At 39.8% G+C, this 50,229-nt stretch carries 47 protein-coding genes, 4 tRNA genes, 2 pseudogenes and 1 riboswitch (1 of these 54 only partly in view); of the genes and pseudogenes, 28 read left to right on the top strand and 25 right to left on the bottom strand.

From position 1 onward, the window contains the following. Both J576_RS19515 and J576_RS04075 read left to right on the top strand, forming a co-directional pair. Positions 1–442 (top strand): annotated as a pseudogene (locus J576_RS19515) (IS5-like element ISAba27 family transposase); the annotation flags it as partial. An 82-nt stretch (positions 443–524) separates the two neighbouring features. After that, positions 525–869, top strand: a complete 345-nt coding sequence (locus J576_RS04075; protein WP_033855512.1) for a hypothetical protein — start codon at positions 525–527, stop codon at positions 867–869. Positions 870–932: 63 nt separating this feature from the next. Here J576_RS04075 and J576_RS04070 read toward each other — a convergent pair whose 3' ends face one another. Beyond that, positions 933–1,193, bottom strand: coding sequence for a DUF2798 domain-containing protein (locus J576_RS04070; RefSeq protein WP_002156931.1), 261 nt, complete (start codon positions 1,191–1,193; stop codon positions 933–935). A gap of 240 nt (positions 1,194–1,433) precedes the next feature. On the opposite strand from J576_RS04070, the gene J576_RS04065 reads away from it, so the two are divergent. Then, positions 1,434–1,772 (top strand): tRNA-binding protein, encoded by a 339-nt coding sequence (locus J576_RS04065; protein WP_002156976.1) that lies wholly within the window; start codon positions 1,434–1,436, stop codon positions 1,770–1,772. A gap of 1 nt (position 1,773) precedes the next feature. Here the strand turns inward: J576_RS04065 and lnt are convergent, their stop codons facing one another. Beyond that, positions 1,774–3,333, bottom strand: a complete 1,560-nt coding sequence (lnt, locus tag J576_RS04060; RefSeq protein ID WP_002156963.1) for an apolipoprotein N-acyltransferase — start codon at positions 3,331–3,333, stop codon at positions 1,774–1,776. Further along, entirely contained in the window at positions 3,330–4,169 is an 840-nt protein-coding gene (locus tag J576_RS04055) for a CorC family transporter (RefSeq protein WP_002156911.1), read from the bottom strand. Before J576_RS04055 ends, lnt begins: the two co-directional genes overlap by 4 nt. 184 nt (positions 4,170–4,353) lie before the next feature. On the opposite strand from J576_RS04055, the gene tusA reads away from it, so the two are divergent. Both tusA and J576_RS20395 read left to right on the top strand, forming a co-directional pair. Further along, on the top strand, positions 4,354–4,611 hold the full coding sequence (gene tusA / locus J576_RS04050; protein WP_002053527.1) for a sulfurtransferase TusA: 258 nt from the start codon (positions 4,354–4,356) through the stop codon (positions 4,609–4,611). A gap of 132 nt (positions 4,612–4,743) precedes the next feature. After that, positions 4,744–5,123 (top strand): annotated as a pseudogene (locus tag J576_RS20395) (hypothetical protein). Positions 5,124–5,166: 43 nt separating this feature from the next. Here the strand turns inward: J576_RS20395 and J576_RS04045 are convergent. Continuing rightward, entirely contained in the window at positions 5,167–6,879 is a 1,713-nt protein-coding gene (locus J576_RS04045) for an electron transfer flavoprotein-ubiquinone oxidoreductase (protein WP_002053275.1), read from the bottom strand. A 184-nt stretch (positions 6,880–7,063) separates the two neighbouring features. Between J576_RS04045 and J576_RS04040 the strand changes: the two genes are divergently transcribed. From J576_RS04040 to J576_RS04020, 5 genes are all read left to right on the top strand, one after another. Further along, positions 7,064–7,675 (top strand): DUF1285 domain-containing protein, encoded by a 612-nt coding sequence (locus J576_RS04040; protein ID WP_033855511.1) that lies wholly within the window; start codon positions 7,064–7,066, stop codon positions 7,673–7,675. Between the two features lie 48 nt (positions 7,676–7,723). After that, positions 7,724–8,590: a glutamate racemase gene (gene murI / locus J576_RS04035; RefSeq protein WP_031959255.1), complete on the top strand. Its 867-nt coding sequence runs from the start codon at positions 7,724–7,726 to the stop codon at positions 8,588–8,590. Positions 8,591–8,710: 120 nt separating this feature from the next. Next, positions 8,711–9,715 (top strand): DUF4062 domain-containing protein, encoded by a 1,005-nt coding sequence (locus J576_RS04030; protein WP_002053430.1) that lies wholly within the window; start codon positions 8,711–8,713, stop codon positions 9,713–9,715. A 73-nt stretch (positions 9,716–9,788) separates the two neighbouring features. Further along, positions 9,789–10,805, top strand: a complete 1,017-nt coding sequence (gene hemH / locus J576_RS04025; protein WP_002053301.1) for a ferrochelatase — start codon at positions 9,789–9,791, stop codon at positions 10,803–10,805. Positions 10,806–10,828: 23 nt separating this feature from the next. Further along, positions 10,829–11,473, top strand: a complete 645-nt coding sequence (locus J576_RS04020) for an MBL fold metallo-hydrolase (RefSeq protein WP_002053459.1) — start codon at positions 10,829–10,831, stop codon at positions 11,471–11,473. Here J576_RS04020 and J576_RS04015 read toward each other — a convergent pair. Continuing rightward, the gene (locus J576_RS04015; protein ID WP_001138289.1) at positions 11,470–11,664 is read right to left on the bottom strand and encodes a DNA gyrase inhibitor YacG; all 195 of its coding nucleotides are present in this window, start codon (positions 11,662–11,664) and stop codon (positions 11,470–11,472) included. The two genes, J576_RS04020 and J576_RS04015, sit on opposite strands and share 4 nt — an antisense overlap. A gap of 87 nt (positions 11,665–11,751) precedes the next feature. Here J576_RS04015 and J576_RS04010 point away from each other — a divergent pair, with 87 nt between their 5' ends. From J576_RS04010 to J576_RS19510, 5 genes are all read left to right on the top strand, one after another. Beyond that, positions 11,752–12,390: a class I SAM-dependent methyltransferase gene (locus J576_RS04010; RefSeq protein WP_081401013.1), complete on the top strand. Its 639-nt coding sequence runs from the start codon at positions 11,752–11,754 to the stop codon at positions 12,388–12,390. Further along, entirely contained in the window at positions 12,380–13,585 is a 1,206-nt protein-coding gene (locus J576_RS04005) for a TIGR03862 family flavoprotein (RefSeq protein ID WP_002053484.1), read from the top strand. The genes J576_RS04010 and J576_RS04005 overlap by 11 nt, the downstream gene beginning before the upstream one ends. 77 nt (positions 13,586–13,662) lie before the next feature. Continuing rightward, a complete protein-coding gene (locus J576_RS04000; RefSeq protein WP_002053388.1) occupies positions 13,663–14,073 on the top strand; it encodes a GFA family protein in 411 nt (136 codons plus the stop codon). A gap of 44 nt (positions 14,074–14,117) precedes the next feature. Further along, positions 14,118–14,184, top strand: a riboswitch (Fluoride riboswitch). Between the two features lie 124 nt (positions 14,185–14,308). Further along, complete coding sequence (gene crcB / locus J576_RS03995; RefSeq protein WP_002053480.1) at positions 14,309–14,689, top strand: fluoride efflux transporter CrcB; 381 nt, start codon at positions 14,309–14,311, stop codon at positions 14,687–14,689. A 164-nt stretch (positions 14,690–14,853) separates the two neighbouring features. Next, the gene (locus J576_RS19510) at positions 14,854–14,982 is read left to right on the top strand and encodes a hypothetical protein (protein ID WP_002053279.1); all 129 of its coding nucleotides are present in this window, start codon (positions 14,854–14,856) and stop codon (positions 14,980–14,982) included. Between the two features lie 132 nt (positions 14,983–15,114). Here the strand turns inward: J576_RS19510 and J576_RS03990 are convergent, their stop codons facing one another. The 3 genes from J576_RS03990 to J576_RS03980 all read right to left on the bottom strand — a co-directional run bounded on the left by J576_RS03990 (position 15,115) and on the right by J576_RS03980 (position 17,355). Then, complete coding sequence (locus tag J576_RS03990) at positions 15,115–15,447, bottom strand: HopJ type III effector protein (RefSeq protein WP_000046495.1); 333 nt, start codon at positions 15,445–15,447, stop codon at positions 15,115–15,117. Positions 15,448–15,701: 254 nt separating this feature from the next. Further along, positions 15,702–15,956, bottom strand: coding sequence for a type B 50S ribosomal protein L31 (locus J576_RS03985; RefSeq protein ID WP_001224256.1), 255 nt, complete (start codon positions 15,954–15,956; stop codon positions 15,702–15,704). A 100-nt stretch (positions 15,957–16,056) separates the two neighbouring features. Continuing rightward, positions 16,057–17,355, bottom strand: coding sequence for an ABC1 kinase family protein (locus tag J576_RS03980; RefSeq protein ID WP_002053487.1), 1,299 nt, complete (start codon positions 17,353–17,355; stop codon positions 16,057–16,059). A 257-nt stretch (positions 17,356–17,612) separates the two neighbouring features. Here J576_RS03980 and J576_RS03975 point away from each other — a divergent pair, with 257 nt between their 5' ends. Both J576_RS03975 and J576_RS03970 read left to right on the top strand, forming a co-directional pair. Next, entirely contained in the window at positions 17,613–18,860 is a 1,248-nt protein-coding gene (locus J576_RS03975; RefSeq protein ID WP_002053477.1) for an SfnB family sulfur acquisition oxidoreductase, read from the top strand. Positions 18,861–18,892: 32 nt separating this feature from the next. Further along, on the top strand, positions 18,893–20,143 hold the full coding sequence (locus J576_RS03970) for an acyl-CoA dehydrogenase family protein (RefSeq protein WP_002053386.1): 1,251 nt from the start codon (positions 18,893–18,895) through the stop codon (positions 20,141–20,143). 33 nt (positions 20,144–20,176) lie between these two features. Here J576_RS03970 and abeM read toward each other — a convergent pair whose 3' ends face one another. Both abeM and J576_RS03960 read right to left on the bottom strand, forming a co-directional pair. Continuing rightward, on the bottom strand, positions 20,177–21,523 hold the full coding sequence (gene abeM / locus J576_RS03965) for a multidrug efflux MATE transporter AbeM (protein WP_004710751.1): 1,347 nt from the start codon (positions 21,521–21,523) through the stop codon (positions 20,177–20,179). Between the two features lie 32 nt (positions 21,524–21,555). Further along, positions 21,556–22,017, bottom strand: coding sequence for a DMT family transporter (locus J576_RS03960; protein WP_001984522.1), 462 nt, complete (start codon positions 22,015–22,017; stop codon positions 21,556–21,558). A 117-nt stretch (positions 22,018–22,134) separates the two neighbouring features. Here J576_RS03960 and hemW point away from each other — a divergent pair, with 117 nt between their 5' ends. Then, complete coding sequence (gene hemW, locus J576_RS03955) at positions 22,135–23,289, top strand: radical SAM family heme chaperone HemW (protein ID WP_002053280.1); 1,155 nt, start codon at positions 22,135–22,137, stop codon at positions 23,287–23,289. A 51-nt stretch (positions 23,290–23,340) separates the two neighbouring features. On the opposite strand, the gene J576_RS03950 is transcribed toward hemW, so the two are convergent. Beyond that, entirely contained in the window at positions 23,341–24,096 is a 756-nt protein-coding gene (locus tag J576_RS03950) for an SDR family oxidoreductase (RefSeq protein ID WP_002053353.1), read from the bottom strand. A gap of 112 nt (positions 24,097–24,208) precedes the next feature. Here J576_RS03950 and J576_RS03945 point away from each other — a divergent pair, with 112 nt between their 5' ends. Beyond that, on the top strand, positions 24,209–25,105 hold the full coding sequence (locus J576_RS03945) for a LysR family transcriptional regulator (RefSeq protein WP_002053490.1): 897 nt from the start codon (positions 24,209–24,211) through the stop codon (positions 25,103–25,105). A gap of 65 nt (positions 25,106–25,170) precedes the next feature. Here J576_RS03945 and J576_RS03940 read toward each other — a convergent pair. The 6 genes from J576_RS03940 to J576_RS03915 form a co-directional block, all read right to left on the bottom strand. Further along, positions 25,171–25,246, bottom strand: a tRNA-Lys gene (locus J576_RS03940). Positions 25,247–25,268: 22 nt separating this feature from the next. Then, a tRNA-Lys gene (locus tag J576_RS03935) sits at positions 25,269–25,344 on the bottom strand. Between the two features lie 22 nt (positions 25,345–25,366). Continuing rightward, positions 25,367–25,442: transfer RNA gene (locus J576_RS03930), tRNA-Lys, on the bottom strand. A 22-nt stretch (positions 25,443–25,464) separates the two neighbouring features. Next, positions 25,465–25,540: transfer RNA gene (locus J576_RS03925), tRNA-Lys, on the bottom strand. 120 nt (positions 25,541–25,660) lie between these two features. Next, the gene (locus J576_RS03920) at positions 25,661–27,502 is read right to left on the bottom strand and encodes a long-chain-acyl-CoA synthetase (protein WP_022575822.1); all 1,842 of its coding nucleotides are present in this window, start codon (positions 27,500–27,502) and stop codon (positions 25,661–25,663) included. A gap of 191 nt (positions 27,503–27,693) precedes the next feature. Beyond that, on the bottom strand, positions 27,694–31,023 hold the full coding sequence (locus tag J576_RS03915) for an Rne/Rng family ribonuclease (protein WP_002053441.1): 3,330 nt from the start codon (positions 31,021–31,023) through the stop codon (positions 27,694–27,696). Positions 31,024–31,745: 722 nt separating this feature from the next. Here J576_RS03915 and J576_RS03910 point away from each other — a divergent pair. From J576_RS03910 to J576_RS03895, 4 genes are all read left to right on the top strand, one after another. Further along, the gene (locus tag J576_RS03910) at positions 31,746–32,678 is read left to right on the top strand and encodes an RluA family pseudouridine synthase (RefSeq protein WP_002053385.1); all 933 of its coding nucleotides are present in this window, start codon (positions 31,746–31,748) and stop codon (positions 32,676–32,678) included. Continuing rightward, entirely contained in the window at positions 32,675–33,349 is a 675-nt protein-coding gene (locus J576_RS03905) for an HAD-IA family hydrolase (protein WP_002053499.1), read from the top strand. Before J576_RS03910 ends, J576_RS03905 begins: the two co-directional genes overlap by 4 nt. 70 nt (positions 33,350–33,419) lie before the next feature. Beyond that, entirely contained in the window at positions 33,420–34,112 is a 693-nt protein-coding gene (locus tag J576_RS03900) for a helix-turn-helix transcriptional regulator (protein WP_002053232.1), read from the top strand. Between the two features lie 48 nt (positions 34,113–34,160). Continuing rightward, entirely contained in the window at positions 34,161–34,766 is a 606-nt protein-coding gene (locus J576_RS03895) for a glutathione S-transferase family protein (RefSeq protein ID WP_002053331.1), read from the top strand. A gap of 57 nt (positions 34,767–34,823) precedes the next feature. Here the strand turns inward: J576_RS03895 and J576_RS03890 are convergent, their stop codons facing one another. Then, positions 34,824–35,501, bottom strand: coding sequence for a DUF1345 domain-containing protein (locus J576_RS03890; RefSeq protein ID WP_002053205.1), 678 nt, complete (start codon positions 35,499–35,501; stop codon positions 34,824–34,826). A 258-nt stretch (positions 35,502–35,759) separates the two neighbouring features. Beyond that, positions 35,760–36,659 (bottom strand): DNA-binding transcriptional regulator HcaR, encoded by a 900-nt coding sequence (gene hcaR / locus J576_RS03885; RefSeq protein WP_002053339.1) that lies wholly within the window; start codon positions 36,657–36,659, stop codon positions 35,760–35,762. 703 nt (positions 36,660–37,362) lie between these two features. Here hcaR and J576_RS03880 point away from each other — a divergent pair. Next, the gene (locus J576_RS03880) at positions 37,363–38,415 is read left to right on the top strand and encodes an MBL fold metallo-hydrolase (RefSeq protein ID WP_002053273.1); all 1,053 of its coding nucleotides are present in this window, start codon (positions 37,363–37,365) and stop codon (positions 38,413–38,415) included. Between the two features lie 68 nt (positions 38,416–38,483). Here J576_RS03880 and katG read toward each other — a convergent pair whose 3' ends face one another. The 3 genes from katG to J576_RS03865 form a co-directional block, all read right to left on the bottom strand. Further along, a complete protein-coding gene (gene katG / locus J576_RS03875) occupies positions 38,484–40,640 on the bottom strand; it encodes a catalase/peroxidase HPI (protein ID WP_002053304.1) in 2,157 nt (718 codons plus the stop codon). Positions 40,641–41,152: 512 nt separating this feature from the next. Further along, on the bottom strand, positions 41,153–43,447 hold the full coding sequence (ptsP, locus tag J576_RS03870) for a phosphoenolpyruvate--protein phosphotransferase (RefSeq protein WP_004710729.1): 2,295 nt from the start codon (positions 43,445–43,447) through the stop codon (positions 41,153–41,155). An 84-nt stretch (positions 43,448–43,531) separates the two neighbouring features. Next, positions 43,532–44,017 (bottom strand): RNA pyrophosphohydrolase, encoded by a 486-nt coding sequence (locus tag J576_RS03865; RefSeq protein WP_000567255.1) that lies wholly within the window; start codon positions 44,015–44,017, stop codon positions 43,532–43,534. A 183-nt stretch (positions 44,018–44,200) separates the two neighbouring features. On the opposite strand from J576_RS03865, the gene J576_RS03860 reads away from it, so the two are divergent. Beyond that, positions 44,201–44,851, top strand: a complete 651-nt coding sequence (locus J576_RS03860; protein WP_002053378.1) for an HAD family hydrolase — start codon at positions 44,201–44,203, stop codon at positions 44,849–44,851. A gap of 153 nt (positions 44,852–45,004) precedes the next feature. Beyond that, a complete protein-coding gene (locus J576_RS03855) occupies positions 45,005–46,444 on the top strand; it encodes a DUF2252 domain-containing protein (RefSeq protein WP_002053483.1) in 1,440 nt (479 codons plus the stop codon). Between the two features lie 4 nt (positions 46,445–46,448). Here the strand turns inward: J576_RS03855 and J576_RS03850 are convergent, their stop codons facing one another. Further along, complete coding sequence (locus J576_RS03850; protein ID WP_025467985.1) at positions 46,449–47,045, bottom strand: hypothetical protein; 597 nt, start codon at positions 47,043–47,045, stop codon at positions 46,449–46,451. A gap of 152 nt (positions 47,046–47,197) precedes the next feature. Here J576_RS03850 and J576_RS19500 point away from each other — a divergent pair, with 152 nt between their 5' ends. Continuing rightward, positions 47,198–47,377: a hypothetical protein gene (locus J576_RS19500; RefSeq protein WP_081401012.1), complete on the top strand. Its 180-nt coding sequence runs from the start codon at positions 47,198–47,200 to the stop codon at positions 47,375–47,377. A gap of 5 nt (positions 47,378–47,382) precedes the next feature. Here J576_RS19500 and J576_RS03845 read toward each other — a convergent pair whose 3' ends face one another. Continuing rightward, on the bottom strand, positions 47,383–48,243 hold the full coding sequence (locus J576_RS03845) for a LysR family transcriptional regulator (RefSeq protein ID WP_002053310.1): 861 nt from the start codon (positions 48,241–48,243) through the stop codon (positions 47,383–47,385). A 117-nt stretch (positions 48,244–48,360) separates the two neighbouring features. Then, positions 48,361–48,609 (bottom strand): DUF2061 domain-containing protein, encoded by a 249-nt coding sequence (locus J576_RS03840; RefSeq protein ID WP_031951291.1) that lies wholly within the window; start codon positions 48,607–48,609, stop codon positions 48,361–48,363. A 244-nt stretch (positions 48,610–48,853) separates the two neighbouring features. Between J576_RS03840 and leuC the strand changes: the two genes are divergently transcribed. Continuing rightward, a protein-coding gene (gene leuC / locus J576_RS03835; protein WP_002053327.1) for a 3-isopropylmalate dehydratase large subunit crosses the window boundary here: on the top strand, positions 48,854–50,229 show its 5' portion. 43 nt of this gene lie beyond the right edge of the window; the window shows 1,376 of its 1,419 coding nt (coding positions 1–1,376); the start codon lies at positions 48,854–48,856; the stop codon falls past the right edge of the window.

The following is a 50,229-nucleotide window of genomic DNA, read 5'->3' as shown; positions in this document are numbered from 1 at the left end:
AAAAAAAAATCAGAGTAAGTTCTACAGTGGTAAAAAGAAGAAACATACGCTAAAAGCACAAGTGATCTATCATCCGAACAGCAAACAAATCATAGGGCTAGATATATCGAATGGCAGTCAGCATGACATTAAATTGGCAAGAAGAACGGTTAAAAAATTCAAACATTGTAAATATGTTATGACCGATTTAGGGTACTACGGATTAGAGCAAGATGGCTTTAAATTATTGATGCCAATAAAGAAAAAGAAGAATTTACCCTTATTTGATGTTGAGAAAAAGTACAATAAAATGATTGGAAAAATACGAGTTGTGATCGAACATATTAATAGTCAATTGAAAACATTTAGAATATTAAGTGAACGCTATCGAAATAGACGGAAAAGATTCGGTTTACGCATTAACTTAATCGCTGCACTGGTAAATCGGATGAACTTGCAATAACGACTTTCGCAAGAGGTCTATTTAAATAAAAGCTTTGCATAATAAATAAAAAAGCACTTTATAAACTTATAGGAGAGATTAAATGAAAGCATTTCTCGTACTTGATGAACTAAACCAGTTTCATTGGGCGATGCTTAAGTCTGTCCTATTGATTTTAGCATTATTACCAATTGCTGAAGTTTCATTAAAACTATGGCTGAGTACAGAAGGTAGCAGCCAAATCATGATTGGTTTCTTCGCATTAAGTATTGTGAGCGCGTGGTTAATGGTGAGCTTCTTTATGGCATTAAAAGCGAGTGTATGGCAAGCTAAACAGATCTCTTCTAAATATGAGCAATTAGTTTTTAAAGCTTATCGCTATGTACCTATGGTCTTTTTATCAAGCTTAGTTGCTTATTTATCTTTAGAATTATCAATCGCTTTTTAGTGATATTTAAAACCAAATTTTTAAATAAAACGTAGAGGCAGTATCTACGTTTTATTTTTTTGTTTAAGCAGGCTCAACCAATCGTGCTGTGATTTTACGGACGACGGGTAAGACTAAAAGCAGCGTTGGAAAAGCAATTAACCAAGAAATGACCCATGCAGACATCCAGACATTTATAGAAAAGCCTTCTAGTCCTAAACTTCGTAAAGTGCTGACCATGGACACTACAAAAGTCATAATGATGGATAGAAGAAAAGGTAAAACAATAGCTGTATAACGACTTGGAAGTTTCTTAAAATTATAGAAAGTTTTTTGGTTTTCCATTTTGACTCCGTAAACCAACAAACGCCCGCGCCATTCAAAATATAAAAATATTTTGAATAAATAGCTCCAAGCCTTGTTGGAGGTATGTTGGAACGTTGATTGACGTAAACGTTTACGGCTTTTGAGTCAGCAGATTTAATTTAACATGAATTTTGAGAGCTGAAAATAAAAAGAGGGTGTTTCTTTATTTGTACATATTATATGCTTCAAATCAGATATTTAAGAATATGAGAAAAGTAAATGGAACAAATCGAGTGGAATGATTTTTTAAAAGTAGAGCTTCGTGTAGGTAAAATTATTCAAGCTGAGGTTTTTGAAAAGGCGCGTAAACCTGCTTATATTCTGCATGTAGATTTTGGTGAAGAATTGGGTGTACGTAAATCGAGTGCCCAGATTACTAAACTTTATCAACCGCAGGACTTGATTGATAAATTAGTGGTTGCTGTCGTGAATTTCCCTAAAAAACAAATTGGTCCTATTCAGTCAGAATGCTTAGTGACAGGGTTTCATAACGCAGATGGGGATGTTGCACTTTGTATCCCAGAGTTTGAAGTTCCTCTGGGTACAAAGCTATTATAACTTAGCGACGTGATTTATAAGACACATCAACTTTACGTGGACGATAGATCCAACCTAAAACCAACAGTAATACTGCAAATCCTAAAATTGGATAATCACCTAAACGGTTATAGAGAGTTTGGCCTTGCATAGCCGGTAAATCACCTCTCAAGACAAACTCTTTATCAATCGGTGCTTGTTCAGTGATATGACCATTTTGATCAATAAATGCTGTTACACCTGTGTTGGTTGCACGAATAAACCAGCGACCATTTTCTTTCGCGCGCATTTGTACCATTTGTAAATGTTGCCATGGGCCAGCAGTACCCGTAAACCAAGCATCATTAGATACAGTCACCAAGAAGTCGCTATCTTCTGCATTACGTCGTGTCAGGTTTGGATATGCCACTTCATAACAAATTGCAGCAGCAAGCGCATGCCCTTTAATTAAGAGTGGTTTCTGGTTGCTCTCACCACGTGTAAAACCGCTCATGCTAATATCATTTTGCATGGCTGGTAACACCCAAGAGAGTAAACCTGAAAGCGGAATATATTCACCAAACGGCACAAGACGCTGCTTTTTATAAAGGCCGCTTGAATCGCTGCCAGACGCCATAATACTGTTGTAATACAGAGGACTGCCGACTTGATGTGATTTTGCAACATCCCAATAAGGAATACCGGTTACCCAAGCGGTATGGTTCTTTTTCGCTTGTGCATCCATGGCATCCAAAAACGGTTCAATATCGGTTTGGAAGAGTGGAATTGAAGACTCAGGCCATACAATGAGGTCACGGCCCCATTCAGATTGAGTTAAACCTGCATAAATTTCTAATGTTCTAACTTGATATTCGGTTAGCCATTTTAAATCTTGTGGAATGTTACCTTGAATAAGCGAAACACTAAGCGGTTTAGCCGCTTTAGGTTGTACAAACTGAATATATGATGCTCCCCATGCACCTAAAACTAATAGGGCAGAAGGAATAACCCAGAAAATACGCTTACGCAGAACTTCAACTAAAGCACACGCCAATACAATTGCCACGAAAGAAATTGCATAAATACCAAATAGCGGTGCATAGCCATCAAGTAAACGTTCGGTAAAAGCGTACCCTACAAATAGCCATGGGAAACCTGTAAACACCCAAGTTTTAGCCCACTCAAAAACAATCCAGAGAGGGGCGAAAGTCAGCGGTGTTTCAGGGAAGAAGCGTCGATAAACCCAAGTTTGGAATGCTGTAAATAACCCCATCACAAGAGCCATAACAGCAATCATACATACGCTTAAAAAGGCATTGGTATCGCCGTATACATGGATAGATGTATAGAGCCAGAAAGCCCCTACAAACCATAAACCAAAACCATAACTCCAACCAATCGCAAATGCTTGTTTGGCTGAGCGTTTATGTAATGTTGCATAGAGTAGGGCAGGAGACAAAATTGCCAGCCACCACCAATAATAAGGTGCCAGTGCAAAACTAAACACGGCACCTGAAAATAAAGCAATGAGCAATGGAAAAATTAATGGAAGCTGTTTTTGTTGTTGCGAAGAATCTAACAGCTTTTCAAAGTATGCTCTCATTGACGTACAGCTCGAATCAGATGAATAGTGCGGGCATCTGCTTCAACAATCGTAAATAACCATTTTCCAAGTTCAACTGTCTGACCTTGTAAATCACTGACTAGACCAATTTCTTGAAGCAATAAACCGCCGACAGTTTCTACTTCATCGTCAGAAAAATCAGCATCTAAAACAGTGTTGAAGTGTTCAATTGGTGTAAGTGCCTGCACCATCCATGCATTCGCTACAGTATGGTCGTTATCTGGAACAATGTACTGAGCATCTTCATCAGCAGTATCATGTTCGTCTTCAATTTCACCAACGATCTCTTCAAGAATATCTTCAAGCGTAACAAGACCAGCCGTTGAACCATATTCATCAATGACAATTGCGATATGGGTTTGGGTATGTTTGAGCATACGAAGAACTTGATCTGAACGTGCGCTTTCAGGCACAAATAATGGCTGGCGCATAAGCGAGCCAATATCTAATTTGGTATTCGGTTCAGTCAAAAATGGCAGTAAATCTTTTGCCAATAAAATACCGACGACGTTATCGGGTTGGTCAGCTGAGAAAACTGGAAAACGTGAATGAGCAGACTCAACCAATACGTGAAGAATATCAAGTAACTGATCATCTTCTTGCATACTGATCATTGCTGTTCGTGGCGTCATAACTTCACGAATTTTTGTAGCAGGAAGGTCAAGAACACCTTCAAGCATGGCAACAGTATCAGGTTCTAAAAAACGACGTGAATTTTGGACTAGTTTTAATAATTCATCTCGGGTTTCGGGCGCTGTACCTAACCACTTTCGTAAGCCTCGCATTCCCCACGACGGACTCGGTTCCTCTTGCATGATCTTTCCTAAAGACTCAATGTATCAAATGAATACATTGATCATACCGAAGAAAAGGCCCTTATGCATCTATAAAACAAAGTAAAAGACAAAACACATATTGTTATGTAAACACCAGTTACAGTTCATAAGTCAGTGATCGGTTTATGCTAAAATGTGAAAATTCTATTTGTTCGAGTTTGTTATGTCAGAACAACCTATTTCACCTACTGTACAACTCAATACGCGTGGTTTACGTTGTCCGGAACCTGTCATGATGTTGCATCAAGCCATTCGTAAATCTAAGTCTGGAGATGTGGTTGAGGTCTTCGCAACAGACAATTCGACTTCGTGGGATATTCCTAAATTTTGTATGCATTTAGGTCACGAGTTACTTTTGCAAGAAGAACGCTTAGATGAAAATGGTCATAAAGAATTTCATTATCTGGTGAAAAAGGGTTAATAGAATAAATAAGGCTTCTAATGAATAGTGTTGGGAGCCATTAAACATTTAAATTATTTTAAAATGATAATTTTTTACAAATAAGAATCATTATATAATCTATAAAATTAAGTATATAAATGGCATATAAAAATGAAAGATTATTTTCTAAAACGAAGCTTATTTATTTTCCTTTGGTTCGCATGTCTTGCTGGTTTGTTAAGTATAAAAGTTTCTTGGTTAACTGAGACTATGGCTACAATAATTTTATTCACTTTTATAATTCTCGGTTCAATTATATTAGGTTATAGAAATACATCTTTTGCTCCAGAATCAAAAATTAATAATAGCCTCATCTTACATACAGGATTCATGGGATTTATGCTAATGATTGATTTATTGTTTGGAAAATCAGCTTGGTATATTGATCTAGCACGTAATTTTGGTTTTCTTAGCTTATTTTTATTAGGCACATTTATTTTCTATAAAAAGAATTTTAATCTAAAAGTATCAAAATACCGCCTTTTCAATAAGTGGATACTAATAAAAAAGCCCCGATTATTCGGGGCTTTTTTATTACATATTAGGGTAATTCGGACCACCGCCGCCTTCAGGCGTTACCCATGTAATGTTTTGAGATGGGTCTTTAATATCACAAGTCTTACAGTGAACACAGTTTGCTGCGTTAATCTGGAAGCGTTTAGAACCATCATCATTTTCCATGATTTCATAAACACCAGCAGGGCAGTAGCGCTGAGCAGGCTCATCCCATTTTGGTAAGTTCACATTCACTGGAATTGAAGGATCAGTAAGCTTCAAGTGAGCTGGCTGATTTTCTTCATGTACAGTGTTTGAGATAAACACCGAAGACAAACGATCAAATGTAAGCTTGCCATCTGGTTTTGGATAGTTTGGCTTAAAGCTCGTTGCATCAACAGTTTTCAATGCAGCGAAGTCTTGTTTCAAATCATGCAAAGTGAATGGAACTTTAAAGACGTTCTGGTCGATAAAGTTAAATGCACCACCAATCCATTGACCAAATTTATGCATTGCTGGGCCAAAGTTACGAGAGTTATAAAGCTCTTCTTTTAACCAGCTGTTGTTAAATTTGTCAGTGTATGAAGTTAATTCTTTAACGAATAAATCTTCACCTTCAGTAACACGAGCAATCGCAAGGTCACCGCCTTTTTCTACACCAGCAGCAATCGCTTCAAATACAGCTTCACCACATAACATGCCTGATTTCATGGCAGTGTGTGAGCCTTTGATTTTTGCAAAGTTTAAGAAGCCTGCATCATCACCAATTAAGCAACCACCTGGGAAAGTCAATTTAGGCAATGAGTTGAAACCGCCTTTCACTACAGCACGTGCGCCGTAAGAAATACGCTTACCACCTTCTAAATACTGTTTAATAAGTGGGTGAGTTTTCCAGCGCTGCATTTCCATAAATGGATACATGTGTGGATTTTCATAAGACAAGTCCACAATCATACCCAAAGTCACTTGGTTGTTTTCAGCGTGATATAACCACCAACCACCAGAAGAACCAGTTTCAGATAATGGCCAACCTGCACCGTGCATCACTAAGCCCGGCTTATGTTTTGCTGGGTCAATTTCCCAAAGTTCTTTAATCCCGATACCGTAGTGCTGAGGGTCAGCATCTTTATCAAGGTTGTATTTCGCAATGAGGCGTTTGCCTAAGTGACCACGGCAACCTTCAGCAAAGAGGGTGTATTTAGCGTGAAGCTCATAACCCGGAGTAAAGTTATGCGTTGGTTCGCCATCTTTACCAATACCCATGTCGCCAGTTTGAATACCTTTTACAGTACCGTCTTCATGATAAAGCACTTCAGATGCAGCAAAACCAGGGAAAATAGAAACTTCTAATTCTTCAGCTTTTTGACCTAACCAGCGAACAACGTTACCTAGCGAGATAACATAGTTACCGTCATTGTGCATGGTTTTTGGAACCATCCAGTGAGGTGCTTCTTTAGACGTAGTTTCTGAAAGCAAGAAGAAAGTTTTGTCTTCAGTTACAGGCACGTTAAGAGGCGCACCTTCTTCTTTCCAGTTTGGGAAAAGTTCATTAATAGCACGCGGTTCAAGTACAGCACCAGATAAGATATGCGCACCTACTTCAGAGCCTTTTTCAACTACACAAACTGAAAGATCGGGTAAGTTATTCTCAATCGCTAATTGACGGATCTTAATCGCAGCAGATAGACCTGCAGGCCCTGCACCTACGATGACAACGTCAAACTCCATCGATTCGCGTTCGATGTGTTCCATGTAGGACTCCTCAATACTTAAAGGTGGCAACCGTAATGTCAGATCATCCGGTGCTGCCGTGAGTTTTAATCCATAGGCGCAAATATGCTATTGTGCCTTTTATCGTTTTGGCTAGTATAGTTTTAAACCATGATCTAGCCAATTGGCTGAGTCGTCATATTTTCTCGTCAGCAAGGCATAAACTATGGTAAATCAAAATAATTCCCCATCGGATATGGGAAAAATACCGTTATCTGATGATAAAAACTTAATGAACATTGCACAATACTTAAAAGGTGTACAGCAAAGTCACAAAAGGTCAATCCCACCTTTAGAGCAATGGCATCCAAAGCATTGCGGTAAAATGGATTTAACGGTTAAAGCCAATGGAGAATGGTGGCACGAAGGTCAATTAATCAAGCGCCAAGCTCTATTGGATTTGTTTACCAAAGTCCTATGGAAAGAAGAGGGTAAATTCTACCTGAAAACCCCTGTAGAACAAATTGAAATCGAAGTTGAAGATGAACCTTTATTGGTCAATCAGGTCGTTCAGGTTGAAATTTCAGGTGATCAGTTTTTGCAACTGACTACCACCAATCAAGATGTGATTTTAGTTGATGCAGAACACCCGATTTTTATGCGCGAATATGCAGGAGAATTACGCCCATACGTGCATGTCCGATTTGGTATTAATGCGCTTATTCAACGTCAGGCTTTCTATCATCTCGTAAACTACGGAACACTGGTCGAAAATGATAAAGGCGAAACCATTTTGCAGTTAAAAAGTGGTAATTTGCACTTGCAATTAGGCACTTGAGGTTTAAGCTTTATAGAGTGAAATTTTCCGACACTCTTTAGTACTGCCATGACTGCCATACAGCCTTTATTTACTGAATTAGAATCTATGCCTAAAGCATCGGCAGATGCCCCAATTGGTATTTTTGATTCAGGTATTGGAGGTATGTCAGTTGCAGCAGAAATTGCCAGATATTTGCCAAACGAACATATTGTGTATTATGCCGATACAGCCTATGTTCCTTATGGCCCTCGTTCTGATGAAGAAATTAGAGAGCTTACCGCTCGCGCTGTCGACTGGTTATACCGCCAAGGTTGTAAAATTGCAGTCGTGGCATGTAATACTGCCTCAGCATTTAGTCTTGACCATTTACGTGAACATTATGGCGAGCACTTTCCCATTGTTGGTTTAGTACCGGCATTAAACCCTGCCGTATTACAAACCCGTTCTAAAGTAGTTGCAGTGTTGGCAACGCCTGCTACTTTTCGTGGGCAACTCATTAAAGATGTTGTGGAAAAATTTGCTGTTCCAGCGGGTGTTAAAGTCATGACTTTAACCAATCTGGAGCTTGTTCCTTGTGTAGAAGCAGGACAGCAAATGAGTCCTGTTTGTTTAAATGCATTAAAAGAGGTTTTACAGCCTGCAGCCGATCAAGGGGCTGACTATTTAGTACTCGGTTGTACACATTATCCGTTCTTAAATGAAGCAATTCATCATCTTTTTGATAACCAATTCACACTGGTTGATTCGGGATTAGCAGTTGCCCGACAAACAGCCCGTATTTTAATAAAAAATGAGTTATTATGTGACCAAATACGTCAGAATGTTGCACGTATTGAATGTTATGTAAGTGGTAATAATGCTGAAGCATTGCAACCTGTTTTACAGAATATGATTCCACAAGAATTGACATGGACGCTACACAATCTGAGTTGAGCTCTGTTGTAGGCATTCAGAAGAAAGCGTTTTTTTATATTTATTTTTCTTATTTGGGGCGGTTCATAATCTTGGCTTATTTGGGCCATATTAAGATTATGGGGCGATAAGGGTATTGTTATGCTCGATACACGCTATCAGATTTTTATTTCAACGTCAGGTCGCGAGATGCAACCTGAACGTATGGTTCTCTCTCAAACTTTAGTCAGTATGGGTTTTTTTGCTTGGGGTTTAGAGTATAGAAGTCCTTTAACTACAACACTTGCCCGTCGGCAAATTGATGAATCGGATTATGTTGTTTTGTTGCTAGGTAGCCAGTATGGTGAACAATCTATTTCTGGTGCTAGTTACTTTGCTCTAGAGTATGAATACGCTTTAAGTCGAGCTAAACCTATTGTGGTATTTATGCATGAACAGCCTGAAAGCCGCGAGATGCATTTACAAGAGGCTCATCCACAGCTTAAAGAAAAATTTCTCGCATTTAGAAAAAAACTATTACATGAAGCTCACCACATATTTTACTTTAAAAGCCCTCGTGACTTAGAGTTAGCGGTCCGTTTAAATATGCCTTTAATAGTTGAACAGCATGTGGGGCAAGGCTGGGTACCTGCACACCAAGCACATCAATTAGAAGATGAAATTAATCGATTAAAAAGTAAAATTTCACAATTAGAGCAACAGTTAGTAGAGTCATCAACTCAAACCAATGAAGTGGCTCCACATGATGTTTTTGCGTTTGAATATCACATTCAAGCTTTTCAAGATGGCAACTTTAGAGAGCTTAAGCGTCAGAGACAAATGACTTGGTCACAGCTCTTAAGTATATTGGCTAAACATTTTGAGACAGCCATGCCAGAAGAAAACTTTGGAACTTGTCTCAACGAATATCTCAATCATGCGGGACTAGAGGATGCCCGTCAGGAACTGCCAAGAGCACATGCGGTGGCTGGCGCACAGATTAATCACAAGGCACTATTCCGTATTAAAAATCAGATGCAATCACAGGGGTGGATTGTTCCAACCAAGATTGATCAGCAGCATAGTTTATGGAAGGTAACGACAAAAGCGCAAAAGCTCTTGCTCAGTTATAAATGGAACCATCGGGTGACTCGATTAAAAGCTTAGAGCAATTCAATTTAGATATGACCATGAAAACTGTTACATTAGTGTCATAAGATGAACTGAAAGGCATTTGCGCATGTCGTTTGAACAAAAACCGAAAGTTACTGTCATTTTAGCGAATTTAGGCACACCGGATGAGGCAACTGTCCCAGCGGTGCGCCGTTTTTTAAAGCAGTTTTTATCTGATTCACGTGTGATTGAAATACCAAAATTCATCTGGTGGATTATCTTAAATCTGTTTGTTTTGCCTTTTCGCCCAAAAAGAGTAGCGCATGCCTATGCTTCGGTATGGTCTACCGATTCGCCCATGCGTGAAATTGTATTTGAGCAAACTCAACGTGTGCAGGCTTATTTAGAGCGTGAAAATAAACAGTTTGACTTAACTGTGTTGCCCGCCATGACTTATGGTAATCCGGGTATTGATGCAGTTTTAGAAAAGTTGGCAGCTCATCCACAAGAGCATGTCATTTTATTGCCTTTATTTCCTCAGTATTCTGCCACATCGACAGCACCGTTATATGACGCATTTGCTAAGTGGATTCCTACTCAGCGAAATTTGCCAGGCTTGACCATTATTAAAGACTACTACCAGCACCCAATGTTTATTCAAGCACTGGCAGAAAGTGTTTTAGCTTATCAAGCACAGCATGGTAAGCCTGAAAAACTATTGATGTCTTTTCATGGTATTCCGCAGCCTTATGCAGACAAAGGTGATCCTTATGCAGACCGTTGTCGCATTACTGCTAAGTTAGTCGCTGAAGCTTTGCATTTAAAAGATGATGAATGGGCTATTAGTTTCCAATCACGTTTTGGAAAACAAGAATGGGTGAAACCTTATACCGATCAGCTCTTACAAGATTGGGCGAAGCAAGGCGTTAAGTCTGTTCAGGTTTTAAGTCCCGCTTTCTCTGCTGACTGTTTAGAAACACTTGAAGAGCTCGCTATGCAAAACGCTGAGTTGTTTCAAGAGGCAGGTGGTGGAAGCTACGCTTACATTCCTGCTTTAAATAGCGATCAAGCTCATATTGATTTGCTTGCAGGTTTAGTTCAGGCTAATCTTGATGCCCTTACCCATACCTTAGCCCACCGTTAATTGCGTTTTAGCCAGAGGTTCTTATGCTGCAAGTCAAAATTGTTCCAGTTACTGCTTTTGCTCAAAATTGTTCTATTGTTTGGGACAGTGAAACAAAAGAAGCAGTTTTGATTGATGCAGGTGGCGACGCTGCTGTTTTGAAGAAAGAAGTAGAAGCTTTAGGTTTAAAAGTAAAGGCGTTATGGCTCACTCATGGGCATTTAGATCACGCAGGGGCAGTGGGTGAACTCGCAAAAGAGTGGAGTGTTCCTGTTGTTGGTCCGCATAAAGAAGATCAGTTCTGGCTAGATATGATTCAGGAAGTTTCTGCACGTTATGGTTTTCCAATTCCACAGCCTGTAAAAGTCGATCAATGGCTTGAAGGCGGTGAAGTGCTAAAACTCGGTGAAGATGAGTTTGAAGTGCGTTTTGCACCAGGACATACACCAGGTCACGTCATGTTCTATAACAAGAATCATGGTTTACTCTGGACTGGCGATGTCCTGTTTAAAGGCTCAATAGGCAGAACAGACTTTCCACGTGGTAACCATGAGCAACTCATTGAATCGATTCAACGTGAATGCTTTAGCTTGCCAGATCAAACCCAGTTTATTTCGGGTCATGGTCCAATGAGTACCATTGGCTATGAAAAACAATTTAACCCTTTTGTCGCGGGTAAAGCGGGTTAATCCTCATAATCATCTTCATGCTGACTACCCTTGTCTTGCTGAGGAGCATCTTGGGTAGGCAGTCTATATTCATCGTTTGCCCAAGCGCCTAAATCAATGAGTTTACAACGTTCAGAACAAAACGGACGAAATTCATTGCCTTCCCAAACACTTGGTTCACCACAACGTGGGCAGGGGAATGTACGTGGCATAAAGCGATATCCTCAAAGTGAAGAGAAATAGATTAGGCAAAAGTCAGGTGACTTGTTAGACTTGTGCCGATTTTTATTTAGTTTGATGTGATTATGCAGATTCGTCAATTTCAAGCACAACGTATGCAAGCGCCTCGTGATTTTACCCCAATTGAAAATACTCCAATTTGTGTAGAAATTGGGGCAGGCAAAGGTAAACATGCTCTGCTATTTAGTGGGCAAAATCCTCAGCACACGTTATATGCAATTGAGCGAACTAGAGAAAAATTCTTAGCCATGCAAAAGCAGCATGGTTTGGAACCAAGAGACAACTTGGTACCTCTACATGCAGATGCTTTACCTTGGGTTGTACATGCTTTACACCCTGCTCAAGTTGAACATTTTTTTATTCTCTATCCGAACCCAGAACCTCATAATCCAGCACAACGCTGGTTGAACATGCCATTTTTTGAGTTCCTGTTATCACGCCTGAAAACAGGTGGAACTATTACTTTAGCAAGTAATATTCCTGAATATATTGAAGAAGCTGAACAACAGTTATTAAACGTGTGGAAGCTGTCTTACCAAAAAGAAAAAATTGCGCAAACCTCTGCACGCACTCATTTTGAAATTAAATATTTAGAGCGTGGCGAGCTTTGTCAGCAGCTCATTATGACCAAGCCTGAAGGTTATACCACTCGTTTTGATGAGTTTGCGCCATTGCAAGGGCAAACACATGGCGAATAAGCGGATTGCCATTATTGGTGCTGGTCCGGCTGGTTTAATGGCAGCTGAGGTACTGAGTCAGTATGCTTATGAAATTGATGTGTTTGAGCAAAAACCTTCGGCTGCGCGTAAGTTTCTGATGGCTGGTAAAACAGGGCTAAATATCTCGCATGCTGAACCATTATCCCAGTTCATTGAACGTTATGACCATGCAGAATGGCTCAAACCGTGGGTTAAAAAATGGGATGCAGTCTGGATTCAGAACTGGATGAAAAGTCTAGGAATAGACTCGTATGTAGGTAGTTCTGGTCGTATTTTCCCTGTTGAAATGAAAGCGGCTCCTTTACTTCGTGCTTGGTTAAAACGTTTAGCAGAACAGCAAGTTAAATTCTTTTATCGTCATCGTTGTATTAATTTGCAAGGTACAACAGTGACTTTAGAAAACCAAAATAATCAAATCACTGAAACTTTTACCCAACAATACGATGCAGTGGTATTAGCATGCGGGGCGGTGTCTTGGTCTCAATTGGGTAGTGATGGCGCTTGGCAAAAATGGATGGATCAATCCAGTATCGAACCTTTTCAAGCGAGTAACGCAGGGGTATTGCACACTTGGTCAGCTTTTATGGAAAGTTGTTTTGGGGAACCTTTAAAGCGTATCAATGCGTGGGTTGAAGCTAACCAATTTACTCATGGTGATATTGTGATTACTCACTACGGTTTAGAAAGTGGGGTCATTTATAAACTCGGACGAGCTTTAAGAGAACAACAAAAACAAGGAAAAAGTTTAAATCTATTTTTAGACTTATTGCCTGATGTAGAGCTTACACAGTTAGTTAAAAAGTTACAGGCTAGCAAAAAACAATCGCTTACTAATATCTGGCGTAAAGCGGGCTTAGACACGGCCAAAATTAACTTAATTAGAGAAGTGGTTGATAAATCGCTATGGAGCCAACCAGAGGTTATGGCTCAGCAAATTAAAGCACTTCAAATTAAGTTAGATGGTTTTAGACCGATTGAAGAAGCAATTAGTTGTGCTGGTGGTATCAAGCAAGATGCATTAACTGAAAGCTTAGAGCTTAAGCAAACCTCAGGTGTTTTTTGCTGTGGCGAAATGCTGGATTGGGATGCTCCTACAGGCGGATATTTGCTGACAGCATGTTTTGCTACGGGCCGAGCAGCTGGTGAAGGTGTGCATTCATTCTTAGAAAAATAACAGCGAATTTGGTGCTATGTTTGATATGTGAAAAGTGTTATTTTTGAGCGATCAATAATAATAGGATTTATGAGAACATGTCTCAGACATCACCAGTTTATCAAGGAAGTTGTTTATGTCAGGGTATCCGCTATGAAATTAAAGGCGGTATCGGAGATATTATTCAGTGCCACTGCCAACGCTGTCGGAAAGCCAATGGAACAGCATTTGCAACGAATGCTCCTGTCAACAGTGCAGATTTTAAAATTACACAAGGTGAAGACCTCGTCAAAAAATTTGCTGTGAACGGTGTGTCCCGTTGGTTTTGTAGTGAATGTGGTTCACCGCTTATTAGCTCGCGTGATGCCCAACCTGAACTGTATCGTTTAAGAATTGGGACACTAGATACACCATTAGACCAAAAGCCGACAATGCATATTTTTGCTGCTTCAAAAGCAGAGTGGGAAAGCATTTGTGACGATTTACCGCAATACGATGAACGTCCATGATTTAAAAAGTATGTTTTAATCAACTTTTAGATGATTTAATATACTTAAAACAGGGAGATGGCATTCCTCCCTTGAAAAACCGCCGTATTGGCTAATGATGCCTACGTTACCCTCATGTATTTATATCGCTGGGTACGTAGGTTATTGCGTACTCTGCTTATTTTTGGAGTACGCCATGTCATATTTTCCCTCATTATTTTTTGCTCTTTTAGCATCTCACTAAAGGGGTGGTTCTATGTATTATCCTTTACTTTCAATTGCTTTAGGCTCGGTTCTAGGGGCGTGGTTGCGTTGGTTTTTAGGTTTAAAACTGAACCCGATTTATCCGCAAATTCCGTTGGGTACTGTTACTGTTAATTTGGTCGGTGGCTTTATTATTGGTTTTGCGATGGCTTATTTTGCTCATAGTGATTTGAGCCCGAATTATAAGCTTTTTGTGATTACCGGTTTTTGTGGTGCTTTAACTACCTTTTCAACGTTCTCGATTGAGATTGTGACTTTATTGCAAAGTGGTAAGTTGGGAATGGCGATGTTGGCGATTTCTATTCATTTAATTGGGTCTTTAATTTTTACGTGTTTGGGGTTGGCGACTTATTATTGGGTAGCAGGCAACTGATATTCCGATGTTTAAGGAGCGATATATACTGCACGGCCTCTGTTTTACGATATTCTCCAAGACCATTTGTATAGGCATACCTTACTTTTGAGAGATCAAAAGTAAGCAAAAATCTTTTGTTTCGCTGATCTACATCCATGTAGCACAGCAAAACAGCGGCATCCATGCCGCTTGTCACGATAGTAAATGATGAATTAAAAACATCTGATTTATTTTGGGATTTGATACGCGTTAAAGTCATCAACAGCCTGACTGAAATCAGCTATATATTGTTTTTGCAAAATATTGGATAAGTGCAAACGGGAAACAGGTTCTGTTGATGACAAATGCCTTTGGTTACTTTGGGCAAAACCAAAGTAACAGAATTAGCTACTTTCATTTGAGAATAAACGGTAAGACTCCCTCGTGTATTCACAAATTCTTAATTACTTTTCAGTTAAAGCCTGACCTTCAAACTTCACACCATCCCAACCATTTTGCATAAACTGACGAATATTTTGGTGGTCAGTTCCCTCTGGGGTAGCCAATACAGATGCGTAGTGCTCTGCAAATAAACTTAAAGTTTGTGCTTGGTCTAAACCTTGTAACTTGGCAAAAGAGAAAACTTTTGCACTGCCTTGATTTTCAGTTGCAGCGTTATGCTGTGCGCCATTTTGAAAAGCTGTTGGAGTATGTTGGTAGCGTGCTTCAATATAAGCTAAAACGTCTGAAAATTTTGCTGTGCCTGCTTGTAATTGGGCAAGTAACTCTTGTGCCATAATCTTAAACTTCCTAACAAATGGGGCTTAAGCATAGCATCGAATACACGCTTTGAAAGCGTGGGAGCTATAAAAAAATGATGGGATATTTGGAAAATTGAGAATATTTTTTAGACAAGATGTGGATAAGTTTTAGTTTATACACAACTGAAAAAAATATAGAAAAAATCCACATAAAAAAAGAAGCCTAAGTGGAGGAGATGAGTCTTAGGCTTCCAATGATTTAAGTGTATTGGTTAAAACTTAACGTAAGATTAACTTTTACGATTGAAGCGGGCGAAGCGTTTGTTAAAGCTTGCAACACGCCCTTCATTACTTGCTTGACGTACTTCACCTGTATAGAACGGGTGTGATGCACTTGAAATATCAAGAGTCACATAAGGATAGACTTGTCCTTGATATTCTTTGGTTTGTTTCGTCTGAATGGTACTACCAATTAAGAAGTACACGTCTGCATTGGTGTCATGAAATAACACTTGTTGATAAGCAGGATGAATATCTTTACGCATGAGAGATTGTCCTAAATTATTTTTGATTAAAGAAATGTTATAACATAACAATTAATAAGTCAATGTAACCCTAAAAGGCTACATTGATAAGTAAATTAAGTTAGTTAGAAGGTGGAACCAGCTCTTCAAATAAATCATTCAGGTTGTCATGTACTTTTAAGTGAATGAGGTTCCAGTAGTGTCCTGAAATGGTTCTATTAACCATTAATGTATCTGGTGAAGGTTTAAAGACATCCCAATATTTTAAAGACTTTTTCACGAGTAACATGCCATCATGATGGGATGAATTCTCTGCAAAATCATAGGTTGTGGTAAGCGGACGCAATAACACTTCAATCCAGAGTTTATAAAGATCGCTCGGGAATTTACCTTTTTCGGTCAGTGAGTGTAGAGCAAGTAACTCAGTTTCAATAAGATCAATATCTTCATGACGAGCTGCATTCACCAATCGTTTAAAGCTATAGACAATTTCATTGGAAAGCGTTTTAACACTGCCATAGTCATAAATAATGACACTGCCATCTTGGCGGAAGGCAAAGTTACCCGGATGAGGGTCACAGTGAAAACGTTTTAAAAAGAACATTTCCTGACCTAAAGCGCGGATTAAACGTCGGCCAATTGTGTTTCGAATTTCGATAGGCCAAGAACTAGCAGTTTCAATACTGTCACCTTGTTCAAGGCTTAAGGTTAAAATACGTCTTGAAGAGTAATCTTTATAAACAGTCGGGATAATAATTTTGTCGTCTAATTTACTATGAAAAGTTTTAAAGACCTCAAGATTTTGAGCTTCGATTTCATAGTTAAGCTCTGCTGATAGACTATCTTGAATCTCTGCAAAAAGCTGATCTTGCAGCTTTTTATCAATCTTAAGTACACCCATTAAGCGTAGTGCTAAACGTACTTGTTTTAAGTCACTTTCACAGGCTTCATCAACACCGGGATATTGAACCTTAACCACAACTTGTTCACCATTTGGCAAAACTGCTTTGTGAACTTGTCCAATCGATGCAGCAGCAAAAGGCTGTTCATCAAAAGATTTAAAGGCAGCATTGAGCGGTTTTCCAAGCTCACGTTCAACTTGTTGCTGAATCGCTGCAAAAGGCATGGCTGGAGCTTGGCGTTGTAGTTTTGATATTGCTTTAGCAACTTCTGGTGGGAAGATATCTTTATATTGCGATGCAATTTGCCCAACTTTCATGACAGCACCTTTCATTTCACCTAAGGTGTCTGCAATCTGTAGACCGATATCTTGAAACAATTTAGTTTTTGCAGCCAGTTTCTGTTCTTCATCCGCAGTCAGGTTTCGAATCGAGTTAGAAACGGTTTTTGTTGCAATGCTCGCGGTCATTCCTGCAAGTTTCATAAATCGTTTGCCAGGTGAACTTGCATTCTTTGCCATATCTTCGATACCTCGTTGACTACAACATAATATTGTCTAGTTTTGATCATAGGTGACAAAACTTAAAAAGCCTATATGAAATTGTTTATCGCATGTAAGAAAATTTTCGAAAAACAAAACGTTATTTTTAAAGTAAAAAATGTGAAAAGCTTTTCAAAATTCATTTCATAAACAAAGCTTTAATATCTATAAAGTCGCTGTTTTTTTAGTGCTAAGGTGAAGGACATGTTAAATAAGAAATAGAGACAATAAAAGTTATGACCAGTCTAAATTCGTCCTATGGGCGCTCTCAAGCGGTTCCTTTATCTGTATTCGAGCAGTCGAAAGATGCACATATTATTCGTTCTGATGAAGAAGCAATTGAGATTGCCAAGCAACTTGCTCAAGAGTTTGCCCAAGAAGCATCAGATCGTGATAGAGAACGCCGTTTACCCTTAAATGAAATTCAGCAGTTCTCACAAAGCGGCCTGTGGGCCATTACAGTACCTAAGCAATTTGGTGGCGCACAAGTCAAGTATCGAACTTTAGCAGAAGTGATCAAAACAATTGCAAGTGTCGATCCTTCCCTTGCTCAGTTGCCTCAAAATCACTTGGCTTTTATTGAACATTTAAGACTAGATGCGAAACCTGAACAGCAACAGTTCTTCTTTAATTTGGTGCTAAGAGGAATTCGTTTTGGCAATGCATTTTCGGAAAAACACAGTAAGACAGTCGCGGACCTTACGACTAAACTTGAAAAGACCGAACATGGCTATGAAATTAATGGCAAAAAATTCTTTGCAACGGGTGCTTTGCTCGCACATTGGATTCCAATTGTTGCTGTAAATGAACAAGGACAACCTTATGCTGCACTTGTGCCACGTGAAACTTCTGGGGTCAATATTATTAATGACTGGTCTGGTTTTGGACAACGTACCACCGCTAGTGGCACGGTAGAACTAAATCAGGTGCCAGTACGTGAAGAATATCTAGTTCCGATTTACCAAGCATTTGAACGCCCAACACCAGCAGGTGCTATTTCTCAGTTTATTCAGGCTGCAGTCGATGCAGGTATTGCGCGTGGTGCAATTGAAGAAACGATTCAATATGTCAAAAATCACAGCCGTGCATGGATTGATTCAGGTCTGGAAAAAGCCAGTGATGACCCCTACACCATTGCAAATATTGGTGACTTAAAAATCAAACTGCGTGCAGCAGAAGCGGTACTGGATTTGGCTGGAGATGCAATTGATCAGGCGATTGCTGACACCACCGAAGAACATGTAAACCAAGCGACACTATTGGTTGCCGAGGCAAAAGTACTTACCACAGAAATTGCTATTTTGGCTGCCAATAAACTTTTTGAGTTATCGGGTACGCGTTCTACTTTATCTGAACTCAACCTTGACCGTCACTGGCGCAATGCCCGTACCCATACCTTGCATGACCCTGTGCGTTGGAAATATCACATTGTCGGTAACTACTACCTCAATGGAGTTCAACCACCTCGTCATGCATGGAGTTAAATTGAAGAAAAAACAAAATTAGGAGAATAACGATGACAACAGCTCAAATTGAATTAGAAGAACTATCGGTAGGCGCGGATTATGAAAAGGTTGCAAACAGATTTCGTCCTATTTTTGAGAAAATTGCGCAAGGTGCAATTCAACGGGAAAAAGAGCGAATCTTACCTTTTGAACCGATTCAGTGGTTAAAAGAAGCTAAGTTGGGTGCTGTACGAGTACCCCGTAAATATGGTGGAGATGGGGTTTCATTACCTCAACTGTTCCAGCTTTTAGCAGAGTTAGCAGAAGCTGATTCCAATATTGTACAAGCTTTACGTGGTCATTTTGCATTTGTTGAAGACCGCTTGGTTGCTCATAAAGAGCATTCGCAAGAAGTCTGGTTTCAGCGTTTTATACAAGGCGATTTAGTCGGAAATGCATGGACAGAAGTTGGAAATGTACAGATTGGTGATGTCGTTACACGTGTCACCAAAGACGCTTCGGGTAACTTGGTGGTAAATGGTGAAAAGTACTATTCAACTGGCAGTATCTTTGCAGACTGGATTGATTTATTTGCTTACGATGAGGTAAATGACCGTCATGTGATTGCTGCTATTTACCGTCATGAAACAGGTGTAAGTGTGCTTGATGATTGGGATGGCTTTGGTCAAAAGACAACCGGCAGTGGTACTTTAAAAGTACATCAAGTTCATTTGCCAGCTTCAAACCTCATTCCATTTGACCAACGTTTTAAGTATCAAACCGCTTTTTATCAGGTGGTGCATCTTGCAACATTAACAGGTATTGCGCGCGCTGCAGTCGAGACGTTCAGTCAGGAAATTCGTGAACGCAAACGTATTTTTAGTCATGGTAATGGTGACTTGGTTCGTCACGACCCACAAGTTTTACAAGTGGTCGGTAAGGCCTCAGCTCAAGCTTATGCAAGTGAAGCAATCACCTTGAAAACGGCCGAGGCATTACAAAAGGCTTATGAAAGCCATTTTGCCGAGTCTGAAGTGAAAGAGCATCAGTTTAATGTAGATGCCGAGCTTGAGTCGGCACAAGGGCAGGTCGTGATTTCCAATTTAGTGCTTGATTTAACAAGTCAGTTATTTAATGCATTAGGTGCATCAGCAAGTAGCCAAGCGAAACAACTTGATCGTTTCTGGCGTAATGCGCGTACTGTGTCTTCACATAATCCGCTTATTTATAAAGAAAAAGTGATTGGAGATTGGGAAGTAAACCGTACGGATTTACCTTTTGTCTGGCAAATTGGAGCAAGCCCGCGGGCAAAGTCTGCATAAAATAAAAAAGCCGATATTTCATCGGCTTTTTTATTAGGTTTGACTTAGGCGCTTTGTATTTAGGTAGAGCCGTGAGAGCAGTAAAACACAGGCGATACTTAAACCAATAATTAAACCAAGCCATACGCCAGCTACGCCCCAATGGGTATAACGTGCCAAATAAAGCCCGATTGGGAAAGCGATCACCCAATAAGCCATTAGGGTAATCCACATTGGTGCTTGTGTGTCTTGCATGCCTCTTAAACAGCCGGCAGCGCTGACTTGTAGAGCATCCATCAACTGATACCCCATTGCAAACCAGAGTAAATACATGGCAACAGGTACAACGTCTATATCTTGAGTATAAACCGAGACAATTTGTTCACGGCCTAAGGCAATAAACGACATAGTCAATAGAGCAAAAAATACTGCTGTGCTTAGACCAATCTTTTGTACTTGGTACATGGAAGCCCAGTTCTTTTCACCATAATACGTCCCCACGCGAATGGTTAAGGCAATTGCAAGTGATAGCGGAATCATAAACAACACAGAGGTAACTGAAATAGCCACTTGGTGTGCAGCAATAAACACTTCACCTAATGGGCTAAGGACTAATGCACCTGTACTAAAAATACTTACTTCAAAGAACACTGCTAAACCAATTGGCAAGCCAAGCTTTAAAATTCTTTTAACCCAAGTCAGGTTAATTTTGTCAAATCTACTAAAAATAGAAGTATTTCGATAAGCAGAAGCTTTATAGATATAGCCTGCTAAAGTGATCAGCATCAGCCATTGTAAAATGGAGGTTGCAAAGCCACAGCCTGCACTACCTAAGGCTGGAATTGGTCCTAAGCCATGCATAAAAATCATGTTAAGCGGGATTAAAACCACTAAGGCCAATAAGCTAATCGCGGTTACAGGACGTGGGTGGCCTAAAGCTTCTGAATAGCCACGTAGCGCTGCGTACATAGTTACAGCAGGCATACCCAAACCAATAGCATGCAAGAATAAACTTGCTTTAGGTCTTAAGCTTTCTGGAACACCGAATACGTGTAAGAAAAAAGGCATAAGCTGCAAAATGAGCATAGCCATTACACCTAAAATGATGGCAACCCATAATGACTGACGAACAATCACAGGAATTTGTTCTGTATTTCTAGCGCCTTTTGCCTCTGCAACTAACGGCGTAGTTGCAATCATGATGCCGCTAAACAGAAGCATAATGGGAACCCATAACCCTACACCTACCGCAATAGCGGCTAAGTCTGCGGCAGATAAATGCCCAGCCATAATGGTATCAATTAACCCGAACCCTGCTTGAGCAAACTGCGTAATTAAAATAGGTAACATTAAATGGAAGAGTTGTTTTAATTCAGCCCGAAACGACGTGACATTCGACACAAAAGGTACTCTTTATAAATATAAAAATGAAACTAGCGCTGCAAGGTGAGTAACACACCAACAAAGATGACCACTCCACCAAGAAACCGTTGCCATGTAACAGGTGTCTTTTCGGTGCCTAACCAGCCAAAATGATCAAGTAACATAGAAATGACCAATTGTCCAAAAACGACTAACCCTGTAAAGGTTAAAAAACCAAGCTTAGGTGCAGTATAAATGCTCATGCTAATTGCATAAACCCCAAGAAATCCTCCGGTCCAAAGAAGCCAAGGAATATTAGATATTTCACTTAAAGAGGGTTTTTCAGCACTTTGGAAGAACACCATAATGGCCAAGACAATAGTGCCTATGAAAAATGATAACAATGCCGCTTGTAATGGTGAGTGTAATTGCTCACGAAGCTGAGCATTGATTGCAGTCTGAAAAGCCATGGCAACACCGATTCCCATAGCTAAGGGTAAGATCAGGAAAAGTTGACTAGAGAATTTCATCATTTTTATCAATATTTAAGTATGTTTAAAAACAGTCTAAAGCAATTAAGGTATGTTTTCATAAGCCCATTGATGCAGTCATGTTAAAATAGAAATATTGTGTAAATTGGACCTTGTTCCTTGGCTGTATTAAACCCTGCTTCTGTTCCGTTATCTTTATATATCCACATGCCTTGGTGCGTGCGTAAATGTCCATATTGTGACTTTAACTCGCATGCGGTGCCTGATGGTGCGCTTTCGTCAGAACTCGAGCAAATCTATTTAAAAGCCTTAGTGGCCGACTTTAAAACTCAAGTTGAGATGGCACAAGGGCGTTCAATTCACAGTGTATTTATTGGTGGGGGAACGCCTTCACTTATTTCTGCTAAAGGTTATGCATGGCTGTTTGAGCAGCTTAAGTCATTACTTAAACTTGAAGATAACTGTGAAATTACTTTAGAAGCTAATCCGGGAACACTAGAACATGACCCGTTTGCAGGCTATTTAGAGGCGGGGATTAACCGGTTGTCGATTGGTGTACAGACTTTTAATACAGATCACTTGCAAAAGCTTGGACGTATTCATTCAGCAAATAATGCTATGGATGCAATAGAGCAAGCAAGACAAGCAGGCTTTAAGCGAGTTAATGTCGATTTAATGCATGGTCTGCCTGAACAAACACTCGAACAAGCACTTTATGATTTAAAGATGGCTGTAGAGCATGGTGCTACACATATCAGTTGGTATCAACTTACTATTGAGCCAAATACCGTGTTTTTCCGAACGCAGCCTGTTCTACCTCAAGATGAAGTGTTAGAAGATATTCAAGAGCAAGGCGAAGCATATCTAAAAGCAAATGGCTTTATCAATTATGAAGTGTCAGCTTGGCGTAAAGAGCAGCCTTCAGCTCATAATTTAAATTATTGGGAGTTTGGTGATTACCTTGCAATTGGTGCAGGTGCACATGGCAAAGTAACACAGTCAGATGGCGTCTATCGTTTCCAAAAGACTCGTTTGCCGAAAGACTATTTAGCTAAAGTTCCAGCAGAACATTTACAAATGAAAAAGATTGAAGCAGATGAACTACCTTTTGAGTTTATGATGAATGCTTTACGCTTAAATGATGGGGTAAAAGCCGATTTATATAAACAGCGTACAGGCTTAAGTTTAGATGATTTAAATGATGTGCTTACTTCATTACGGGCAAGGAAACTTCTGGTAGAGGACAGCACTCGTTTGGCCTGTACAGAGCAAGGGCATATTTTCTTAAATTCGATACTCGAAGAGTTTTTATAATTAAATAGTCCTAAAGAAAAAGCCGCACGATTAGATGCGGCTTTTTTAATTTTAGCGGGTAGTATAACCGCCATTTGCGAAAATCGTCTGGCCCGTAATCCACCAACCATCAGTGACTAAAAAGCGAACGAGAGGCTCAATATCTTCAATTTTAGTAAGTCCACCTAAAGCTGAAGCTGATTTATGATAAGCGACTGCTTCAGCAGACTCTTGGCCATAAAAGAACGGTGTGTCCATTGGACCTGGTGCAACAGCAGTTACAGAAATCTGGCGATCTCCAAATTCTTTCGATGCAGCGCGGGTGTAATGCTCAACAGGTGCTTTTAAACCTTCATAGGTTGAATAGAGTCCAGTATAGGCTGCAAGAAGAGAAGTCACGATTGAACAGATTTTTCCACCGTTATTTAAATGTCGACCTGCCGATTGAATAAAGAAATAGGCAATTTTTGAGTTGATATCGCTCATGCTATCAAACTCTTGTTCTGTCGTTTCTAAAAATGACTTCTTTAAGACCTTTCCAACTGTATTAATCGCAATATCTATTCCACCAAAATGCTGCTTAGTGTCTAAGAATAGCTTCTCGATGTTATCGATATCTGTTAGATCTGCCTGAATTAGAATTGCATCTGCACCCAAGGCTTTTACGTCTGCGAGTGTTTGCTCGGCATCTGCTTGAGTTTCTGAACTATTATAGTGAATTGCGAGTTTTGCTCCTTGTTCTGCAAATTTTCGACTAATGAGTCCGCCGAGGTTTTTAGCACCGCCAGTAATCAATACAACTTTATCTTTGAGGCTATGAGTTGTCATGATGATTGTTCCTATGATGACTTGTTTTAATGTATTTTTAGTCTAGATTGGCGGTAATTTTTGATCAATTGTGCTAGTTTGGTTTAACTATTCAGAAAATACGAACAATTAAATGGATCGTTTGCAGCAATTTTTTATTTTTACAGAAGTCGCTAAACGACAAAGCTTTAGTGAGGTTGCACATCGACTCGATTTACCGCGCTCAACAGTAACGAGTGCTATTCAACAGCTTGAGACTCACTATGGCGTACGCTTATTTCATCGAACTACACGTAAAGTCAGTCTTACGCAAGATGGACAGCGAATATTGCCAGAATGCCAAAATCTTTTATTGGACTATGAACAATTAGAACAACTCATTCAGACCCAAAAACAGCATTACCGAGGCACATTAAAAATTTCGATGCCCAGTCGGATTGTGCATCAAGTAATTATTCCTGAACTGTCAGATTTTTATCATCGCTATCCAGATATACATTTGCAGCTTAATAGTTCTGATGACATGACTGACTTAATTGAAAAAGGAATTGACTGTGTTGTTCGGGTAGGTGAGCTAGATAGCAGTAGTTTAATTGCAAGATTTATTGGCCATTTGGTCATGGTGAATTGTGCAAGTAGAGGCTATTTAGAACAGTACGGTATGCCTGAACAATTAGAAGATCTATCTCAGCACAAACTCATTAACTATGCGGGAGCCGTAGGTGAAAAGCAGGGTGAGTTTGTATATCAAGGAGGAAGCGTGATGATGGATAGTGCTTTAAGTGTAAATAATACGGAAGCTTATAGTGCTGCGGCCTGTGCAGGTTTAGGGATTATTCAAGTTCCTTACTATGATGTTCAAGATAAAATTGAGCAGGGAATCTTGGTTGAGGTCCTGAGTGCTTATAGTGCACCGTCACTTCCACTTAATATTTTGTATCCCAACAGGACTTATATTCCGAAACGATTAGAAGTTTTTATGAATTGGGTGGGAGAGGTTTTAAATCGAAAATGTATCGTCATCTTTTAGTCATAAAAAGAAAATAAGATAACAATAAAAAAAGCCTCTCAAATTGTGAGAGGCTTTTTAGAATTTGGTGGGTCGTCCGCGACTCGAACGCGGGACCAACGGATTAAAAGTCCGCTGCTCTACCAACTGAGCTAACGACCCAAATAGGTTCAAAACAGATAAGTGGTGGGTCGTCCGCGACTCGAACGCGGGACCAACGGATTAAAAGTCCGCTGCTCTACCAACTGAGCTAACGACCCAAATAGGTTCAAAACAGATAAGTGGTGGGTCGTCCGCGACTCGAACGCGGGACCAACGGATTAAAAGTCCGCTGCTCTACCAACTGAGCTAACGACCCAAATAGGTTCAAAACAGATAAGTGGTGGGTCGTCCGCGACTCGAACGCGGGACCAACGGATTAAAAGTCCGCTGCTCTACCAACTGAGCTAACGACCCGTATCGTTTTGATGTCGCGTATTTTAGCAAGTTATTCAACTAACACAAGAGGAAATTTAAAAACATTTGCATGATTGCCTATAAAAAGCACGATTTCCTCTTGTTTAGCTAAAAAATGAACTAAAAACGGTATTTATATGCCTGAATGTTGTCAAAAATTTCAGTTGTGATGTCACAGTAACTGCTTGCACCAGGCAATAAAGCGAGTAAACGTTCAGAAGTTTTGCTCGGATTAAACGCATCTTCTTTCAGTTTATTCTTCTGATATTTAAATGTGCCTGTTGTTTCGACCTTTTTTTGTACACGTAAAAATACCGGTACAGCATAAGCAGGCAAACACTTCTTAAACACAGTGACCATTTCGGTTAAATCTGCATCATTTAACTCTTCACCATCTGCCAGCGTAATTGCTGCCATACCAGCACGGCCGTTGGTATTTGGAATTTCTACACCATACACAACAGCTTCAGCAATTTTTTCGTATTCACACACCATGTTTTCCACTTCAGTGGTCGATACGTTTTCACCTTTCCAGCGGAAAGTGTCGCCTAGGCGGTCCACAAACTGAGCATGACGGAAACCGATATCTCGAACTAAATCACCAGTGTTGAAATAAGAGTCACCTTTTTTGAAAACATCTTTCCAGATCACAGACTTGTTCTTTTCAGGGTCGGTGTAACCATCAAATGGAGAACGGCTAGTAATTTTCCCAATGAGTAGGCCAACTTCACCTGCTTTTACTTTTTGGCACCAGCCGTTTTTATCGCGGATTGGTTCATTTTTTTCTTTGTCGAACTGAACAATGGCATATGGTGTAGGAGAGAAGCCAACTGTGTTGTCAAAGTTGAAAATGTTGCTAAATCCGACGTTACCTTCGCTCGATGCATAAAGCTCAAGCACTTCTTTAACACCGAAACGTTGTTTGAACTTGTCCCAGATATTTGGGCGCATGCCGTTACCGATCATTTTGGTAACACGATGGTTACGGTCAAGTTCCGTAACAGGGGCATCCATTAGGTAGCGACAAAGTTCACCGACATATCCAATTGCAGACGCATTAAATTTTTGAACGTCTTTCCAGAATGCGCTAGTCGAATATTTACGACGAATTGCAAGGGTTGCACTTCCAGCAATTACACCACACCAGCAAACCACCACACCTGTTGCATGGTAAAGCGGTAAGGTTACGTACATAACGTCATCTGGGCCTAAGTTTAAGATATGGCCATAAGTACCATACGCTAATGTCCAGCGACTGTGTTTGAAAATAACTGCCTTTGGTAAACCTGTTGTACCAGAGGTGTAAATATAAAACAGGCCATCATTACCAGTCACAGAATGGGTAGTGGATGGGTTAAATTTTGGAAATTGATCAATTTGGTCAGCTAGATTGATATAACCTTGAGGTGCTGTACCCGAATTTTGACGGGTTGCCTGATCTGCGAACCAGTGGAAACGATCTTTAGGAACATTTAAATCCTGACGAATTTCGTCAATAGCAGCACGAACTTCTTCACCCGCAATAACAGCAATTGGCTTTACCAGATTGATGCTATGAGCAAGAACCTTACCGACTTGTGATGTATTCACAAGTGCAATCGTGACTCCAATCTTGGCTAAACCAACAATTGTTGCAATCAGCTCCGAGCGGTTTTCAATCATTACAGCAATGACGTCACCCTTATGTGCTCCCAAGGAGAGATAGTAATGGGAAATCTGGTTTGCCCATTCATTTAAAGCTTCATAAGAATAACTTTGATCTTCAAATAATAATGCCGCGCCTTTAGGATTTCGCTTAACAGCTTTTTCAAAAGCAATACCCAAACCTGTTGGAGTATGTGATGTTCTTAAATAAGCCTGTCTAAGACCATTTAGGATATGGGGTACTTTGGGAATGAAGCTAGGAAGTCTTGTGGCAACATCACCAAGCGTAATGATATCGGTCTGTGTTGTCTGGCTCATATCAATCCTATTTATTTTTCGATCAATCCAAAAAAGGTTGTGGGGCAAAAAGTCCAATAGTTTTCATGGTTCACCATGCTTTTAAAACTTTTCTTCTAGTGCAATCAACCTAATTGGTTAAAAATAACAAAAAAAACCTAGTCATCGAAATGACTAGGTTTGTTTAAATTAGCTGCAATTGAGCAAATGGCTTACTCAGCTACAGGATTAGCTTTTTTTGGCGGACGGCCACGAGGACGGCGAGGACGACTTGGTTTATCCTTGTCGGCTTTAGCGTCTTCTGTTTCAGCATCAGCTGCCGCTTCAGTCGGAGCCGCTGTTTCTTCAGGAGCTACTTTCGCTTTGCTTGTTGCTTTTGATGGCGCAGGTTCTTTTGCTACAGGAGCTTCAGCTACTGTTTCTGTAGTTTTTTCTTCTACAGGAGCAGCTTCAGGCTGTGCAACTTCAGTTGACTGATTAAGTTCAAGCGGTTGCTGTTCTGGTTCAGCAGTAGCTTGTGTTTCAGCTGGTGCAGTAGCAACAGTTTCTTCTGCTACAGGAGCAGGAGTTACAACTTCTTCTTGAGCAGAATGTTGTTGTTTCACTTGCTCAAATGCTTGCTCCGCAGCTAATTTTGCTAAACGGCGACGTTCACGCGGGTCATTTGCAACACGTGGAGTCGGTGCTTGCGATGGAGTAAGTGGAAGTACTGGTGCTGGTTCTGCTTCTTCAGCCGGTTTATGGCTTGGAAGTTCTGCATCACGAGTTACAGGCTTTTTCTCTTCTGTTTCAGAAGTTACTTCAACCACTAAAGTACTTGTATACTGTTCTGCAAACTTTTGCAATGCACGATTAAACGTTGGTACTAAACCAAATTGTTCAATCAATACGGTACAGTCTTCGCCATATACATGACGAATTAAGCTACCGATCGTGTGTTGTGCCAAAGTTGGTATTTGCGATGGCGCAATAGATGGCACAGCAGCTTTGGCTTGTTTAGCCTCACGTTGCTGACGACGACGCATACGTGGGTCATTGCTAGCACGTTGGATTTGTGGCTGAGCAGCTTGTTCAGTTGGCTGAGCTTCATTTTTTGCTTCAGCAACAACTGCTTTCTCTTCTGCAACAGGAGCTGGTGTTGACTCTGGAGCAACTTCAGCAGGAGTAGGCTCAACACGCTCAACTTGGCGTTCAGGTGTAAGCGCCACAATCTCGCTTTGACCTTGATCAACATTAATAATTAAAGCAGTGTTCATGACATCATGCTTAGGTGCATCAATCACATCAACTTTAACTTGTTTTTCATCAACAACAACTGGTGCCGGCGTATTTTGATTTTCATTTAATACGCTTGGATCGCGGTGGCGATTTGGACGGTTCGGACGCTGTTGATTATTGCGATCACGACGTGGAACAACATTTTCAGTTTGTTGTACATCATTATTTTGATGTTGCTGATCTTGCTGTTGTTGACGTTTTTGCTGACGTTTTAACTCACGTTGCTCTTGGCGTGACAACTGAACCACTTCTTCATGCACTTGATGTTGCTGTTCATGAGATTGGTGATGCTGCTCACGTTGCTCTTTATGTTTACGCTTTTTGTTGTTCTGACGTTGTTGCTGAGATTTATCATCTTTTTCAACATGTTCACGAACTTCTTGTTTCACAGGTGACTGTGAAATATAAGCGTTATTTGTTTGAACTGGCGCAACTTCTGCAACAGCCGGTACGGCTACTTGACCGAACTGACCACGGCTAACAGCACCCGTATTTACCATTTGCTCAATCGCAGCAGCAGCGTTTTGTGCTGAACGAGATTGATCAACAGTTTGCGCTTGTTTTTGAACAAATAAGTTTTCTAACCATGCACAAGGGCTTGCTGCTTTTTGAGCTGCAGGTTGCTGTACTACAGGTTGAGTTGTATGGCTTGTCTTTTTCTGAGCAGAACCATTTTTTGAAGCAGGAGCTGTTACATGAGCATGATCTGCTTCTTCTAAATGCCATTCAGAAGACTCATAACCTAACTCTTTCTCACTAGAGCGAGTTGCTTCAGTACGTTCATAGCTAGATGGAGCAAAACCATCTGGGTTATAAGCAATTTCGTAATGTGGAGTTTCTAAGTGCGGGTGAGGTAATACAGTTACACGTACACCAGAAGTTTGCTCTAAATACACCAAACTATGGCGTTTTTCATTAAGCAAGAAGGCTGCAATTTCAACTGGAACTTCAACCTGAACTTCACCATGACGTTCACGAAGAGCAATCTCTTCAACTTTACGCATGATTGAAAGAGAAAGTGAACGTAAGTCACGAACCATGCCTGTACCATGACAGCGAGGGCATACATAACCTGTTGCTTCTTCAAGCGATGGACGTAAGCGTTGACGGCTCATTTCCATTAAGCCAAAACGAGACAACTGACCGAACTGAATACGGGCACGATCGCTTTGGGTTGCTTCACGAAGTTTTGCTTCAACCATACGTTGATTGCGTTCTTTAGTCATATCGATGAAGTCGATCACAACTAAACCGCCAATGTCACGAAGACGAAGTTGACGAGCAATTTCTTCTGCTGCTTCAAGGTTTGTATTCAGTGCAGTTTCTTCAACGTCATGTCCGCGAGTTGATTTCGCAGAGTTAATGTCGATTGAAACTAAAGCTTCAGTCTGGTCAATTACGATTGAACCGCCAGAAGGAAGTTTTACTTCACGTTCGTAAGCAGTTTGAATTTGGCTTTCAATACCAAAATGAGCGAATAATGGCTCGTTTAAAGTATAAGTTTTTAATTTGTCTAATTGACGTGGCATTACTGCTTTAACAAAGTTATATGCTTCGTTATAAGCCTGTTCACTATCAATTAAGATTTCAGCAACGTCATCACGTAAGTAATCACGAATCGCACGTGTTACAACGCCAGCTTCCTGATGAACAAGCATCGGAGAAGGGCCTGAGCTTGCTGTACTTTGAATTTGTGCCCAAAGGTCAAGCAAGTGTTGTAAGTCGAGTTGTAATTCTTCTTGAGTACGGCCAATACCAGCGGTACGTACAATAACGCTCATACCACGAGGTACATTTAAAGACGCTAAAATTTCTTTTAACTCTTCACGCACTGAACCTGAAATTTGACGGCTAATACCACCACCTTTCGGGTTGTTTGGCATAAGAACCAAATAACGGCCTGCAAGAGAAATAAAAGTAGAAAGGGCTGCACCTTTATTACCACGTTCTTCTTTTTCAACCTGAACTAAAAGCTCTGTGCCTTCAGTAATAAGTTCACGAATGTTTGAAGTTTGACGTGGGTCTGCCTGAAAATAGCTGTTCGCAATTTCACGCATAGATAAGAAGCCTTGACGACCTGCGCCGTATTCAACAAAAACAGCTTCTAATGAAGGTTCTACGCGGGTGACATGGCCTTTATAGATATTGGATTTTTTCTGTTCTCGGGTACGATTCTCTAAATCAAAATCGTAAAGACGATTACCAGTGATAAGTGCAACGCGAACTTCTTCGGCATGAGTTGCATTAATCAACATACGTTTCATGGGTGTGACACCTAATAGTGACTCACACAAACAAACCAAACAAACTTAAAGGTTCTGAACGAACATCGAACATGACGGATCATTTCCCAGATCTCAAAATACTTGTGGTCTGAGTCATCTGTTACCGGCTACATTTAGCCTTAGCTTCGATTCTCGTCTGTGATGTAGGCAATACTGCTTCAACCTTTAAATCGGAATTCCCTTTTGCTTCACTGGCGGGGGAGCGGTGCATTGGTTAATGACTTTCACTGTCATTGGGCGCGAAGTGACTTCTTTATTGGAAGTTTGATACGGAATGCTCATCGTATCGGTGCTTTCGGCAGTTCCAATGCATCAACGCTTTAGCCTGAAGGCAACATTAAGGATCGATTTGTCTGATGTGTATCAGTTTACGTTCCATAACCAACTAGAGTTGGTAACATATTTTTTTGAACAAACTGAATTAAACGCAACAGTTTGTCATTTTGCCGATATAATAAGCCTTCGGCGTCGGCATAATTCTTTAGGACCTGTCCGAGCTGGTGATGAAAGCATCATTTTGATTGAGGTTTCAATCAGGGAAATTTCCCTTTAGATGTTCACTTACGGTGGTATCCGTGCGCTGACTATATCAAACCTTGCAGCATCTGCCTATGGGCTAAGCTTAGATTTCTTGTGAAAAAACTAAGCTAATCGGTCATTTATTAATCAAATTTCGTAAAATTTCAGGTTTAAATATTAGTATGAATTCTACACAGCAATGGCAAAGTGTCACTTGGTTTGAGGTGGATGAGCATCAAGCAGGACAACGAATCGATAATTTCCTGTTTTCACGTTTGAAGGGTGTACCAAAGAGTCGAATTTATCGTTTGATTCGTGAAGGTCAGGTTCGCGTAAATAAAAAACGTATTAAAGCCGAGACCAAACTTGCAATTGGCGACCAGATTCGCGTTGCGCCTATTCGTTATGAACAAAAAGATGAAACTGCTGTTCCTGTAAGCGACACTGTAGCTCAAGGTTTATTAAGCCGTGTGGTTTACGAAGATGAAGGCCTATTAGTTGTAAATAAACCTTCAGGTATTGCCGTACATGGCGGTAGTGGCGTGGCGTATGGTTTGATTGAGGCACTACGCGCGGCAACAGGTAAAAAATATTTAGAACTGATTCATCGTATTGACCGTGACACTTCTGGTCTGGTCATGATTAGTAAAAAGCGTAGCACTTTAAAGTTGCTACAAGATATGTTGCGTGAACACAAAATTCGTAAGACCTATGCCGCTATTGTAAAAGGTCAGGTAAGTCTTGATAAACAACTCATTGATGCTCCTCTATTTCGCTATGAGCTAGCAAATGGCGAGCGTCGCGTACGTGTATCTAAAGAAGGTAAGCCAAGTAAAACTGAATGGGTGGTTGCAGAGCGCTTTAAAAATGCCACACTGGTTCATGCTTCGCCTTTATCGGGTCGTACCCATCAAATTCGTGTACATGGTTTAAGTATTGGACATCCTTTGCTGGGTGACGATAAATATGGTCACAACACTGCTTATTCGGGTCCTGAAGCACGTCGTCTATGTTTACATGCGATGCGTTTAGATATTCCCGGTTATCCAACGATTGAAGCACCGTTACCAGAAGACATGACCCAGTTATTAGAGGCTTTGAGAGTAGCAAAATGAGTCTGAAAACCGAATTAGTGATTTTTGACTGGGATGGTACTTTATATAATTCTGTCGGTCAGATTGTTGCAAGTTTACAGCATGCGGCTGAGCAGCATGAGTTAACGCTAACGGATGAAGCCGCAAAAAGTATTATTGGTTTAGGTTTACCGGAAGTGATGCAAACTTTATTTCCGGAAACACCAGAGCTACATGAATCGATTTTAAAAGCATATGGCGATCACTATATTGCCAACTCGACAAATGATGCATGGTTCGAGGGTATTTCTGATTTACTTCATGACTTAAAAGCTCAAGGTTTAAAACTTGCGGTAGCAACAGGTAAAAACCGCCGTGGGTTAGACCGTGTGATTGCAAAAACACAGAGTACTCATCTTTTTGATGTGACTCGAGCAGCCAATGAAACCCGTTCAAAACCAGATCCACTCATGTTGCAGGAAATTTTGAATGTAACAGGGGTAAGCGTCGAGCGCGCCATAATGATTGGTGATAGTAGCTATGATCTTGAGATGGCACAGCGTTTAGGTATGCCACGTATTGGTGTTGGCTATGGTGTGCATTCGATCGAAGTTCTACAACAGTTCCAGCCTTTAACGATTGCTAAAGATGTACCTGAACTGCACAACTTTTTAAGAGAGTATGCAAAGTTATCTAATGCAGATGTAGCGTAATTTAGAATGATATAAGAAGGGGGAATTTATTCCCTCTTATTGTATGACCAATAACAATAAGACGAGAAAAATGAGCCGTTCTATTCGTTTATTAAATCTTTTACAGCAACTTCGTGAATCCCGTTATCCAGTGACTGCACACGTCTTGGCTGAGCGTATGGGAATTAGTGTTCGTAGTATTTACCGCGATATTGATAGTCTACGAGCCCAAGGTGTGAGAATCGATGCATCAGCGGGTTTAGGATTTCGGCTTAAAGAAGACATAGTATTGCCACCAATGACGCTCAATGAAAATGAAGTTGAAGCTATTTTTCTGGCGTTGTATTGGTTGAAGAGTGTACCCGATCAATCTTTACAATCGGCTTCTACATCAATCTTAGCTAAATTAAATTCTGTGCTGCCTGAACATCGCCAATATTTATTACAGCAAACAACCTTAAGAGCATTTAACACATGGCTGCCTGTAGATAAAAATCAGGTTGAACAAGTACGTTTAGCCATTCGGCAGCAAGTCAAAATTACAATGCATTATCATGATGAACAACAACGAAGTAGCGTTCGAACCTTGTGGCCATTTGCCTTGGGATACTTTAATGACAAAATTGTGTTGGCCGCATGGTGTGAACTAAGGCAGGACTTTCGACATTTTAGAATGGATCGTATTCAACACTTAAGTTTAACCCAAGAATTATATCCATCATTTAAGCAGCAACTCTTCCAGCAGTGGTGGGCACAAGAATCGCAGACTACTGACAAAAACTGACAAAAGATATTTGTAGACTAGAACCACGATAAACAAGGAGCCATAAAAATGAGCCTTAAACTTTATACTAACAAAGAATCGCGTGGTGTAGTGATCGACTGGCTTTTAGTCGAGCTTGGTGTTGAATGTGAACGTATTGAAGTTGCATACCGAACCGAGATGAAGTCACCAGAATATTTAAAAATTAATCCTTTTGGAAAAGTACCTGTATTGGTAGATGGCGATGTTGTTATTTATGAGTTAGGGGCAATTTGCGCATATCTTGCGGACAAGTTTAGTGACAAAGGCTTGGCACCAGCCTTGAATGATCCGAAGCGTGGTTTGTACTATCGTTGGTTATTTATGATGGCTGGACCTTGGGAAGCTGCTGGCGTTGATAAAGCTCTAGGAATAAAAGTATCTCCTGAGCAAAAAATGTTTGTGAGTTATGGTGATTACAACGATGCTTACCAAGCTTTGATTCAAGGGCTGAGTGAGGCTAATCCATACTTATGTGGTGAACAGTTTACGGCAGCAGATGTCAGCGTGGGCGCGATGTTGTTATGGCAATTGAAAATGAACACGATTGAATCACACCCTACCATTACACGTTATGTTGAAACGATTAAACAACGTGAAGGGTTAAAACAAAGCAGTATGGGTGGATTATTGTAAACCTATGCTGCTTCGAGCCACCTTTTAAGGTGGCTTTTTGTTTTTTAATCAAAAGCTTTAATTGCTAATAAAACCCGCAGCGACGTTAATACAAATTGCTAAAATAGTCGTGTTAAAGCCAAATGCCAGAACGAAATGAAATAAGTTTAGCAAACGCATATGCCTAGTGGTAACCGATACATCTGCTGTTTGTGCTGAAGTACCAATAATATAACTAAAATATAAGAAATCAGGATATGTTGGATTTTTGGTCCCTGGAAAATCTAATCCACCACTTTCTTCATTTCTGGATAAAGCCATGTAAAAGTCATGTGCATAGTGCAAGGCGAAAACGGTGTGCATAAAAAGCCATGCTGAAACAATGGTAAGTAAAGCTAAAGCAACATGTCCTAATTTTGCATAATGGTCAGAAGGAAGCTGAGACAGCTGTACTAATATAGCAACTAGACACATAGAAATTGCAAGTAAAACAATCAGCATAATGACCCATTTGCTTTCATCTTGTTTTTTAGCTTGCTGCTGCATTTGAGAGTGATCAGCATTTTTCATAAGTTTGAAAACATTCAATAAATATAAGCCAATCGAACCGTTCCAGCTTACTAATAAAATAGTAGACCATTTCCATGCGGTAAACCAAGTCAATAGAATTCCGGCAATAACGCCAACGAATAAAGCAATAAAGAAGTGAGGTCGGTTTTTTACGCTACGCCCCAAATGCTTTAATAGTCCCAACATTTACTCGACTCTCCTTATGCCGTAAAAACTATTTTTTTACTATTTGGTTAATTTAACATTAAGTTTTATATATTGTTTATACTTTTGATTGTCTTTTTAAATAATATTTTTGATAAGCTAAAATATAAAAAATTATCGCAATTTAAATAATGGATCAAAAGTATAAAATAAATCTTAAGCTCATTTATTTTATACTTTAATTTAGATTTTCTAACTAATTTATTATTGCCAAATAAAGTTAACTTTAATTTGTCGTATTTAATCGAGATTCTTATCAAGATGAAACACTTTATTGAGCTGGTCAATAAATCTTTTAACACCTACAGATTCTGTATTTTTACGATAACTGACAAATAAATCTAAAGAAGGTAAATCCACATCTAAAGGGCGAACTACTGTATTTGATACACCTAGAGGTGCAACATAGGCTGGTAAAATCGTACAACCTAGACCTGACCCAATCGAATTAATATTGAGTAAAATACTATCGGCCTTTTGTACGATATTCAGATCAATACCATGAGTTTTAGTAAATTCTAAAATAGTATTGTGCAGCGTATTCGATTGTTCGGCGGCAGGAATAATAAAATCTATACCGTGTAAAGCTTTTACAGGAATGCGTTCATATTTAGCCAAAGGATGGTTTCTAGGTAATAAAAAAATTAATGGTTCTGTTAAAACAAATTGGCTTTGGATTTCATCGGTTTCGGTATTATCACGAGTGAAGGTGATGTCGAGTTCACCTCTTTTTAATGCTTTGAGTTGTTCTGTATTATTTAAGCTTGATAGTTCAATGGTCAGGTCAGGATGTTGTAATCGTAGATTAGGAAGTACGTACGGGAAAATTTTCATTTCTGCAATGGGGACAAAACCAATACGTAATAATTGTTGTTTGGCCTTTGAGACTTGACGTGCCATCGCTACAGCTTTATCTGCTTGAGCAAGTGTTAAACGGGCATGTTCTAAAAATACTTCACCTTCTTCAGTTAACTCGACTTTACGTTTTGTGCGGTTTAAAAGTCGTACACCGACATCTTCTTCTAAATCTTTAATTTGTTGGCTAAGGGAGGGTTGAGCAGTATAGAGTTTTAGAGCGGCCTTACTAAAATTTAATTCTTCAGCAACAGTGATGAAATATCGAAGATGGCGTAATTCCATAAGACTAATCCAAAAAATGTCTTACTATGATTTAAGTAAAGTATAAAGCATAAAACTATATAGCGTGAAGATGCTTTAGATATTTATAAAATAAATGAAAATTTATAAATCATTATTAAATTAATATGAAATTTTTCTTAATTATTAATTTATAAAATATATTAATTGCCGATTATTAACTGTTTTTTTTAAATTTTCATAGGAAATTTTAATTTCTTTTTTAAAAATCACTTAAAGTTTTCTCATATTATGAAAAAATCTATTATTAATGCAGAGATTTAGGTGTTGATTTTTTTAGCGAAAAATTTTGGAAAGTATTTTTATAGTAAATGTATCACACTTATATTGCTCTATTTTTTAGTTTATCAAGCATCGATAAAAGTTGATAAAATTAAGCAATTTAAAAGATTTATTGAATAACTAAGATAAAAGTAGTTCATGCTTTAGCTGTAGATTACTTATTATATACTATTGTTATGTTATACAGTAGCTTTTAATAAGAACTGTAAGTAACGAATCACAAACTCAACACATCTAAACATTTTTTTGTGGCACTTTAGATTGGTGTATGTCGGCGGCGACAAAAATAAAGGGATATTTATATGATAAATAAGTGTAAGTGTCATAGCTTAATTTATTTAAATCGCTAAGATAGAAAATTGAATGAATCATCCTCCTGATGCTACAACCATAGAATAAGCCCATGAAAGACAAGCCGACATTAACTTATCAATTGCCGACTCAGTCCTGTTGGACGCATACATGGATAAAACCGCCTTTTTGTCATCCTGAATTGGGCCATGAAAACGACACCCGTTTTTATAATCAGCAGCCTAGATCGCCTGCACGAGGATCGAAAGAATTATTGCGTTGGTTAGTCACTCGTGAATCTTATACATGGAATGTTGATATTCAAGGTGAATACGAAACTCATGTGAATACACCAATTGCCTTACCACAGAACCGTCCTCATGCGGATTTAGATGATTGGCAAGTATGGTTTGTAGGTCACGCTACTGTACTCATTCAAATTGGACCATATAACTTTATTACCGACCCGGTTTGGTGTGATTATGCGAGTCCGTTGCATGGGCGTGGACCACGCCGTGTATGCCCGGCCGGTTTTGCTTTGGAACAGTTGCCCACTATTCATGGAGTCTTACTGAGCCATAATCATTATGATCATATGGATTTGGCAACGCTTGAATGGTTGCACAAGAAATTTGCGATGCCGATTTATACAGGGCTTGGCAACGGGTTTTACTTGCCTAAAGATTTCCATGTCATTGAAATGGATTGGTGGCAAGAAATTCCTTATCATGAGTTAAGAATTGTCTATACACCTGCTCAGCACGGTTCGGGGCGGGGCTTACGTGATCAAAATAAAGCACTTTGGGGTGGTTTTTCGGTTTTAGCAAAAACAGGTCATTGTTTTTTCGCTGGTGACACTGGCTATGCAGCACACTTCAAACAGATACATGCACGTTATGGCGCACCACGTGTTGCTTTACTTCCAATTGGAGCTTATGAACCTCGTAAACTAATGAGCTACGTTCACATGAACCCTCAAGATGCAGTTCATGCACATTTGGATTTACAAGCGCATCGTTCTGTAGCGATTCACTATCGAACTTTCCAGTTAACAGATGAAGATCGGGAAGACCCTGAACATGCTTTAGCTCAAGCTATTAAAGCTTCATCAAAACTTGCTAATCCCTTTTATTGTATTCGAGAAGGGCATAAATTGACTGTCTAAAAGCCTATGGTTTTTATATTAAAAAAGCCAGTTTAAATTGAACTGGCTTTTTATTATTTCGACTTAAATTAAGCTAAGTCAAAACGGTCAAGATTCATGACTTTTGTCCATGCTGCAACAAAGTCTTTAACAAATTTTTCTTTACCGTCGGCTTGAGCATAAACCTCTGCCAATGCACGTAAGATTGAATTAGAACCAAAGACTAAATCATTGCGTGTTGCAGTAAATTTAACTGCACCTGTTTTACGATCTTTGCCTTCAAATACTTCACTTGTTGAATCAACAGGTGCCCATACATTCGACATGTCGAGTAAGTTTGTAAAGAAATCTGTGCTAAGTACACCGACTTGCTGAGTGAATACACCATGCTGTGAACCATCCCAATTGGTGCCCAGTACACGTAAACCACCAATTAATGCAGTTAACTCTGGTGCAGTCAAAGTCAGTTGCTGAGCTTTATCAATCAATAAGATTTCAGCTGGTGTGTTGACTCCCTGTTTTTTCCAGTTTCTAAAGCCATCAGCAGCGCCGAGTAGTAGTTGGAAAGTTTCGATATCAGTTTGACTTTGTAATGCATCTACACGACCAGGAGCGAATGGTACGCTAACGTTGAAACCTGCCGCCTGAGCAGCTTGTTCTACACCGATGTTCCCTGCAAGCACAATTAAGTCAGCCAATGATAATTGAGTTGATGCTTTGAGTTCTTCAATTTTAGTTAAAGTCTCAACAGCTTTTTTATTGACTTCCCAACCACGTTGAGGAGCTAAAGCAATGCGTGCACCGTTTGCTCCACCGCGTTTGTCTCCACCACGGAATGTTGATGCTGATGCCCAACCAAGAGAAACCAACTCACCGGCAGATAATCCTAATGCCACAATTTTTGCTTTTGCATCAGCAATACTTGCAGCAGATGGAATAGCGTTAGCGGCCGGTAATGGGTCTTGCCAAATTAAATCTTCAGCAGGAACTTCGGGACCTAAATAACGTGCTTTTGGACCCATATCACGGTGAGTTAATTTGAACCATGCGCGGGCAAAAGCATTTGCAAAGGCTTGAGGGTCGTTATGGAAGCGACGAGAGATCTTTTCAAATTCAGGGTCAAAACGTAAAGTCAAATCTGTAGTCAACATTGTTGGCTTACGTTTAATTGACGGGTCGAAAGGATCAGGAATAATTGCCTCAGCATCTGCTGCTACCCATTGGATTGCACCAGCAGGTGAACGTTCTTGTACCCACTCGTATTTGAATAGGTTTTCAAAGAAGTAATTGCTCCATTGTGTTGGAGTCTGTGACCAAATTACTTCTAAACCTGACGTGATCGCATCTTTACCCACACCTGTGCCATAGCTATTTGCCCAGCCAAAGCCCATTTGCTCAATTGGAGCGCCTTCTGGATCGGCATGAACATGGTCAGCAGAGGCTGCACCGTGAGTTTTACCTAAAGTATGACCGCCTGCAATCAAAGCAACAATTTCTTCATCGTCCATTGCCATGTTGCCGAAAGTCGCGCGAATAAACGGCGCAGCTGATCTTGGGTCACCGCTAGCTTCTGGACCTTCAGGGTTTACATAAATTAGTCCCATCTCGGTTGCCGCAAGATTACTGCCAGCTAAAGCTTCAGAGTTACGGTGAGCTAACCATTCTTTTTCATCGCCCCAGTTTACATCGTTGTCTGGTTCCCAAACATCTTCACGGCCTGCACCAAAACCAAAGGTACGGAAGCCAGAAGACTCAAGTGCAATGTTTCCGGCAAGAATAAATAAGTCAGCCCATGATATTTTTTGACCGTATTTTTGTTTAACAGGCCATAGTAAACGGCGTGCTTTATCTAAACTTGCGTTGTCAGGCCAGCTATTTAAAGGCGCAAAACGTTGTTGACCACGACCCGCACCACCACGGCCATCACCCATACGGTAGGTGCCGGCAGCATGCCATGCTAAACGAATAAATAAGCCTGTGTAATTTCCCCAATCGGCTGGCCACCAATCTTGGGAATCGGTTAAGACATTTTTGATATCCGCTTTAAGTGCGTAGTAGTCAATTTTTTTAAATTCTTCACGGTAATTAAAATCTTTACCAAGTGGATTAGAGCGTTCTGAATGTTGATTGAGTAAGTCGACGCGTAATTGATTTGGCCACCAGTGCAAATTAGTCGTGCCACCACCGACTGTTACTTGCGGTTTTGAGTTATGACCTGAAAAAGGACATTTTGATTCGTTTGACATGATTATATTCTCTCTGGGTAATATTTATTTGAGCTCTTAATGGAACCGAAAGCTCATTTTCCTGGACTTCTGGGTTAAAAAATGATGCTTATCGAATAAAGAAATGAGGAAACAAATGGTGAGATAAACCGTTTTAAAAATTTTTTCACTGTTATGTCAGCTCATCATTTTTATTCAACAATACATGAGTTTCCTTTGTTTATTATTCCTTCAATTTACTGCATGAAGGCTAAAAAACAAGAGGGAAAATGGTTCGACTTTTGCAAATAATGATGCATGGCATGAGCTCCTTAATCATTGAAACATCGCAATATCTTTCAATTTCGTTCTTTAAATATACTAAAATTTGATTGTTTATTTTTCAAATGGATTAAATTGTCTATATTAATAGGTAAAATCGATTTTAAGGGTTAAGCAAAATTGGTGAGTACGGTAAATGAGGATTTGAAAAAAGAAAAAACTAAAACTAGTTCAATTAAAAAGGAGAGTTAAAACTCTCCTTTTTTAAATATTTATACGGTGACAAGGCGATTAGATTTAACCATATCCGCCAAACCATGCGTTTTAAAGTAATACTCAAGCCAGCTTTTTACAATAAGCGGGTTATTCATTTTCATGACATCATCAAGTAACTTTTGGGCATCTGTCATTGGTACATGGCAAATTGCTTTACGCACACGCAAGATATTGCTTGAACTCATAGAAAGAGTATTAAAGCCCATTGCCATTAGTAAGATTGCTGATAATGGGTCACCCGCCATCTCACCACAAATACTTACCGGTTTTTGGTATTTGTGACATTCCTTCACCAGTCGAGTCAACGCACGCAAAATAGATGGATGGAAGTGTGAATATACGCTAGCCACATGCGGGTTATTACGGTCTACCGCAAGTAAGTATTGAGTTAAGTCATTTGAACCAACCGAGAAGAAATCGACAAGTTCAGCAAACTCATCAATTTGTAGCAGTACACTTGGTACCTCTACCATAATCCCGATTTTTGGTTTAGTAATTTTAACTTGCTCTTCTTCTTGCACGGCTATCCAGTCTCGCTCAAGTAAATAAAGTACTTCTTCGACTTCACTTACTGTTGTCACCATTGGCAATAGAATATGCAAGTTATTTAAACCAATACTGGCTTTGAGCATTGCCCGGATTTGTGCTGAGAAAATCTCCGGATGATCGAGTGTAAAACGAATACCGCGCCATCCTAATGCCGAGTTTTCTTCTTCGATACTGAAGTACGGTAAATCTTTATCGGCACCAATATCGAGGGTTCGCATTACCACTGGTTTATTGGCAAAGTGACTCAACTGTTGGCGGTAGATTGCACGTTGTTCTTCTTCACCTGGGAAACGTTCCCGTAACATGAATGGAATTTCACTTCGGTAGAGACCTACACCTTGCGCGCCGCGTTGTACGCCGCGAACAACATCAATCATGAGACCCGTGTTTACAAAAAGTTGAACAGAAACCCCATCAGGAGTAATCGCTTCTTTGGTCTCGTATTGTTTGAGATCTTTTGCGATTTGCTCGTCTTCTTTTTGAATTTCTTTATAGCGTTGGCGTAAACGACGTGGAGGGTTCACAAAAACACGGCCCTGATAGGCATCCACAATCATTTCCGCGTCATCAAGCGTATTTACAGGCAGTTCGGTTACACCAACTACAGTTGGAATACCTAATGCGCGTGCCACAATCACCATATGTGAATTAGCTGCACCTTCTGAGGTTACAATAGCAGCGATATTATCGACCGGTAACTCGACGAGCGCAGCAGTACTAATTTCTTCACCAATTAAAATACTGTCTGGACTGAGTTCACGGTGGCTAGAATCTTCTTCTTGTAAACATGCCAAAATACGTCGGCCTAAATCTTTAAGGTCGGAAACGCGTTCGCGAAGATAATCATCTTCCATTTGCGCAAATAGGGCAGTGTGCTTTTCAATTACACGACGTACAGCACCTTGTGCCCAATGACCATCACGAATCAGATCTTTAATTTCTGCAGGTAATGCATTTTCATCTAGCATTCTTAAGAAAACACTAAATAAAGCGCGTTCTTCTGCCATGAGTGAATCATGCATTTTTTCGTCTAAAGAACGAATCTCTGAACGAACTGATGAGATCGCTTGATCTAAAAGGCGAAGTTCATGGCTAATATCTTCTGCTTCACGGTCAGGGACAGCACCCAAATCGGCAGGTGGATATAAAATGATAGCGCGGCCTAAAGCAACACCGCCTGCACCTGAAGCGCCTTGGAAGGTTTTATAGGCAGGTCCATTGCTTGGTTTACGAAATACATCGATGTTACCAACCGCGTGAGCATGTGCAATTACCCCGGAAAGCTGTGCACATAGCGTAACTAAAAAGGACTCGGCTGCTTCGCTAAAATCTTGAGGAAGTCTATTTTGGACGACTAAAACACCCATAACCTTACGACGGTACATGACAGGTACGCCGAGGAATGAGTTATAAATTTCTTCGCCCGTTTCGGGTAAGTACAAGAAGCGCTCATGCTTTGGGGCATTATCAAGGTTAACGATTTCCTCACGTTGCCCAACCAGACCGACCAAGCCTTCACCTAACTGCAATGAGACATGTCCAACAGATTCTGGATTTAAGCCTTTTGAGGCCATCAAGACATAACGCTGATTGCGTTCATCGAGTAAATAAATAGAGCAAACATCCACTTTCATGGCCTCAGCAACCTGATTGACCATAATGTCTAACGATTCATGCAAACTCACGGACGCATTAATCTCTTGGACAATGCGTCTTAGAGTGTCGAGTTGCATGTTTGACATGGATGTATACTCCAGTATTTTTTAGACTATGAATGTATTTATAACAGCACTTTTAATAAAAATCATTTGCTAGATAAATGATTTTTAGGGTAATTGTTGCATAGGCAACTGTGTACACAACTCCACCATGGCTTTGCGGTAAACATCACGCTTAAAGTTCACCACTTGACCAAGAGGATACCAATAGCTAACCCACTGCCATTCATCGAATTCGGGCGGGTCAGAGAGGTTCAACTGAATATTTTTTGCAGGCGCAGTTAACTTCAGTAAAAACCATTTTTGTTTCTGTCCGATACATACGGGGTCAGAGTCTGACCGAATGTACCGATGTGGCAAACGATAACGCAGCCATCCCTTGGTTTGCGCAATAATCTGGACATGTTCGGGCAATAAGCCGATTTCTTCTCTCAGTTCTCGAAAAAGTGCCTGTTCAGGGGTTTCTCCAAACTGGATGCCTCCTTGTGGAAATTGCCAAGCATTGTGACCAATGCGCTTTGCCCATAAAACCTGTCCATCATCGTTTGCCAAAATGATCCCGACATTCGGTCGGAAACCTTCTGAGTCGATCATTTGGCTACCTAAATATTTGTCTATATCGTTGACTTTGACCACGGGGACCAACAACTTTTTATGTCCAGCTCGAAAAGATCAAAGTAAAATGTTTAAATTGTTACGATCTTAACGAATTTCTATCGACTAGCGGAGATAGATTTACATTTTTTTTCTTAAATTTCAGTTTAAACGAGAATTTTCATGAAACTGGCGTTGTTTGATTTAGACCATACCTTGTTAAATACCGATTCAGACCATTCTTGGGGTGAATTTTTAGTCAATGAAGGTTTGGTTGATCCGGTTCATCATCGTCAGATGAATGATAAATTTTATGAAGATTACAAAGCAGGGCAACTTGACCCCTATGCTTATAATGAATTTGTTTTTGGCTTTTTAACTAAGCATGACAATAACTATTTAACTGAGCTTCATCAGTTGTTTATGGAAAAAGTAATTCGCCCTCAAATGCGTCCTAAAGGTTTTGAGGCGATTAAGAAACATCAAGATTTAGGCCATACCATTGTGGGTATTACGGCAACGAGTGATTTTATTACGGCGCCGATTTTCCGTGAATTTGGCATTACTGAAATTTTAGCAACCAATGCCGAAGTTGTTGATGGCAAATATACAGGTAAAGTTGCAGGCTTAGCATGTTATCAAAAAGGTAAGCTTGCGCGTCTTGACGATTGGTTGGCTGGACGCAGTGTGTCTGAGTCTTGGGCTTATTCAGATTCAATCAATGACCGTTTTTTACTTGAATATGCAACACATGCAATTGCTGTAAATCCTGATGATCGTCTAGAAAAGTTAGCTCAAGAGCATAACTGGGAAATTCAGGACTGGTCGATTTAAGATTGTAGAGTTGGAAGACCCATACGGTATTTAAGGTTTTCCAACTCTTAATTCATTAGGTTTAAATCATTCTTTTTATATCCCATGAAAATCCTAATCCAAAAATAAATATTGATAAGTTCAATAAAAATAAATTTAAAAAAAGAGGTAATAATGTCAAAAACACCACAGATTAAATTACCAGAACAACTTTGGAATAATCAAAGCATTGATTTAACACGTCATAGCTATCAAGGAAAATTACTGAGTAAAAGTGAGGGTTTTAAATTAGGTAAGACTCAACGGAAAAAAGTACCGCTTGAACAACTTTCAAAACTTTCCGAAAGGCCAGAAGGATCAACTGCTTTAACGATCTATGATTGGAGTAACCAAGGACGTTTAGAAAAACTCAAACCGATTCGTGCAAAACGGATGAGCGTTTCACCATTTACATTTTATCGTGGCATGCCTTCTTTGATGCTATTTGACCAAGTGTGGGAGCCACTAAATGCAGGTTTATTTCAACAGATTTGTGGTGATTGTCATTTAAGTAACTTTGGTGGTTTTGCAAGTCCAGAACGCAACCTGTTATTTGGAATTAATGATTTTGATGAAACTTTAGTTGCCCCGTTTGAATGGGATGTAAAGCGTTTAGCAACCAGTTTTGTGATTGCAGCACGCGATATTAATCTTGCAGATAAAGTGGGTTTAAAAGCAGTTAAAATAATGCTGAATAGTTATCGTCAGCACTTATTAGAAAATGCCAAACTTTCGCCTCTACAAGTTTGGTATGAAAAAATTGATGCCGTTACCTTATTAGAAAATACTGAATGCCGAAAACTAAGAAAAAAAAGCGAAAAGGATCTTGATTCTGCGCAGAAAAAAACGGTGTACTCTGTATTGCCGAAGCTTACACAGCAAGACCAAGATACAGGTTTACGTCATTTTGTAGATGATGCGCCGTTATTATGGCATCCAAGTGCAGATGAACCATTTAGTAAAGATGTTGACGTATTCTTTAAACAATACCGTGACTCTTTGAAATATGATCGCCAAGTCCTTTTTGATCGTTATCAATGTACAGATGTGGCTTTTAAAGTGGTTGGTATCGGAAGTGTTGGTACACGATCAGCCATAGCATTATTTCAGGATGCAGATCGGGAACCATTAATTTTACAAATGAAAGAAGCGAATCCATCAATTCTTAGTCCGTTATTTGTAGAACAAGTAAATCACGAAGGTGAACGTGTAATACATGGCCAGCAACTGATGCAGGCCGCAAGTGATATATTTCTTGGGTTTTCCTCAATATCAACTCAACATTTTCATGTACGTCAGTTACGTGATATGAAAATCTCTTTTAATCTTAAGGATATGGATGAAGAGTATTTCTATAAGTATGCTGAAGATTGTGGCTTGGCTTTAGCGCATGCCCATGCAAAATCGGGAAATGCAGATGTACTTATAGGATATCTTGGAGAGGGCGATACGATTATAGACGTATTACAAACCTATGCAGAAGAATATGCAGAGCGTAATCTAAACGACTATCAACAATTTATGAATGAAATTGCTGATAGTAAGATTCAACTCGCTGGAGATGATGCGCTTTAATAAATTATTTAACTTTCTCTGTGGTATACCAAATATTTGGGTCAGGGTTTTGTTGATGCCAAAGCTTAAATTGAGCCCGCCATTGCTGAAAGGGCTCCGATAACGTAGGGCGTGGATCATCACTTAAGCTATAAGCCATGCCTTCTACCAGCCATTTAGGTTTAGTCAGCATTGCTATATTTCCCCATTCTTCGGCTTGTCGATGATGAATAAGCTCATGAGTGATATAGAAATCTTTCCAGCCTCGCGGTGCAACCAATAACCCCAAATTACCAACCGCTTTAGCGGCTGCTTTTTCCATACCAAAGGTATTGGCACATTGTGGAGTTGAGCAAAAAACCATAGGGGGTTGTTGATGAAAAGCACCTACTTTATCTTGGGTTTCTTGTAATGCCTGATTATAAAGTGTCTTTGCAAGAGGCTGTGTCTTTGGATCATCTACACAGACTTGACCATCACAATGTAACAATGAAAGGTGATGGGTGAAAATAACACGTATCGGTTTAAACCAAATAAATGTAACTAGAACTAAGACAGCTAAAGTTATAAATATATATAAACCGATTTTAATTATCTTTGAATATGGATTCTTCACGATCATGAATCTTAAGCGAAAAGTATAATGATAGTAGAGTAAAGGGTATATATTTACAGCATTATTTCTAATCAATATATAACTTTATTAATTAAAATAGCAGGACTAAAAATAAGCGCACTAAAAGTAAAGGTAGCAATGGTTTCTTTCAAGAATTTATAGATCAGCTCATTACCGCTATTTTTGGTGAGTTACTTATTTATATCATTGCTTTACTGTTTATGAGTGCACTTGGCGGAATTATTTTCGCTGCTATATGTTTCAGTTGGGGCGTTCTATTTTTACTACTACCTTTCGCGGTTTTGATTTATATCCTTGTTAAAAAATATAGCCATTAATACCGTTATTCTTGCATCATTTTAATCAACTCTTGCATGGCTCTAGATTGCGTACGTGCAGGGTGCCATACCATACCTAGCTGACGGTTCATCTCGACATTTAAATCGAGCTGCTGCATATCTTGATTCAATAAAGTTTTTGGTAAAACTGACCAACCTAAACCAATAGAGACCAACATACGAATTGACTCTAGAGGGTTATTGCTCATAGTAATTTTCGGTTTAAGGCCTTGTTTTTCAAACTCGGCCAAAGTAATTTGGGCTGTATAAGTCTGTGCGGCAGGCAGCAAACTTGGATATTCGATTAAATCTTGCAAAGTGAGATTCTTTTGCTGTGCCAATGGATGAAATGGCGCAGCTACAAAAACTAAAGGATCATTCCAGATGGTAATGTAGTTAAGACGTTCATCACCTGAAGGTGGAAGTGTTAAAAATGCAAGCTCTAAATCACCAGCAAGGACCTGTTCATGTGCTTGTTCTGAGTCAACAAAATGTACGTCTAAAGTGACTTGTGGAAACTGCTGAACAAAGTGTTTAAGTGGAGCAGGTAAGTGGTGCAAACCGATGTGATGACTCGTGCCAATTTTTAAACGGCCTTGTATTTGTGTTTGTTCATGACTTAGCGTGTGGTGAATATCTTTAAGTTCATTTAACCAGCTTTTGACTTTTGGTAATAATGAATGCGCAGCATGAGTGGCTTGAACCCCACGTCCTGCCGACTCAAATAGCTTTACGCCGAAATATTCTTCGAGACTATGAATACGTTTGGTAACAGCAGGTTGGGTAATAAAGAGTTGATCTGCAGCCACAGAGATAGACCCTGTTTCCATAACTTTTACAAAAGCTTCAAAGGCTGCAAGATTCATAATACAACTCTACTTGGGATAGAAAAATCGAGAGAGGCTAAAGTCGCCAAGCCAAAATCGTATCATGCTTGCAGCCAAACGTTCTATAAACTTGTGATTTGGCGTATTAATCTTAACCTAAGCAGTTGTCTCTTTTTCGTTTAAAGCTGAAATACGACGGTCTTTTGCTGCCCATATTTTTTCATGAAAGAAAAATGCAAATGCTTGTACGGTTGGTTCTAACATACTTAAGGTTAAAGCCATCCAAATGTTACCTGTTACAAAGTACGCGACTAGCATTGCTACCGTAATATGCATAATGTAGTAACTTAAGGTTTTCTTTAATGTACGTTGGTTATTTACAACGAATTTTTGAATATTAGCCATCATCGTTCTCTCTACCTATATTTGATATTTTTAGTATAGAGATAAGAGTATAAGATTAAAAATGGATTATGCAAATGATAATCATTAACAAAACCGATTTAAATATTTTTGAGTAATATAAATAAAGAAGGAAATGATTCCTAAAAGTTTTCTAATTTATAAAAATGATAAATTAGATTTATGTGAAACTCTGGCTATAATCGAAGAAAGATTAGAATTACCCAGTCCAATGGAGCAAGACGACATGGCAGGCAAAACTTTATATGACAAATTGTGGGATGACCACGTAGTTACAGAGCGTGATGATGGTTCGTGCTTACTTTATATCGACCGTCATTTATTGCATGAAGTAACCAGTCCACAAGCATTTGAAGGTTTGCAACTTGCGGGTCGTCAACCGTGGCGTTTAAGCGCAAACGTAGCTACACCAGACCACAACGTTCCAACCTCTAAAAAAGAGCGTGATCAGGGCATTGCAGGTATTGAAGATGATACGTCTCGTATTCAGGTTCAAACCTTAGATGATAATTGTAAGGCATTTAATATCGTTGAATTTGGTATTAATGATATTCGCCAAGGTATTGTGCATGTTGTTGGTCCTGAGCAAGGCTTAACTTTACCGGGTATGACGGTAGTATGCGGTGACTCGCATACAGCAACTCACGGTGCTTTTGGTTGTTTGGCACATGGTATCGGGACATCTGAAGTTGAACACGTTTTAGCGACACAATGTTTGATTCAGAAAAAATCAAAAAATATGTTGGTTCGTGTTGATGGCGTTTTAGGTAAGGGTGTAACACCAAAAGATGTGGTGTTGGCGATTATCGGTAAAATCGGTACCGCAGGCGGTACGGGTTACGCAATTGAGTTCGGTGGCCAAGTTTTCCGTGATATGTCGATTGAAGGACGTATGACGGTATGTAACATGGCGATTGAAGCTGGTGCACGTGTTGGTATGGTTGCAGTTGATGACAAAACCATTGAATACGTAAAAGGCCGTAGCTACGCACCAAAAGGTGAGCAGTGGGAACAAGCGGTTGCTTATTGGAACACTTTACATTCAGACGATGATGCTGTTTTTGATGCAGTTGTTGAGTTAAATGGCGCAGAGATTGAACCACAGGTATCTTGGGGAACTTCACCTGAGATGGTAATTCCAGTATCTAAAGCTGTACCAACTTTAGAACAAGCGAAAGATGACGTACAACGTAGTGACTGGACACGTGCATATCAATATATGGGGTTAAACGCAGGTCAGGCATTGGCTGAAATTCAACTTGACCGTGTATTTATTGGTTCTTGCACTAACTCACGTATTGAAGATATCCGTGCTGCTGCTGAGGTGGTTAAAGGCCGTAAAGTGGCTTCTAGCATTAAGCAAGCGATGATTGTTCCGGGTTCTGGTTTAGTGAAACAGCAAGCAGAAAAAGAAGGTTTGGATAAAATTTTCTTGGAAGCTGGTTTCGAGTGGCGTGAACCGGGTTGTTCAATGTGTTTAGCCATGAATGCAGACAAGTTACAACCGGGCGAACACTGTGCATCGACATCAAACCGTAACTTTGAAGGTCGTCAAGGGAATGGTGGCCGTACTCACTTGGTAAGTCCGGCAATGGCAGCAGC

Source organism: Acinetobacter sp. 766875, from assembly GCF_000582055.1.
GTDB classification, from domain to species: Bacteria; Pseudomonadota; Gammaproteobacteria; order Pseudomonadales; family Moraxellaceae; genus Acinetobacter; species Acinetobacter nosocomialis.
The sequence above is the reverse complement of the archived record's forward strand: the minus strand, read 5'-3'. Positions and strand labels throughout refer to the sequence as shown.

Bases quoted from the DNA above. Each gene is read 5' to 3' on its own strand.
- J576_RS04075 (WP_033855512.1), top strand. From the start codon at position 525: ATGAAAGCATTTCTCGTACTTGATGAACTAAACCAGTTTCATTGGGCG.
- J576_RS04070 (WP_002156931.1), bottom strand. From the start codon at position 1,193: ATGGAAAACCAAAAAACTTTCTATAATTTTAAGAAACTTCCAAGTCGT.
- J576_RS04065 (WP_002156976.1), top strand. From the start codon at position 1,434: ATGGAACAAATCGAGTGGAATGATTTTTTAAAAGTAGAGCTTCGTGTA.
- lnt (WP_002156963.1), bottom strand. From the start codon at position 3,333: ATGAGAGCATACTTTGAAAAGCTGTTAGATTCTTCGCAACAACAAAAA.
- J576_RS04055 (WP_002156911.1), bottom strand. From the start codon at position 4,169: ATGCAAGAGGAACCGAGTCCGTCGTGGGGAATGCGAGGCTTACGAAAG.
- tusA (WP_002053527.1), top strand. From the start codon at position 4,354: ATGTCAGAACAACCTATTTCACCTACTGTACAACTCAATACGCGTGGT.
- J576_RS04045 (WP_002053275.1), bottom strand. From the start codon at position 6,879: ATGGAACACATCGAACGCGAATCGATGGAGTTTGACGTTGTCATCGTA.
- J576_RS04040 (WP_033855511.1), top strand. From the start codon at position 7,064: ATGGTAAATCAAAATAATTCCCCATCGGATATGGGAAAAATACCGTTA.
- murI (WP_031959255.1), top strand. From the start codon at position 7,724: ATGACTGCCATACAGCCTTTATTTACTGAATTAGAATCTATGCCTAAA.
- J576_RS04030 (WP_002053430.1), top strand. From the start codon at position 8,711: ATGCTCGATACACGCTATCAGATTTTTATTTCAACGTCAGGTCGCGAG.
- hemH (WP_002053301.1), top strand. From the start codon at position 9,789: ATGTCGTTTGAACAAAAACCGAAAGTTACTGTCATTTTAGCGAATTTA.
- J576_RS04020 (WP_002053459.1), top strand. From the start codon at position 10,829: ATGCTGCAAGTCAAAATTGTTCCAGTTACTGCTTTTGCTCAAAATTGT.
- J576_RS04015 (WP_001138289.1), bottom strand. From the start codon at position 11,664: ATGCCACGTACATTCCCCTGCCCACGTTGTGGTGAACCAAGTGTTTGG.
- J576_RS04005 (WP_002053484.1), top strand. From the start codon at position 12,380: ATGGCGAATAAGCGGATTGCCATTATTGGTGCTGGTCCGGCTGGTTTA.
- J576_RS04000 (WP_002053388.1), top strand. From the start codon at position 13,663: ATGTCTCAGACATCACCAGTTTATCAAGGAAGTTGTTTATGTCAGGGT.
- crcB (WP_002053480.1), top strand. From the start codon at position 14,309: ATGTATTATCCTTTACTTTCAATTGCTTTAGGCTCGGTTCTAGGGGCG.
- J576_RS19510 (WP_002053279.1), top strand. From the start codon at position 14,854: ATGCCGCTTGTCACGATAGTAAATGATGAATTAAAAACATCTGATTTA.
- J576_RS03990 (WP_000046495.1), bottom strand. From the start codon at position 15,447: ATGGCACAAGAGTTACTTGCCCAATTACAAGCAGGCACAGCAAAATTT.
- J576_RS03985 (WP_001224256.1), bottom strand. From the start codon at position 15,956: ATGCGTAAAGATATTCATCCTGCTTATCAACAAGTGTTATTTCATGAC.
- J576_RS03980 (WP_002053487.1), bottom strand. From the start codon at position 17,355: ATGGCAAAGAATGCAAGTTCACCTGGCAAACGATTTATGAAACTTGCA.
- J576_RS03975 (WP_002053477.1), top strand. From the start codon at position 17,613: ATGACCAGTCTAAATTCGTCCTATGGGCGCTCTCAAGCGGTTCCTTTA.
- J576_RS03970 (WP_002053386.1), top strand. From the start codon at position 18,893: ATGACAACAGCTCAAATTGAATTAGAAGAACTATCGGTAGGCGCGGAT.
- J576_RS03960 (WP_001984522.1), bottom strand. From the start codon at position 22,017: ATGATGAAATTCTCTAGTCAACTTTTCCTGATCTTACCCTTAGCTATG.
- J576_RS03950 (WP_002053353.1), bottom strand. From the start codon at position 24,096: ATGACAACTCATAGCCTCAAAGATAAAGTTGTATTGATTACTGGCGGT.
- J576_RS03945 (WP_002053490.1), top strand. From the start codon at position 24,209: ATGGATCGTTTGCAGCAATTTTTTATTTTTACAGAAGTCGCTAAACGA.
- J576_RS03920 (WP_022575822.1), bottom strand. From the start codon at position 27,502: ATGAGCCAGACAACACAGACCGATATCATTACGCTTGGTGATGTTGCC.
- J576_RS03915 (WP_002053441.1), bottom strand. From the start codon at position 31,023: ATGAAACGTATGTTGATTAATGCAACTCATGCCGAAGAAGTTCGCGTT.
- J576_RS03910 (WP_002053385.1), top strand. From the start codon at position 31,746: ATGAATTCTACACAGCAATGGCAAAGTGTCACTTGGTTTGAGGTGGAT.
- J576_RS03905 (WP_002053499.1), top strand. From the start codon at position 32,675: ATGAGTCTGAAAACCGAATTAGTGATTTTTGACTGGGATGGTACTTTA.
- J576_RS03900 (WP_002053232.1), top strand. From the start codon at position 33,420: ATGAGCCGTTCTATTCGTTTATTAAATCTTTTACAGCAACTTCGTGAA.
- J576_RS03895 (WP_002053331.1), top strand. From the start codon at position 34,161: ATGAGCCTTAAACTTTATACTAACAAAGAATCGCGTGGTGTAGTGATC.
- J576_RS03890 (WP_002053205.1), bottom strand. From the start codon at position 35,501: ATGTTGGGACTATTAAAGCATTTGGGGCGTAGCGTAAAAAACCGACCT.
- hcaR (WP_002053339.1), bottom strand. From the start codon at position 36,659: ATGGAATTACGCCATCTTCGATATTTCATCACTGTTGCTGAAGAATTA.
- J576_RS03880 (WP_002053273.1), top strand. From the start codon at position 37,363: ATGAAAGACAAGCCGACATTAACTTATCAATTGCCGACTCAGTCCTGT.
- katG (WP_002053304.1), bottom strand. From the start codon at position 40,640: ATGTCAAACGAATCAAAATGTCCTTTTTCAGGTCATAACTCAAAACCG.
- ptsP (WP_004710729.1), bottom strand. From the start codon at position 43,447: ATGTCAAACATGCAACTCGACACTCTAAGACGCATTGTCCAAGAGATT.
- J576_RS03865 (WP_000567255.1), bottom strand. From the start codon at position 44,017: ATGATCGACTCAGAAGGTTTCCGACCGAATGTCGGGATCATTTTGGCA.
- J576_RS03860 (WP_002053378.1), top strand. From the start codon at position 44,201: ATGAAACTGGCGTTGTTTGATTTAGACCATACCTTGTTAAATACCGAT.
- J576_RS03855 (WP_002053483.1), top strand. From the start codon at position 45,005: ATGTCAAAAACACCACAGATTAAATTACCAGAACAACTTTGGAATAAT.
- J576_RS03850 (WP_025467985.1), bottom strand. From the start codon at position 47,045: ATGATCGTGAAGAATCCATATTCAAAGATAATTAAAATCGGTTTATAT.
- J576_RS03845 (WP_002053310.1), bottom strand. From the start codon at position 48,243: ATGAATCTTGCAGCCTTTGAAGCTTTTGTAAAAGTTATGGAAACAGGG.
- J576_RS03840 (WP_031951291.1), bottom strand. From the start codon at position 48,609: ATGGCTAATATTCAAAAATTCGTTGTAAATAACCAACGTACATTAAAG.